Annotated in this window: 60 protein-coding genes (2 of these 60 cut by a window edge); 38 read left to right on the plus strand and 22 right to left on the minus strand. The window is 66.2% G+C overall.

The genetic code is table 11. The features are described from left to right. Both G9Q80_RS00250 and G9Q80_RS00255 read left to right on the plus strand, forming a co-directional pair. Window positions 1–177, plus strand: partial view of a c-type cytochrome gene (locus G9Q80_RS00250; RefSeq protein ID WP_088714038.1) — the 3' portion only. Its footprint begins 1,209 nt before the window's first position; the window shows 177 of its 1,386 coding nt (coding positions 1,210–1,386); its start codon lies beyond the left edge, outside the window; its stop codon occupies window positions 175–177. Continuing rightward, a complete protein-coding gene (locus tag G9Q80_RS00255; protein ID WP_088714037.1) occupies window positions 177–1,163 on the plus strand; it encodes a catalase in 987 nt (328 codons plus the stop codon). Before G9Q80_RS00250 ends, G9Q80_RS00255 begins: the two co-directional genes overlap by 1 nt. Here the strand turns inward: G9Q80_RS00255 and G9Q80_RS00260 are convergent. Then, complete coding sequence (locus tag G9Q80_RS00260; protein WP_043143415.1) at window positions 1,160–1,774, minus strand: response regulator transcription factor; 615 nt, start codon at window positions 1,772–1,774, stop codon at window positions 1,160–1,162. The genes G9Q80_RS00255 and G9Q80_RS00260 overlap by 4 nt on opposite strands. Window positions 1,775–2,018: 244 nt before the next feature. Between G9Q80_RS00260 and G9Q80_RS00265 the strand changes: the two genes are divergently transcribed. The 4 genes from G9Q80_RS00265 (at window position 2,019) to tig (ending at window position 7,302) form a co-directional block, all read left to right on the plus strand. After that, a complete protein-coding gene (locus G9Q80_RS00265) occupies window positions 2,019–2,540 on the plus strand; it encodes a putative pterin-binding protein (protein WP_332835986.1) in 522 nt (173 codons plus the stop codon). A gap of 34 nt (window positions 2,541–2,574) precedes the next feature. Continuing rightward, window positions 2,575–5,073: an ATP-binding protein gene (locus G9Q80_RS00270; protein WP_232788137.1), complete on the plus strand. Its 2,499-nt coding sequence runs from the start codon at window positions 2,575–2,577 to the stop codon at window positions 5,071–5,073. A 77-nt stretch (window positions 5,074–5,150) separates the two neighbouring features. Continuing rightward, a complete protein-coding gene (locus tag G9Q80_RS00275) occupies window positions 5,151–5,876 on the plus strand; it encodes a sulfotransferase-like domain-containing protein (protein WP_043143417.1) in 726 nt (241 codons plus the stop codon). A gap of 100 nt (window positions 5,877–5,976) precedes the next feature. After that, window positions 5,977–7,302: a trigger factor gene (tig, locus tag G9Q80_RS00280; protein ID WP_088714036.1), complete on the plus strand. Its 1,326-nt coding sequence runs from the start codon at window positions 5,977–5,979 to the stop codon at window positions 7,300–7,302. Between the two features lie 160 nt (window positions 7,303–7,462). Here tig and G9Q80_RS00285 read toward each other — a convergent pair whose 3' ends face one another. The 7 genes from G9Q80_RS00285 to rpsF all read right to left on the minus strand — a co-directional run bounded on the left by G9Q80_RS00285 (window position 7,463) and on the right by rpsF (window position 13,545). Further along, the gene (locus G9Q80_RS00285) at window positions 7,463–7,867 is read right to left on the minus strand and encodes a c-type cytochrome (RefSeq protein WP_043143421.1); all 405 of its coding nucleotides are present in this window, start codon (window positions 7,865–7,867) and stop codon (window positions 7,463–7,465) included. Window positions 7,868–8,105: 238 nt separating this feature from the next. Beyond that, complete coding sequence (locus G9Q80_RS00290; protein WP_088714035.1) at window positions 8,106–9,527, minus strand: homospermidine synthase; 1,422 nt, start codon at window positions 9,525–9,527, stop codon at window positions 8,106–8,108. A gap of 125 nt (window positions 9,528–9,652) precedes the next feature. After that, on the minus strand, window positions 9,653–10,021 hold the full coding sequence (locus G9Q80_RS00295) for a glycine zipper domain-containing protein (protein WP_043143423.1): 369 nt from the start codon (window positions 10,019–10,021) through the stop codon (window positions 9,653–9,655). Between the two features lie 177 nt (window positions 10,022–10,198). Beyond that, entirely contained in the window at window positions 10,199–12,079 is a 1,881-nt protein-coding gene (locus G9Q80_RS00300) for a PhoX family protein (RefSeq protein ID WP_088714034.1), read from the minus strand. A gap of 213 nt (window positions 12,080–12,292) precedes the next feature. Continuing rightward, window positions 12,293–12,919 carry a 50S ribosomal protein L9 gene (gene rplI / locus G9Q80_RS00305; protein WP_043143426.1) on the minus strand — a complete coding sequence of 209 codons (627 nt, stop codon included), beginning with the start codon at window positions 12,917–12,919 and terminating at the stop codon, window positions 12,293–12,295. 12 nt (window positions 12,920–12,931) lie between these two features. Next, a complete protein-coding gene (gene rpsR, locus G9Q80_RS00310) occupies window positions 12,932–13,159 on the minus strand; it encodes a 30S ribosomal protein S18 (protein WP_005982441.1) in 228 nt (75 codons plus the stop codon). Between the two features lie 23 nt (window positions 13,160–13,182). Next, window positions 13,183–13,545: a 30S ribosomal protein S6 gene (gene rpsF / locus G9Q80_RS00315; RefSeq protein ID WP_043143433.1), complete on the minus strand. Its 363-nt coding sequence runs from the start codon at window positions 13,543–13,545 to the stop codon at window positions 13,183–13,185. Window positions 13,546–13,776: 231 nt separating this feature from the next. Between rpsF and G9Q80_RS00320 the strand changes: the two genes are divergently transcribed. From G9Q80_RS00320 to G9Q80_RS00340, 5 genes are all read left to right on the plus strand, one after another. Further along, window positions 13,777–14,019, plus strand: coding sequence for a hypothetical protein (locus G9Q80_RS00320; RefSeq protein ID WP_043143434.1), 243 nt, complete (start codon window positions 13,777–13,779; stop codon window positions 14,017–14,019). A gap of 94 nt (window positions 14,020–14,113) precedes the next feature. Beyond that, window positions 14,114–15,055: an ACP S-malonyltransferase gene (gene fabD / locus G9Q80_RS00325; RefSeq protein WP_088714033.1), complete on the plus strand. Its 942-nt coding sequence runs from the start codon at window positions 14,114–14,116 to the stop codon at window positions 15,053–15,055. A gap of 35 nt (window positions 15,056–15,090) precedes the next feature. Further along, on the plus strand, window positions 15,091–15,828 hold the full coding sequence (fabG, locus tag G9Q80_RS00330) for a 3-oxoacyl-[acyl-carrier-protein] reductase (RefSeq protein WP_043143436.1): 738 nt from the start codon (window positions 15,091–15,093) through the stop codon (window positions 15,826–15,828). A 216-nt stretch (window positions 15,829–16,044) separates the two neighbouring features. Beyond that, window positions 16,045–16,278, plus strand: coding sequence for an acyl carrier protein (locus G9Q80_RS00335; protein ID WP_043143437.1), 234 nt, complete (start codon window positions 16,045–16,047; stop codon window positions 16,276–16,278). 104 nt (window positions 16,279–16,382) lie between these two features. Then, entirely contained in the window at window positions 16,383–17,291 is a 909-nt protein-coding gene (locus G9Q80_RS00340; protein ID WP_088714032.1) for an AEC family transporter, read from the plus strand. A gap of 4 nt (window positions 17,292–17,295) precedes the next feature. Here G9Q80_RS00340 and mazG read toward each other — a convergent pair whose 3' ends face one another. Further along, window positions 17,296–18,108 (minus strand): nucleoside triphosphate pyrophosphohydrolase, encoded by an 813-nt coding sequence (gene mazG, locus G9Q80_RS00345; protein ID WP_088714031.1) that lies wholly within the window; start codon window positions 18,106–18,108, stop codon window positions 17,296–17,298. Between the two features lie 65 nt (window positions 18,109–18,173). Here mazG and G9Q80_RS00350 point away from each other — a divergent pair, with 65 nt between their 5' ends. From G9Q80_RS00350 to G9Q80_RS00380, 7 genes are all read left to right on the plus strand, one after another. Beyond that, window positions 18,174–19,331, plus strand: a complete 1,158-nt coding sequence (locus G9Q80_RS00350; RefSeq protein ID WP_088714030.1) for a M20 aminoacylase family protein — start codon at window positions 18,174–18,176, stop codon at window positions 19,329–19,331. A 165-nt stretch (window positions 19,332–19,496) separates the two neighbouring features. After that, window positions 19,497–20,660 carry a M20 aminoacylase family protein gene (locus tag G9Q80_RS00355; protein WP_088714029.1) on the plus strand — a complete coding sequence of 388 codons (1,164 nt, stop codon included), beginning with the start codon at window positions 19,497–19,499 and terminating at the stop codon, window positions 20,658–20,660. A 102-nt stretch (window positions 20,661–20,762) separates the two neighbouring features. Then, window positions 20,763–21,728, plus strand: a complete 966-nt coding sequence (gene speB, locus G9Q80_RS00360) for an agmatinase (protein ID WP_088714028.1) — start codon at window positions 20,763–20,765, stop codon at window positions 21,726–21,728. A 93-nt stretch (window positions 21,729–21,821) separates the two neighbouring features. Continuing rightward, window positions 21,822–22,220 carry a DUF1499 domain-containing protein gene (locus G9Q80_RS00365; protein ID WP_074620819.1) on the plus strand — a complete coding sequence of 133 codons (399 nt, stop codon included), beginning with the start codon at window positions 21,822–21,824 and terminating at the stop codon, window positions 22,218–22,220. Between the two features lie 190 nt (window positions 22,221–22,410). Further along, a complete protein-coding gene (gene prfA, locus G9Q80_RS00370) occupies window positions 22,411–23,460 on the plus strand; it encodes a peptide chain release factor 1 (RefSeq protein ID WP_043143755.1) in 1,050 nt (349 codons plus the stop codon). Next, window positions 23,423–24,313 (plus strand): peptide chain release factor N(5)-glutamine methyltransferase, encoded by an 891-nt coding sequence (gene prmC / locus G9Q80_RS00375; protein WP_088714027.1) that lies wholly within the window; start codon window positions 23,423–23,425, stop codon window positions 24,311–24,313. Before prfA ends, prmC begins: the two co-directional genes overlap by 38 nt. A 212-nt stretch (window positions 24,314–24,525) precedes the next feature. After that, window positions 24,526–25,323, plus strand: coding sequence for a DUF4167 domain-containing protein (locus G9Q80_RS00380; protein WP_088714026.1), 798 nt, complete (start codon window positions 24,526–24,528; stop codon window positions 25,321–25,323). A 17-nt stretch (window positions 25,324–25,340) separates the two neighbouring features. Here G9Q80_RS00380 and rsmA read toward each other — a convergent pair whose 3' ends face one another. The 6 genes from rsmA to lptF all read right to left on the minus strand — a co-directional run bounded on the left by rsmA (window position 25,341) and on the right by lptF (window position 32,820). Next, window positions 25,341–26,183: a 16S rRNA (adenine(1518)-N(6)/adenine(1519)-N(6))-dimethyltransferase RsmA gene (rsmA, locus tag G9Q80_RS00385; RefSeq protein ID WP_069208831.1), complete on the minus strand. Its 843-nt coding sequence runs from the start codon at window positions 26,181–26,183 to the stop codon at window positions 25,341–25,343. Window positions 26,184–26,254: 71 nt separating this feature from the next. After that, a complete protein-coding gene (gene pdxA, locus G9Q80_RS00390; RefSeq protein WP_088714025.1) occupies window positions 26,255–27,217 on the minus strand; it encodes a 4-hydroxythreonine-4-phosphate dehydrogenase PdxA in 963 nt (320 codons plus the stop codon). Continuing rightward, complete coding sequence (locus G9Q80_RS00395; protein ID WP_043143457.1) at window positions 27,214–28,437, minus strand: peptidylprolyl isomerase; 1,224 nt, start codon at window positions 28,435–28,437, stop codon at window positions 27,214–27,216. Before G9Q80_RS00395 ends, pdxA begins: the two co-directional genes overlap by 4 nt. Further along, window positions 28,425–30,596 (minus strand): LPS-assembly protein LptD, encoded by a 2,172-nt coding sequence (locus G9Q80_RS00400; RefSeq protein ID WP_088714024.1) that lies wholly within the window; start codon window positions 30,594–30,596, stop codon window positions 28,425–28,427. The genes G9Q80_RS00395 and G9Q80_RS00400 overlap by 13 nt, the downstream gene beginning before the upstream one ends. Then, the gene (gene lptG / locus G9Q80_RS00405; protein ID WP_088714023.1) at window positions 30,593–31,687 is read right to left on the minus strand and encodes an LPS export ABC transporter permease LptG; all 1,095 of its coding nucleotides are present in this window, start codon (window positions 31,685–31,687) and stop codon (window positions 30,593–30,595) included. Before lptG ends, G9Q80_RS00400 begins: the two co-directional genes overlap by 4 nt. Further along, window positions 31,684–32,820, minus strand: a complete 1,137-nt coding sequence (gene lptF / locus G9Q80_RS00410) for an LPS export ABC transporter permease LptF (protein WP_043143463.1) — start codon at window positions 32,818–32,820, stop codon at window positions 31,684–31,686. Before lptF ends, lptG begins: the two co-directional genes overlap by 4 nt. A 135-nt stretch (window positions 32,821–32,955) precedes the next feature. On the opposite strand from lptF, the gene G9Q80_RS00415 reads away from it, so the two are divergent. Then, window positions 32,956–34,419 carry a leucyl aminopeptidase gene (locus tag G9Q80_RS00415; protein WP_088714022.1) on the plus strand — a complete coding sequence of 488 codons (1,464 nt, stop codon included), beginning with the start codon at window positions 32,956–32,958 and terminating at the stop codon, window positions 34,417–34,419. 130 nt (window positions 34,420–34,549) lie between these two features. Then, window positions 34,550–35,008: a DNA polymerase III subunit chi gene (locus tag G9Q80_RS00420; protein WP_088714021.1), complete on the plus strand. Its 459-nt coding sequence runs from the start codon at window positions 34,550–34,552 to the stop codon at window positions 35,006–35,008. Window positions 35,009–35,014: 6 nt separating this feature from the next. On the opposite strand, the gene G9Q80_RS00425 is transcribed toward G9Q80_RS00420, so the two are convergent. From G9Q80_RS00425 to G9Q80_RS00440, 4 genes are all read right to left on the minus strand, one after another. Beyond that, window positions 35,015–35,596, minus strand: coding sequence for a TIGR02281 family clan AA aspartic protease (locus G9Q80_RS00425; protein WP_043143469.1), 582 nt, complete (start codon window positions 35,594–35,596; stop codon window positions 35,015–35,017). A 58-nt stretch (window positions 35,597–35,654) separates the two neighbouring features. After that, entirely contained in the window at window positions 35,655–36,275 is a 621-nt protein-coding gene (locus tag G9Q80_RS00430; protein WP_043143471.1) for a MarC family protein, read from the minus strand. 86 nt (window positions 36,276–36,361) lie between these two features. Then, window positions 36,362–37,270 (minus strand): COG3904 family protein, encoded by a 909-nt coding sequence (locus G9Q80_RS00435; protein WP_133066357.1) that lies wholly within the window; start codon window positions 37,268–37,270, stop codon window positions 36,362–36,364. 108 nt (window positions 37,271–37,378) lie between these two features. Further along, the gene (locus tag G9Q80_RS00440) at window positions 37,379–39,229 is read right to left on the minus strand and encodes an ABC-F family ATP-binding cassette domain-containing protein (protein ID WP_088714019.1); all 1,851 of its coding nucleotides are present in this window, start codon (window positions 39,227–39,229) and stop codon (window positions 37,379–37,381) included. 182 nt (window positions 39,230–39,411) lie between these two features. Between G9Q80_RS00440 and ndk the strand changes: the two genes are divergently transcribed. Next, the gene (gene ndk, locus G9Q80_RS00445) at window positions 39,412–39,834 is read left to right on the plus strand and encodes a nucleoside-diphosphate kinase (RefSeq protein WP_043143476.1); all 423 of its coding nucleotides are present in this window, start codon (window positions 39,412–39,414) and stop codon (window positions 39,832–39,834) included. A gap of 86 nt (window positions 39,835–39,920) precedes the next feature. Here the strand turns inward: ndk and G9Q80_RS00450 are convergent, their stop codons facing one another. The 3 genes from G9Q80_RS00450 to G9Q80_RS00460 are packed head-to-tail and all read right to left on the minus strand — an operon-like array spanning window position 39,921 to window position 42,233. Beyond that, entirely contained in the window at window positions 39,921–40,253 is a 333-nt protein-coding gene (locus tag G9Q80_RS00450; RefSeq protein WP_043143478.1) for a TfoX/Sxy family protein, read from the minus strand. Further along, window positions 40,250–41,050 (minus strand): isocitrate lyase/PEP mutase family protein, encoded by an 801-nt coding sequence (locus G9Q80_RS00455; RefSeq protein WP_088714018.1) that lies wholly within the window; start codon window positions 41,048–41,050, stop codon window positions 40,250–40,252. Before G9Q80_RS00455 ends, G9Q80_RS00450 begins: the two co-directional genes overlap by 4 nt. After that, window positions 41,043–42,233, minus strand: a complete 1,191-nt coding sequence (locus tag G9Q80_RS00460) for a pyridoxal phosphate-dependent aminotransferase (RefSeq protein WP_088714017.1) — start codon at window positions 42,231–42,233, stop codon at window positions 41,043–41,045. Before G9Q80_RS00460 ends, G9Q80_RS00455 begins: the two co-directional genes overlap by 8 nt. Before the next feature lie 265 nt (window positions 42,234–42,498). Here G9Q80_RS00460 and G9Q80_RS00465 point away from each other — a divergent pair, with 265 nt between their 5' ends. From G9Q80_RS00465 to G9Q80_RS00545, 17 genes are all read left to right on the plus strand, one after another. Beyond that, window positions 42,499–42,873, plus strand: coding sequence for a hypothetical protein (locus G9Q80_RS00465; RefSeq protein WP_043143483.1), 375 nt, complete (start codon window positions 42,499–42,501; stop codon window positions 42,871–42,873). 19 nt (window positions 42,874–42,892) lie between these two features. Further along, complete coding sequence (locus G9Q80_RS00470; protein ID WP_232788135.1) at window positions 42,893–44,152, plus strand: DNA-packaging protein; 1,260 nt, start codon at window positions 42,893–42,895, stop codon at window positions 44,150–44,152. Window positions 44,153–44,511: 359 nt separating this feature from the next. After that, window positions 44,512–45,711 carry a phage portal protein gene (locus tag G9Q80_RS00475; RefSeq protein WP_043143488.1) on the plus strand — a complete coding sequence of 400 codons (1,200 nt, stop codon included), beginning with the start codon at window positions 44,512–44,514 and terminating at the stop codon, window positions 45,709–45,711. Then, window positions 45,704–45,931 (plus strand): GTA head formation protein, RCAP_rcc01685 family, encoded by a 228-nt coding sequence (locus tag G9Q80_RS00480; protein WP_082024671.1) that lies wholly within the window; start codon window positions 45,704–45,706, stop codon window positions 45,929–45,931. Before G9Q80_RS00475 ends, G9Q80_RS00480 begins: the two co-directional genes overlap by 8 nt. Window positions 45,932–45,965: 34 nt before the next feature. Next, window positions 45,966–46,505, plus strand: coding sequence for an HK97 family phage prohead protease (locus G9Q80_RS00485; protein WP_088714015.1), 540 nt, complete (start codon window positions 45,966–45,968; stop codon window positions 46,503–46,505). 65 nt (window positions 46,506–46,570) lie between these two features. Further along, a complete protein-coding gene (locus G9Q80_RS00490; RefSeq protein WP_088714014.1) occupies window positions 46,571–47,752 on the plus strand; it encodes a phage major capsid protein in 1,182 nt (393 codons plus the stop codon). A gap of 156 nt (window positions 47,753–47,908) precedes the next feature. Further along, a complete protein-coding gene (locus G9Q80_RS00495) occupies window positions 47,909–48,502 on the plus strand; it encodes a head-tail connector protein (protein ID WP_088714013.1) in 594 nt (197 codons plus the stop codon). Continuing rightward, window positions 48,499–48,834 carry a head-tail adaptor protein gene (locus G9Q80_RS00500; RefSeq protein WP_043143497.1) on the plus strand — a complete coding sequence of 112 codons (336 nt, stop codon included), beginning with the start codon at window positions 48,499–48,501 and terminating at the stop codon, window positions 48,832–48,834. The genes G9Q80_RS00495 and G9Q80_RS00500 overlap by 4 nt, the downstream gene beginning before the upstream one ends. Further along, window positions 48,831–49,247, plus strand: coding sequence for a DUF3168 domain-containing protein (locus G9Q80_RS00505; RefSeq protein ID WP_088714012.1), 417 nt, complete (start codon window positions 48,831–48,833; stop codon window positions 49,245–49,247). The genes G9Q80_RS00500 and G9Q80_RS00505 overlap by 4 nt, the downstream gene beginning before the upstream one ends. 46 nt (window positions 49,248–49,293) lie before the next feature. Next, window positions 49,294–49,701 (plus strand): phage major tail protein, TP901-1 family, encoded by a 408-nt coding sequence (locus tag G9Q80_RS00510; protein ID WP_088714011.1) that lies wholly within the window; start codon window positions 49,294–49,296, stop codon window positions 49,699–49,701. Window positions 49,702–49,704: 3 nt separating this feature from the next. After that, complete coding sequence (locus tag G9Q80_RS00515; RefSeq protein WP_088714010.1) at window positions 49,705–50,037, plus strand: gene transfer agent family protein; 333 nt, start codon at window positions 49,705–49,707, stop codon at window positions 50,035–50,037. Continuing rightward, the gene (locus G9Q80_RS00520; protein WP_074620839.1) at window positions 50,024–50,224 is read left to right on the plus strand and encodes a rcc01693 family protein; all 201 of its coding nucleotides are present in this window, start codon (window positions 50,024–50,026) and stop codon (window positions 50,222–50,224) included. The genes G9Q80_RS00515 and G9Q80_RS00520 overlap by 14 nt, the downstream gene beginning before the upstream one ends. Further along, window positions 50,221–50,871 carry an RcGTA-type gene transfer agent tail tape measure protein gene (locus G9Q80_RS00525; RefSeq protein WP_043143506.1) on the plus strand — a complete coding sequence of 217 codons (651 nt, stop codon included), beginning with the start codon at window positions 50,221–50,223 and terminating at the stop codon, window positions 50,869–50,871. Before G9Q80_RS00520 ends, G9Q80_RS00525 begins: the two co-directional genes overlap by 4 nt. 10 nt (window positions 50,872–50,881) lie before the next feature. Beyond that, on the plus strand, window positions 50,882–51,514 hold the full coding sequence (locus G9Q80_RS00530; RefSeq protein ID WP_088714159.1) for a DUF2460 domain-containing protein: 633 nt from the start codon (window positions 50,882–50,884) through the stop codon (window positions 51,512–51,514). Further along, the gene (locus tag G9Q80_RS00535) at window positions 51,514–52,398 is read left to right on the plus strand and encodes a phage/gene transfer agent baseplate hub protein (RefSeq protein ID WP_088714009.1); all 885 of its coding nucleotides are present in this window, start codon (window positions 51,514–51,516) and stop codon (window positions 52,396–52,398) included. The genes G9Q80_RS00530 and G9Q80_RS00535 overlap by 1 nt, the downstream gene beginning before the upstream one ends. Continuing rightward, window positions 52,395–52,829, plus strand: a complete 435-nt coding sequence (locus tag G9Q80_RS00540) for an NlpC/P60 family protein (protein ID WP_088714008.1) — start codon at window positions 52,395–52,397, stop codon at window positions 52,827–52,829. The genes G9Q80_RS00535 and G9Q80_RS00540 overlap by 4 nt, the downstream gene beginning before the upstream one ends. Next, window positions 52,829–54,110, plus strand: partial view of a baseplate multidomain protein megatron gene (locus G9Q80_RS00545; protein ID WP_088714007.1) — the start only. Its footprint extends 2,654 nt past the window's final position; 1,282 of the gene's 3,936 nt are visible here — the first part of the coding sequence; it begins with the start codon at window positions 52,829–52,831; its stop codon lies off the right edge, out of view. The genes G9Q80_RS00540 and G9Q80_RS00545 overlap by 1 nt, the downstream gene beginning before the upstream one ends.

Genomic DNA, 54,110 nt, shown 5'->3' on the forward strand with positions numbered 1-54,110 from the left:
GTCACCTTCTTTCGCGGATGTACGGTGCTGGACACGGACCGGGTCGGCTTCACCTGCGAGACCGGGTTCGAACTGGACACGACACTGACCGGCAACGGCAATGGCGGGCACCTCTGGGGCACGGATTTGCCCGTCGCGGAAAAGGCGCTGCTGCTCGATTATCTCAAGTCGCTCTGATGGGGGATGAACGCATTCCGGCGGGCGAGGCGGCAGCGATCCTGCGCCTGACACGCGCCAATCTGCAGACACTCTGGCGGCGGGATGGCGTGGTGAAACGCGGACAGCATGCCAAGCATCACGCATTGTTGCAGGGCCGGTTCCGGGTGCGACCGGACCTGCCGCCGTCGCTGGCGCAGGGCGTGTTTCAGCCGGGGGCGGACCACGCCTGCCTGGTGCGCTTTTCCAACGGCGGCCAACAGGACGACCGGGCGCGCGATGTGCGCGGCATGGCGATCAAGCTGCTGGATATACCGGGCATGAAACTGCAGCCGGGGCAGGGACATATGCGCGAACAGGACTTCGTTCTGGTCGATCACCCGGTCTACTTCTGCAAGGACATGGGGGACTACATGCCCTTCAACCGGCACTTCCTGCCGGTGCAGGCGCTGCGCAGCAAGGGGGGCAGCCCGCTACGGCTGTGGCGTGCCTTTCGCGGGCTGATGATGCTGGGGCTCTTTCACCGGCCCGTTCTGCGGGCGGCGCGCGCCTTTGCCAGACGGCGCGCTGGCTCGTTGCTGGCGCTGACATATCACAGCACCACGCCCTACCGGCTGGGCGACCTGGCAGTGAAATACAAGGTCCAGGGGCAGGGCGCGCCAGCCGATCCGGTGCAGTCCCCGGACGGGTTGGGCAGGCGGCTCTGGCAGGCGCTGGACGCCGAGGAGGCGCGCATGACTTTCGGCGTGGTGATGCAGGACGATCCCACCCGCCAACCGGTCGAGGATGCGCGTGTCGACTGGGAAGCTGCCGGTGCGCCTTTCGTGCCCGTGGCGGAAATCGTGTTGCCCCGGCAACAAGACAGCGCCGACCGGAGCGCCCGGGCAGAGACCTTGCGGTTTTCGCCCTGGATGAGCCTGCCCGCCCACCGTCCGCTGGGTGCGATCAACCGTGCGAGGCGCGAGGTCTACCGCGTCATGGCAGAGGCGCGCGGGCCACGCGCCTAGAACACGCCCGCCTCGCGCGCGGCCAGCGCCGCCTGCGTGCGATTGCTCACCTCCAGCTTGCGGTAGAGCGTTTTCATGTGCAGCTTGATCGTCGGTTCCGTCAGGCCCAGGTCGCGGGCGATCTCCTTGTTGGAAAACCCCTGTCCCAACCCCTTGAGCACGTCGAGTTCGCGCGGTGTGAGCTTTTGCGCCAAGGCTGGGCTGTCGCTGTTGTCGACCTGTGTCATGAAGTCGATCGGGGCGTATTTCTCGCCCATCGCCATGAAGCGCACGGCGTTGACCAATGATTTCGCGGGCAGCGTCTTGGGAACAAATCCTGCCGCGCCCAGTTCCAGCGCCTGTTCCGCGATCTCGCGCGTGGCCTGGCCCGAGATCAGGGCGACGCGCTGGCCGCCCGCCATCTCCATCGCCTCGCGCAGGCTGTCCAGTCCCTGCATTCCGGGCATCTTGTAGTCCAGCAGCACGAGGTCATAGGCCTCGTCTTCCCTTATGCGCGTGCAGGCCTCGGGAAAGCTGGCGGCGGTGCCGATCTCGAACCCGTCGCTGGCCCCCAGGAAGGCAACCAGCGTGTCGCGCAGCAGGTCGTGATCGTCGGCAATCAGTATTCGCATGGGCTGAGTCCTCGCAGCGTGGAGGGCCAAGATAGGGTATGCCCGTAAGTGCGAAGTTAAGCGTCGCGTCGCCGGGGCGTGGACCGAAAAGACACGGTCCGGCGCTATGGGGAAAGGGGCGGCGCAGTGGCGCGAAGGCGGGCCAAATGCCTATCCCGACGGATAGGGCGCACATCCCAAATCGCACATGCTCTGTTAAAGGGTCTGTGCCAAGATCCATTTCAAAGCCCGAGGGACCCGATTCATGATGACGTTTCCGAATTTGCATGTCGCCAGCGCCGCCCTTGCCCTGACCATCGCTCTGGCAGGCGCCGCGCCGGCCGAACATCTGCCCGAACCCCACGGCCCCGTCATCCTGACGGTCGAGGGCGCGATTGCCCGCACCAATGGCGAAGGCAGGGCCCGGCTGGATCTGCAGATGCTGCGCGACATCGGCGAAACCACCATCACGACCGACACGATCTGGACGGCTGGCACATCGGAATTCACCGGTGTCGCACTGGATGACCTGCTGGAGTACCTTGGCGCCGAAGGGGAGGAAATCGACGCCCGGGCGATCAACGATTACGCGGTCACCGTACCCGTTGCGGACGCGGTCGAGGGGGGTCCGATTCTGGCCTATGAGATGGACGGCAAGACCATGTCGCGCCGGGACAAGGGGCCGCTCTGGCTGATCTATCCCTATGCCTCGTCCAGCACCTACCGGACAGAGGTCATCTATGCCCGCAGCATCTGGCAGCTTGACCGGATGACTGTCCGGGACTGATCGGGACGGGGATGGACGCGCTGTCGGACAGGGCATGAGCAGGCGCAACCGGTTCCGGCAGGGCGGGCGCGCGATCTTTTTCGGGGTCGCGCTGGTCTGCATGGTCGCCATCGGCTTTCTGGCGGTCGAGATCGTGCGCGAATTGCGGCTGCTGAACTCCGCCAATTCCGACAACGTGCAATGGACCCTGTCGCAGGCAGAGGTCGAATTCCTGGAAATGCGCCACGCGCTGGACACCGCCCGGCGCCAGTCAGAGCCCGACCTCGACCGGCTGATCGAGGAATTCGACATCTTCTACAGCCGGATTTCGACGCTGGACTCCGGCGCCTTGTACGAATCGCTGCGGGATATTTCGGAATTCGCAGAGCCGATGCAGCGCATCCGGCAGACACTGGACGACCTGGTGCCGCTGATCGACGGACCCCGGGCCGACCTGGCCGCAGGTCTGCCGCGCATCGAATCCGCCCTCGCCGAAAGCCGCGCCGACCTGCGCGATCTCGCGACCTCCGGCCTGTACCATTTCGCGCGTCAGTCCGATTCACAGCGGATCTCGGTCGCCGTCACGTTGTCGCGGCTGGGCCTGCTGACAGCGGTCCTGGTCATGGTGCTGGTCTTTCTGCTGCGCCACGCACAGAACGCCTCGCGCCAGACCGAACGGCGCGGGCATGAGTTGGCCGCCGCCTATTCCCGGCTGAACACCATTCTCGACACATCGCTGGACGCGGTGCTGGTGGCCGACCTGAGGGGCGACATCCAGCAGTTCAACCCCGCAGCCGAGCGGATTTTCAAGTACGACGCGCAGCAGGTCATCGGGCGCAACATCGGTGGGTTGATCGTGCCCGACCACCTGCGCGACGCGCATGAGGCTGGCATGGCGCGGATGCGTGCCGGAGGAGAGCGGCGGGTGATCGGCCGGGGTCGCGTGCGGCTGGACGCGATGCGCAGCACCGGAGAGGTGTTCCCGGCGGAACTGGCGCTGGAGACCGCCCATACCGGCAGCGAAGAGATCATCATCGGGTTCCTGCGCGACATCTCGCACCGGGTCACGTCCGAGAACGAGCTGGTCGAGGCCCGCGACAAGGCGCTGGCCGGGGAAAAGGCCAAGGCGGATTTCCTGGCCATGATGACGCATGAGATCCGCACGCCTTTGAACGGCGTGCTGGGCAACCTGTCGCTGCTGGAGGAAACCACACTGACCCCGGTCCAGTCGCGCTATGTCCACAACATGGCCGTTTCGGGCAAGTTGTTGATGTCGCATGTGGATGCGGTCCTGGACATCGCGCGGTTCGAATCCGGCGCCACCGGCCTGCGAGCCGAGGTCGTCGATCCTGGCCGCCTGGTCCAGGACATCCTCGACAGCCAGACCAGCGCGGCCGAGGCCAATGGCAACCGCCTGCACTGGGCCTGGACGGGGCCGGTCGCGGACTGGATCCGCGTCGATGCCTCGCGCCTGCAGCAGGTGCTGGTGAACCTGGTCGGCAATGCGATCAAGTTCACCCGAAACGGGGATGTCCAGGTCGAGCTCGAACAGGGTGAGCCTGTCGATCCGGCCGGGGGCGAGCCGGGGTTCTGGCTGGACATCCGCATCATCGACACCGGGGTCGGCATTGCCGAGGCGGATCTCGACAGGGTCTTCGAGGACTTCCAGACCAGCGGCTGCACGCAGGACCAGGGCCTGACGGGCACCGGTCTGGGGCTGGGGATCGCGCGGCGCTTCGTTCAGGCGATGGGGGGTGAAATCGGGGCCGAAAGCACCCCGGGCGAGGGCAGTGTCTTCTGGCTGCGCCTGCCTGTACGGGCCGCGCAACCGCCGCGCAGCAAGGGTCGGGTCGGAACGGGGGCCAGCCCCGCAGGACCACGCAGCATCCTTCTGGTCGAAGACAACGAGATCAACCTGCAACTGGCGCGCGACATGCTGCACCTGATGGGCCACGGGGTCAGCGTTGCCCGCAACGGCCAGGAGGGGGTCGCCGCCGCCGAGGTTCACCGCTTTGACCTGATCCTGATGGACATCCGGATGCCGGTGATGGATGGGCTGGCCGCGACCCGGGCGATCCGCGAAGGGCAGGGCCCAAACCGTGACGCACCCATCGTGGCGTTGTCTGCCAATGTCCTGCCCGAGGCCAAGGACCGTTTCATCGCGGGCGGCATGTCGGATTTTCTGGGCAAGCCGCTGATGAAAGAGGAACTGTCGCAGGTCATTGCGCGCTTCTGTTCTGACGCGGCGCGGGAAGAGGTTCCACCGCCCGCCCTGACGCTGGACGACCCGCTGGCGGCCCTCAAGGCGCGCTACCTCGAGGAAACCCACGCGCTCTTTGACTGGCTTGCCACGAAGCCCGAGGCCTGGACCGAGATCGCGGATCGCGCACACCGCATCGCGGGCAGCGCGGCGGCCTTCGGGCATCCCGACCTGCGCATGGCGCTGCTGGCGGTCGAAACCGCGGCAGAGGCCGAGGATGCCCAAGCCCTTGCGCTGGCGGTGGATGAGGCCCGCCAAGCCTGGGAGGACGCGCCGGCCCCCTGCGCCGCCTGATCCGCAACGCTCGACGCGGGCGCCGTTTCGGCGCAGAAAGGCGCGACGAGAAACAGCCATGACGGGGACAAAAGCCCATGAACATCGCCTGCTGGTCCGGACCGCGCAACCTGTCGACCGCGATGATGTATGCCTTTGGGGCCCGGGACGACTGTGGCGTCTGGGATGAACCCTTTTACGCGGCTTACCTGTCCCGTACCGGGATCGCGCATCCGATGGGGGCAGAGATCATCGCCGCCGGCATCCCCGACCCGGCAGAGGTCGCCCGGCGGTGTGCCGCCCCCGCGCCGGGCGGGCAGGCGCATTTCTATCTCAAGCTGATGACCCATCACCACCTGCAGGGCGACAGCCTCGACTGGGCCAGCGAGGCGGCGCATGTCTTCCTGATCCGTCACCCGGCCCGCGTGTTGGCCAGCTATGCCGCCAAGCGCGAGAATCCGACCCTTGCGGACATCGGCTTTGCCCAGCAATGCGCGATCTTCGACGCGGTCCGCGCCCGCGGCTGGCGCTATGCGGTGATCGACAGCCACGATATTCGGCGCGCGCCGGAGGCGGCGCTTGGCGCGCTCTGCGCGGCCATCGGGCTGGATTTCGATCCGGCGATGCTGGCCTGGCCCGCGGGCGGCCACGCCGATGACGGCGTCTGGGCAAGCCATTGGTACGACGCGGTGCACCGGTCCACCGGCTTTGCCGGGGCCGAAGGGCCGCTGCCCGCCGTGGCCCCGGAGCTGGCGGCCGTGCATGACGCCGCCCTGCCGCATTATCAGCGAATGCAGGCCGAAACCCTGCGCACAAGCGCCTGAAAGCGGCTTGCGCGCGGGCGCCGCGGGCAATAGAAGGTGCCAAATTCGCCGACCAGACGCGCCCCGGTTTCCGGGGCGCTTGAATTCCGAGGGAAGAGACATGCAGGTCACCGAGACGCTGAACGAAGGCCTCAAGCGCGGCTACGCCATCACCGTGACGGCGTCCGAGCTGGACGAGAAAGTCACCGAAAAGCTGAAAGAAGCGCAGCCCGACATCGAGATGAAGGGTTTCCGCAAGGGCAAGGTCCCCATGCCGCTGCTGAAAAAGCAGTTCGGCCAGCGCGTGCTGGGCGAGACCATGCAGGAAGTCATCGACGGTGCGATGAACCAGCACTTCGAGGACTCGGGCGATCGCCCGGCGCTGCAGCCCGAGGTCAAGATGACCAACGAGGACTGGAAAGAAGGCGACGACATCCACGTCGAGATGACCTACGAAGCCCTGCCCGAGGTCCCCGAGTTCGACGCCTCCGGCATCGTGCTGGAGCGGCTGGTGGTCAAGGCCGACGACGCCGCCGTTGACGAGGCGCTGGAATCGCTGGCCTCCTCGGCTCAGGACTTCGAGGACAAGGACGGCGCGGCCGAGGACGGCGACCAGGTGGTCATCGACTTCGTCGGCAAGGTCGACGGCGAGGCCTTCGAAGGCGGCGCCGCCGAGGACTACCCGCTGGCGCTGGGCTCCGGCTCGTTCATTCCCGGCTTCGAAGAGCAGCTGGTCGGTGTCTCCGCCGGTGACGAGAAGGCCGTCGAGGTGAAATTCCCCGAGGAATACGGCGCAGAACACCTGGCCGGCAAGGACGCGGTCTTTGACGTGACCGTCAAGGCCGTCAAGGCGCCCAAGGCCGCCGAGATCAACGACGAGATGGCCCAGAAGTTCGGTGCCGAGGATCTCGAAAGCCTGAAGAACCAGATCCGTGAGCGGCTCGAGGCCGAATACGCCGGCGCCGCGCGCCAGGTGATGAAGCGCGCCCTGCTGGACAAGCTGGACGAGCTGGTCTCCTTCGAGCTGCCGCCGACCCTGGTCGAGGCCGAGGCCGGCCAGATCGCGCACCAGCTGTGGCACGAGGAAAACCCCGACGTCCACGACCACAACCACGACAAGATCGAGCCGACCGAAGAGCACACCAAGCTGGCCGAGCGCCGCGTGCGCCTTGGCCTGCTGCTGGCCGAGCTGGGCCAGAAAGCCGAGGTCGAGGTTTCCGAAGCCGAGATGACCCAGGCGATCATGAACCAGGCCCGCCAGTACCCGGGACAGGAGCGTGAGTTCTTCGAATACGTCCGCCAGAATCCGCAGATGCAACAGCAGCTGCGCGCGCCGATCTTCGAGGACAAGGTTGTCGACCACATCGTCGAACAGGCCCAGGTGTCCGAGAAGGAAATCACCAAGGACGAGCTGCAGAAAGCCGTCGAGGCGCTGGACGACGAGTGATCGTCAGGCCTATGTGAAATATGGAAAAGCCGCCTCTCGGGGCGGCTTTTTTCTTGGTTGGACCTAATTTGGCGCGGCGGTGAGCGCAGACCACCGTTTCCCTGACCGCGTGTTGAAGCGCGGTCAGGGGAGGTCCGTATGCGATCTCTTCCTTCGGAGATTACTGCTGCTCCTGGATCGACTGGAGGTAGTAGACGAGCGAAAGGATGCGACCGCGCGCGACCATTTCCTCGGTCTCTCCGCGCTGGCTGGTTGCAGAGGCCCGGAAACGTTCCCCCCAGATGGGCATTGCGCCGCCATGCGCCCGGACGTCGCGGCCATCGATCAGTTTCAGCGTGTTGTAGAACGGAAAATCCCCGCCGCCCGTTCGCTCGGTGATCGTGGTCAGGCTGGGCGTATGGATTTCGAGAATGCCGGCAAGGGGGCCGTCGCCCTTGCCTGACTCTCCGTGGCAGCCTGCACAAGCCACCATGTACTCCCGCTCTCCGGCTGCGATATCAGGATCCTGCGCATGCACGGGGGCGGCGACGAGAAAAGCACAAACAGTCGCGTAAAGAACCTTCATTTTGGAACTCCTCTCCCTAGGTGAGGACTCGATCTCGTTGACCCTCCAACTGGTCCTCACGATCTCGATCATAGCCGGAACGGTCCAAGATCCTGATTTACCTAGGTCAAACCCGCCGAACCACGAGAAAAAGGGGGCCCGGAGGCGCTGGACGCCTCCGAAACCTCGGAATCCTGCCCTGCGGCAAGCGCACAAGATGTGTGTGGCGTCGCCCGGCAGCAGGGCTGCCGGGGGCGGATCAGCTGGCGAGGACGTTCCGGAACAGCCAGGGATCGCTTTCGTCGATGTCCTCGGGGAAATGCTCCCAGCGGTCCTGCAGCGGGGTCCAGTCCGTGTAATGCGCCTCGACCGGGCCGAGGTAGGGGCGCTGGACCTCCAGGCACCGCGCGTGGTCGATCTCGTCGGTTTCGACGATGCCCGCGTTCGGGTTCTCCAGCGCCCAGACCATGCCCGCCAACACGGCAGATGTCACCTGCAGGCCGGTAGCGTTCTGGTAGGGGGCAAGGTCGCGTGCCTCGTCGTTGGAGAGGCGCGAGCCGAACCAGAGCGCGTTCTTCTCATGCCCGAAGAGCAGCACGCCCAGCTCGTCGATGCCCTCGACGATCTCGTCCTCGGTCAGGATGTGGTGTTTCACCTGCTGCTGACCGGAGCCGAACATCTCGTGCAGCGACAGCACCGCGTCGTCGCAGGGGTGATAGGCATAGTGGCAGGTCGGGCGGAACTCCGGGTGGGCGCCTTCGCCCACGGTGTAATAGTCCGAGATCGAGATCGCCTCGTTATGGGTCACCAGGAACCCGAACTGCGGCCCCGGCGTGGGGCACCAGGTATGGACGCGGGTGATGGCGCCGGGCCGTTCCAGCCAGATCCCGGCCTGGCAGCCGCTGTCCTGGCGGTGGCCGTTTTCGGGGAACCAGGTCTCATGCGTACCCCAGCCCAGCTCTGCGGGCTGGAACCCCTCGGCGATGAAGCCCTCGACCGACCAGGTGTTGACGAAGACATTGCGTGGGCGGGGCAGGCGGCGGGCCTGCGTGTCGCGCTCGGCGATGTGGACGCCCTTGACGCCCAGAGACATCATCAGCCTTGCCCAGCCTTCACGGTCCGTCGGCGGGGTCGCGTTGCGGCCCGTGTCCCTGGCCAGCGTCAAAAGCGCCTCCTTGACGAACCAGCTGACCATGCCGGGGTTGGCGCCGCAGCAGCTGAGCGCCGTGGTGCCGCCCGGGTTGCGGGCCTTTTCGTCCCGCACGGCCTGGCGCAGGGCATAGTTGGTGCGCGCGGCATTGTCCGTGGTGCCGAAATAGTAGCCCGCCCAGGGTTCGACCACGGTGTCGATGTAGGGCACGCCGATCTCGCGGCAGAATTTCATCAGGTCCAGCGAAGAGGTGTCGACTGAAAGGTTGACGCAAAAGCCCTTGCCGTCCGGGAACAGCCCGCCCAGCACCTCGCGGTAGTTGTCGGGTGTCAGCGCCACCTGAAGGTGGTTCAGCTTGTGCTGGCGCAGGAAATTGGCCTGGCCGGCGTCCGGTTCGATCACGGTCAGCTTGTCGGCGTCATAGTCGAAATGGCGTTCGATCAGGGGCCAGACGCCCTTGCCGATCGAGCCGAAGCCGATGATGACGATGGGGCCGTCGATGCGGCCGTAGACGGGGTGTTCCTGGGTCACGGGGATCTCCTTGGTCGTTGCCCCATGTTTAGGCGCCCCCCGGTCCCAAGGCAAACCCGGCGGGGCGGCATGGCACGAAAGTCTCCCCGGCCCGGGGGCAACTTTCGGCGCCAGCCGCGGTGGCCTCAGCCGATGACCCGATGGCCGCGGCCCTGAAGGCAGCGGATCACGACATTGCGCCGCTCTGCGCTCAACTCCTCTTCGGCGGCCGCGACCCCGGCCAGCGCGCCAAAGGCGGCGCCCCCGACCGCGCCGCCCAGGCGGTCGTCCTCTTCGTCCAGCGCCCCGATGAGGGCGCCAGCCGCGGCACCTGTCAGGGCGCCGTCCTTGTGTGCGCCGTTGCGGTAGGCATGGGCGGCATCCTTGCACTGCGCCAGGTCGGTGTCGAACATGGCGTTGCGCGGCCCGTCCAGCGTGTAGGCGCGGTCCATCGGGGCAGTGCAGGCGGCCAGGGCCACCAGCGGCAGAATGAGCAGGGTGCGATCAATTTTCATTTTCAATGTCCTCGTGTGGGCGCGACATGGCGCGCGCGGCTCCGAGGAGATAGCCGGAGAGTGATCGCCGGAATATTGCCGGGAACGGCATGGAGATCATGCCTTTTCGCATGTTTCGGAAACGAAAAACCGCGCGGGCCTGGCCCGCGCGGTTTCCTGTCACTCAGGGGAGGGCGTTCAGCCGATGGCCGCGCCGTCTTCGCGCCAGACGGCGATGACCGAGGAGCGCGGCTTGCCGGCGCCGTCGGGCCAGGACCCGCCCGGGTGCTGGATGCCGACAAAGGCGACCTTGCGGTCCTCGGACCAGCACAGGCCGGTCACTTCGGCGCCGTAGGGGGCGGTCAGGAAGCGGGCGATTTCACCCGTGTCCGTGTTGCCGACCAGCATCTGGTTGTTGCCCATGCCGGCAAAGTCACCTTCGTTGCTGTAATCGCCGTCGGTCTGGATCCAGAGCAGACCCTTGGTGTCAAAGGCCATGCCGTCGGGCGAGTTGAACATGTTGCCCGGCGTGACATTGGCGGAGCCACCGTAGGCGTTGTCATAGACCTCGGGGTTGCCCGCCATGACATAGAGATCCCAGGCAAAGGCCTCTGCGCCGTGGTCGTCGCCTTCAGGCGTCCAGCGCACGATCTGACCGTAGTTGTTGGTCTCGCGCGGGTTCGGGCCGCCGACCGGGGTTTCGTCGCCACCGGCGTTCGGCTTGATGCCGCGGTTCTTGTTGTTGGTCAGGGCGCAATAGGCCTCGGCCTTCAGCGGGTGGGCGGCGATCCATTCCGGACGGTCCATCGTGGTGGCGCCGACCTTGGAGCCGGCGATGCGCGCGTGGACGAGGATTTCCTCGATCGGCATGTCGGTGGTTTCCGGGGTCAGGGCCAGCCATTCGCCGGTCTGGTCGTCGTTGAACTTGGCGACATACAGCGTGCCGTCCGACAGCAGGCCGTCGGTGGGCTCACCCTCGGCCCAGGTGCCGTTCGAGACGTATTTGTACATGAATTCGCCGCGCTCGTCGTCGCCCATGTAGACGACGATCCGGCCGTCGGCGGCCTGCACCATCGCGGCGTTCTCGTGCTTGAACCGGCCCAAGGCAGTGTGCTTGATCGGCGCGCTGGTCGGGTCGGCGGGGTCGATTTCCGTCACCCAGCCGTGGCGGTGGGGTTCGTTCGGCTCTTTCGACAGGTCGTAACGCGGGTCGAACTTTTCGTAGGCATAGCGGCCTTCGCCACCGATGCCGTAGCGCTTGAAACCCTCGGTCGCGTCGTATTCGCCGGTCGCACCGAAGTAGCCGTTAAAGTTTTCTTCGCAGGTCAGGTAGGTGTTCCACAGCGTGCGGCCCGAGCCACAGTTGTTCATCGTGCCCAGCGGAGTCATGCCCTCAGGGTCGGCGCTGGTCTTGACCAGGTCGGAGCCGGCGGCGGGACCATCCATGACCATCTGGGTGTCATGGTGAATGCGGCGGTTGAAGGGGCTGTCCTTGACCACGGCAAAACCGTCGCCGCTGTCGGCCACTTCCATCACGGTCACACCCTGCATGTGCTTGAGAAGCTGCACTTCCTCGGCGCTTTTCGGCATGCCTTCGCTGGCGGCGGGCAGGTTGATCTTGGGGTTCACGTATTCCGAGTTCACCGCGATGACCTGCTTGCCGTCGATGGAGAAGAGCTCCATCCCGTCGGTGTTCTCGCCAAAGACCTTGTCGGCCATGTCGGCGGGCACGCCGGTTTCCGGCGAATAGGCGCCATCAGCCTCGGACCACAGGGCATCGCCCCAGCGCACCAGCGGCTTCCACTGGTAACCGGCGGGGACGTGGATGTCGAAATCGGTGGCGATGTCGATCGGCTCGAAATCGAAGGCGGCGGCCTGTGCGCGGGCCGAGGTGGCCGAGCTCAGGACACCGGCGCCGAAGACGGCAGCGCCCGAACCGAAGGCCAGCGCACCGCCCAGGAAACCGCGGCGCGAGATGGCGCGTTCGACAACGGCATCAAAATCGGTCTGGGCAGGGCGCGGGTCGCGCATCTCGTCGAAATCGTCCCAAGACAGATCGACAATGTCAGATTTCTTCATGGCTGGCCTCATATCAGCTTGCATACTTGGCAAAGCCGCCCGCGTGTTGCGGCGGCTTCCAACAGGCGCAGATGTGATCCGGCAACGTGAAATGAACGTTACGGTTTTATGAAGTTTATATGTATCGGTGCGACAAGGCGCTGATAAACATGAAAAAACCGCGCCGGTTCGTTCCGGCGCGGTTGAATTTTCGTCCTGCGAAAGGTCGCTGGATCAGTCGTCGTCGCCTTCGGCGGCCTCGTCCGAACGGGCGGGGGCGGCATCGCCCTCGTCGTCGTCGGATGCGGCGCTGCCGATGTCGTCGAACAGCTGGCTGACCTCGAATTCGGCCTGTGCCTCTTCCTCGGCGGCCAGGTCCTGGATCGACTTGCCCGATTCCTGCAGTTCGGCCTCTTCGGGCGAACGTGCGACGTTCAGGGTGATGACGACCATGACTTCGGGGTGCAGGTGCACCTCGACCTCGTGCAGGCCCAGTTCCTTGATCGGCTGGCGGATGATCACCTGCTTGCGGTCGATCGAGAAGCCGTTTTCGGTGGCCACGTTCGACGCGTCACGGGTGGTGACCGAGCCGTAGAGGTTGCCGCCGTCCGATGCCGAGCGAATCACGACGAACTTCTGTCCGTCCAGACGCTCGCCCAGGGCTTCGGCCTCTTTGCGGGTCTCGAGGTTGCGTGCCTCGAGTTGGGCTTTCTGCTCTTCGAACTGGGCGATGTTCTCTTTCGAGGCGGTCAGCGCCTTGCCCTGAAGCAGCAGGTAGTTGCGTGCGAAACCGGGCTTGACGTCGACGACGTCGCCCATCTGGCCCAGCTTGGCCACACGTTCGAGAAGGATGACTTGCATGATGCGGACTCCTTACTTCACGGCGTAGGGCAGCAGGGCGAGGAAGCGGGCGCGCTTGATGGCGCGGGCCAGTTCACGCTGCTTCTTGGCCGAGACGGCGGTGATGCGCGAGGGCACGATCTTGCCGCGTTCGCTGATGTAGCGCTGCAGCAGACGGGTGTCTTTGTAGTCGATCTTGGGTGCGTTGTCGCCCGAGAAGGGGCAGACCTTGCGGCGGCGGAAAAACGGTTTTGCAGCCATGAGTTATCTCCTCTTCTTCAGGTTCAGTCGCGGTTCCGGCGCTCACGGCGGCCGTCGCGCTCGTCACGTTTCTGCATCTGGATCGAGGGGCCTTCGTCGTGGCCGTCGACCTTGATGGTGAGAACGCGCATGACGTCGTCGTGCAGGCGCATCAGGCGTTCCATTTCCTGAACGGCCGTCGCGGGTGCGTCGGTCTTGAGGAAGGCGTAGTGGCCCTTGCGGTTCTTGTTGATCTTGTAGGCCATCGTCTTGACGCCCCAGTACTCGCTTTCGACGACCTTGCCGCCGTTGTCCGCGAGGACGGTGCTGAAATGTTCGACAAGGCCTTCGGCCTGCGCGTTGGACAGATCCTGACGCGAGATGAATACATGCTCGTAAAGCGGCATGTGCACTCCATTTCTATCATGGCGCATTTCATAGGGCAGGGGCCTGGTCCCTTCGCGCCCTGCCCACGAGAGACTGCGCGGGTAAACGTCGTTGCGAAGAGAGCGCTCCGTATACACGGATCGGCGCGTGGCGCAAGAGGGCGCGCGGTCCCCGGAATTCCCCCTCGGTGCCGCATTCCGGGCACAATCGCTCGGTTAATCTGCCATTAACCAACAACCGGAGCGATATTCATGGCCCTGACAGACTTCAACGCCTCCCATGCGCTTGGGTCCACCTTTTCCCTGCCACGCCTGCCCGAGGGCCTGCTGCGCCGGATAGGGGGCTGCGTACTGGCGCTGGTGGCCTACCTGATGTGGATCGCGCCGATGGGTCTGGGTGCGCCGATCCTGGTGCCGTTCAAGCTGGGCCTGTCCTGCCTCATGTTGAGCGCGGCCCTTGGCATGTCGCTGCGCCTGCGCGGCGAGGACGGCTGATCCCCGCGGCTCAGTCCCGCCCCCTCAGGTGATTGCGCAACCCTCCGCGGGCTAGTAAGGCAGGCGGACGCAATTTCACGGTGAGGAGAGGGGCATGAGCCGCGCATTCATCTTTCCCGGGCAGGGGGCACAGACCATCGGCATGGGCCGCGACCTGGCCGAGGCCTATCCGGCGGCCCGCGCCGTCTTTGACGAGGTCGACGAGGCGCTGGGGGAAAAGCTCTCGGCGCTGATCTGGGACGGCGAGATCGAGACCCTGACCCTCACCCAGAACGCCCAGCCGGCGCTGATGGCCACCTCGATGGCGGCCATGCGCGCGCTCGAGGCCGAGGGCGTGGGCATCGACAAGGCGGCCTTTGTCGCCGGTCACTCGCTGGGGGAGTATTCCGCGCTGACCGCCGCCGGTGCGCTGACCGTCGCCGATGCGGCCCGCCTGCTGCGCAAGCGCGGGCAGGCCATGCAGGCCGCCGTTCCGGTGGGCGAAGGCGCGATGGCGGCTTTGCTGGGGCTGGACCTGGAGGCGGTGCGCAAGGTGGCCGAAGAGGCCGCGCAGGGCGATGTCGTCGCCGCTGCCAATGACAACGATCCCGGCCAGGTGGTGATTTCCGGCCAGAAGGCTGCCGTCGAACGTGCCGTCGAGATCGCCAAAGTGGCGGGCGCCAAACGCGCCGTCATGCTGCCCGTCTCCGCTCCGTTCCACTGCGCCCTGATGCAACCCGCCGCCGAGGAGATGGCAGCGGCACTGGCCGAGGTCACGATCAAGGCGCCCGCCGTTCCGGTGGTTTCGAACGTCGAGGCGGCGCCGGTGAATGATCCCGACCGCATCCGTGCGCTGCTGGAGGCGCAGATTTGCGGCGCGGTCCGCTGGCGCGAATCCGTCGCGCGCATGGTCGAGGACGGGGTCGAGGAGTTCTGGGAAATCGGCGCGGGCAAGGCCTTGTCAGGCATGGTGCGCCGCATCCACCGCCCCGCGACGGTGCGCAACATCGGCACGCCGGCGGATGTGACCGCCGCCGTCGAGGCCGCGCAGGGCTGAGGCCCTGACAAAGGAATGACAGAGAGGAAGCAAGCATGTTCGATCTGACGGGAAAATCCGCGCTGATCACCGGGGCCTCGGGCGGCATCGGCGGGGCCATTGCCAAGGCGCTGCACGGCGCTGGCGCCAACGTGGGCCTGTCTGGCACCCGGGTAGAGCCGCTGGAGGCGCTGGCCGCCGAACTGGGTGAGCGCGCCTTCGTGCTGCCCTGCAAGCTGGACGATGCCGAGGCCGTCGCCGCGCTGCCGAAACAGGCCGCCGAGGCGATGGGCAGCGTCGACATCCTGGTGAACAACGCCGGGATCACCCGTGACAACCTGTTCATGCGCATGTCGGATGACGAATGGCAAAGCGTGCTGGACGTGAACCTGACGGCGACCTTCAAGCTCTGCAAAGGTGTGCTGCGCGGCATGATGAAGTCGCGCTGGGGCCGGATCGTGAACATTTCCTCCGTCGTGGGGGCCACCGGCAATCCCGGGCAGGGCAACTATGCCGCCGCCAAGGCGGGCATGGTGGGCATGTCCAAGTCGCTGGCCTACGAGGTCGCCAGCCGCGGCATCACCGTGAACGCCGTCGCGCCCGGTTTCATCGAGACCGCGATGACCGACAAGCTGACCGATGACCAGAAAAGCGCCATCCTGACCCAGATTCCCACCGGCCGCATGGGCACGCCCGAAGAGATCGCCGCCGGCGTGCTCTACCTGGCCAGCCCCGAGGCGGCTTACGTCACGGGAACCACGTTGCACGTCAACGGCGGCATGGCCATGTTGTAGGCGCCAGAGCCTGTTGCACTGCGGCGTGGGAAAGCGTTTGCCATCCCCGTCGCCTGTGCTATAGGCCGCGCAGATTTCCGGACGGTTGCGTGCCATCGTACGCAGCCGGCCCACCCGGGGTGCCGGGGGATCGAGCCGCCCGTCAGGGCAAAAAGACGCCACGCCACGGGCAGGGCAGAATGGGCGACATGCCCGACAGACTTGTGAGGAAGAGACATGAGCGACATCGCAGATCGCGTGAAGAAGATTGTGGTCGAGCACCTGAGCGTCGAAGAAGAGAAAGTGACGGAATCGGCTTCCTTCATCGACGATCTGGGCGCCGACAGCCTGGACACCGTGGAACTGGTGATGGCCTTCGAAGAAGAGTTCGGCATCGAGATCCCCGACGACGCGGCCGAAACCATCCAGACCTTCGGCGACGCGGTCAAGTTCATCTCGGACGCGCAGTAAGCCGCTCTTTTCACCTGTTCGGGTGAGGATGGAACGGCGTGCCTTCGGGGCGCGCCGTTTTTTCTGTTCCCGGTTTCCGTTCCCGTCACGACAGGGGCCGCCCCGTGCTCTTCATCACGATCTGGCCGCTCTTTGCCCTGATCTGCCTGGGCTATGTCCTGGCCCGCAAGGGGTTTCCGGACGCGGGTTTCTGGCCCGCGGCGGAACGGATCAACTATTTCCTGCTGTTCCCGGCGCTGCTGGTCTCCAGCCTCGTCGATGCGCCGCTGGGCGATCCGCAGATCCTGCGGCTGGGAGCGGCGGCGCTGGTGGTGATCCTGCTGGCGGCGGTTGGTCTTGCGCTGGCCCGGAGGCTCTTTCCGGCGCCGGCGGCCCGGTTCGGTCCCGCGTTGCAGGGGACGGTCCGGTTCAATACCTATCTCGGGCTGGCCGTCACGGCGAGCCTTGCCGGTGACGTCGGTATCGAGAGGGCGGCGGTCTACCTGGCGATCTGCGTGCCCGTGGTCAACGTGCTTTCGATCATGGCGCTGAGCGAACGCGAGGTGCTGGGCCGTCCCGGCGCCCTGGTCCGGACGATGCTGAAGAACCCGTTGATTCTGGCCTGTCTTGCCGGGATCTCGCTGGCGCTGCTGGGCCTGGGTCTTCCCTATGGTCTCGGCACGTTCATGGAGCTGCTGGCGCGGGGCAGCCTCCCGCTGGGACTGCTCTGCGTCGGCGCCGCGCTGCAGCCCCGTGCCCTGGGGCGGGACGGGCTGGTGGTGGGCGGAAACGCCGCGCTGCGCCTTCTTGGGATGCCGATCCTGGCGGCTGGCGTGGCGCTGGTCTTTGGCCTGGACGGCGTCGAGGCGCTGGTCCTGGTGGTCTTTTCCGCCATCCCCACGGCGCCCACGGCCTATGTGCTGACGCGGCAATTGGGCGGGGACGGAACGCTGATGGCGGGTCTGGTCACGGCGCAGACGCTGGCCGCCATCGTCACGATTCCGCTGGTCCTGCTGGTGCTGGGCTACGGCTGAGCGCTCAGCCCTTCTGCGCCTTTTCCACCGCCTTTGCCGCGTCCCAGAGCGCATCCATTTCTTGCAGGTCGCTGTCCTCGGGCCGGCGCCCCTGGTCTGCCAGGGCGGCCTCGATGGCGCCGAACCGGCGGGTGAACTTGGCATTCGCGGCCCGCAAGGCCGCCTCGGGGTCGATCCCCATGTGCCGCCCGAGGTTGGCCATGACAAACAGCAGATCGCCGAATTCCTCGAAGCGATGCGCCGCGTCCTCGGCCTGCCGCAGCTCGTCCATCTCCTCGGCGACCTTGTCCATGACCTCGTCAGTGGTGGGCCAGTCGAACCCCACGCGCGCCGCCCGTTTCTGCAGTTTGACCGCGCGCAACAGCGCCGGCAGACCCAGCGCCACACCGTCCAGAACGCCGCTTTCGGCCTTGGCGGCGCGTTCGGCGGCCTTGATCGTCTCCCAGTCGCGGGTCTGCTGGTCGGCGCTCTTGTCCCGGCTCTCGTCACCGAAGACATGCGGATGCCGCGCCACCATCTTGTCCGACATGCCGTCGGCCACCTCGTCGAAGGTGAAGAGCCCGGCCTCATCGGCCATCTGCGCATGAAAGACCGACTGGAACAGCAGGTCTCCCAGCTCTCCCTTCAGCTCGTCCCAGGATTCGCGCTCGATCGCGTCCGATACCTCGTAGGCCTCTTCGATCGTGTAGGGCGCGATTGTGGCGAAGGTCTGCTCCAGGTCCCAGGGACAGCCCGTTTCGGGATCGCGCAGCCGCCGCATGATTTCCAGCAAGCGGGGCATCCCGCCCTTCGGGTCATGGATCAGGTCGTCGCTCATTGCATCCGCTCCGGCTTTGGCCTCTATGTCCCCGACATGCGGGAACACGACAGGGGAGTCCAGTCATGGCGGTGGTAAACAGGATCGCAGGCTTTGCCGAGGAAATGACCGGGTGGCGCCGCCATCTGCACATGCACCCCGAGCTGTGCCTGCAATGCCACGAGACGGCGCGCTTTGTCGTCGCCCGACTGCGCGAAATGGGCATCACCGAGATCCACGAGGGCATTGCGACAAGCGGCGTGGTGGCGGTGATCGAAGGGCAGGGACCGGGACCCGTGACAGGGCTGCGCGCAGACATGGACGCCCTGCCCATGCAGGAAGAGACCGGCGCCCAATGGGCCAGCACCGTGCCGGGCCGGATGCATGCCTGCGGCCATGACGGTCATACGGCCATGTTGCTGGGCGCCGCGAAATACCTGTCTGTAACGCGCCGGTTCACTGGCCGCGTCGTGCTGATCTTTCAACCGGCCGAGGAAAGCGTTGGCGGCGGGCGGATCATGGTCGAGGAAGGGATCATGGACCGGTTCGGCGTCGAGGAGGTCTACGCCCTGCACACCGACCCCTTTGGTGAGCTGGGAGAATTCCGGACCTGTCCCGGGCCGATCATGGGATCGGTGGATGATTTCACCCTGCGCATTCGCGGGCAGGGCGGTCACGCCGCCTATCCCGAGACCTGCCGTGACCCGATGCCCGCCGCACTTGCCATCGGCCAGGCGCTGCAGACGGTGGTCTCGCGCAACACCGATCCGCTGGGGTCGTTGGTGGTCTCGCTCACCATGTTCCACGGCGGTACCGCCACCAACATCATCCCCGAGGAGGTCACGCTGGGCGGCACCGTCCGAAGCCTCACCCCGCAGGTGCGTGACATGGCCGAAGACCGCATCCGCCGGATCGCGACCCGCGTCGCCGAGGGCTACGATGTCGAGGCGCTGCTGGACTACCGGCGCAGCTATCCGCCGACCATCAACCACGATGACCAGACGCGCTTTGCTGTGGATATCGCGCGCGAGGTCTCTTCGCGCGTCGTCGACGACCTGCCGCCGGAAATGGGGGCAGAGGATTTCTCCTACATGCTCGAGGCGCGGCCGGGCGCCTTTCTCTTCCTCGGACAGGGGATCGGCCCGTCTGCGCATCATCCGGCCTTCGACTTCAACGATGCGGTGGCCCCCATCGGCGCCAGTTTCTTTGCCCGGTTGATCGAGAAACGTCACGCGCTGGGGTGAGTGTCGCAACATTTTGGGTTTTTTACCCAAGAAGAAGCAGGGCGCGCGCCCCTGGTTTCTTCTTGGGTGAAATACCCCAATTCGACCTTGGCAAACCGCGCGCCGTCCTGCCCCTTTTCAATGCCGCGCCAAGCAGGCAGTCTGATGCCCAAAGGAGACCCGCCCATGCCCATCGTCAATTCCATCGCCGCGCTCGAACCCGAGATGACCGCCTGGCGGCGTCACCTGCATCAGCACCCGGAACTGGGACTGGACTGTTACAAGACCGCGGAATTCGTGGTGGACAAGCTCAAGGGCTTCGGCATCACCGAGATCCATACCGGTATCGCGCGCACCGGCGTTGTCGCCATCATCGAAGGGCAGGGGCCGGGCCGCACCATCGGGCTGCGCGCGGACATGGATGCCCTGCCGATGGAGGATCTCTCGGGGACGGACCATGCCTCGACAGTGCCGGGCATGGCCCATACCTGTGGCCATGACGGGCATACGACCATGCTGCTGGGCGCGGCGAAATACCTGGCCGAGACGCGCAATTTCTCGGGTAAGGTGGCGCTGATCTTCCAGCCCGCCGAGGAAAACGAGGGCGGCGGGCGCATCATGGTCGAAGAGGGCATGATGGACCGGTTCGGCATCGACGAGGTCTATGGCATCCACAACATGCCCGGAGGAGCGGTGGGGCATATGCACACCAACCGCGGCGCGCTGCTGGCGGGGGTGGACGAGTTCACGATCAAGATCACCGGGCAGGGCGGGCATGGTGCCATGCCCTTCCAGACCCGCGACCCCGTGGTCTGTGCCGCCTCGATGGTTCAGGCGCTGCAGACCATCGTCAGCCGGAACGTCGACGCGCTGGACCGGCTGGTGGTCAGCGTCACCCAGATCCACACCGGCAGCGCCATGAACATCGTGCCGGAAACCGCCCTGCTGAACGGTACCGTGCGCTATTTCGACAAGGACGTGCAGGCCGTGGTCAAGACCCGCATGGGTGAGATCGCCGAGTTCCAGGCCAGGAGCTTCGGCATGAGCGCCGAACTGGACTACATCGAAGGCTATCCACCGACGATCAACCACCCGGAGCAGGCGGAATTCGCGGCAGGGGTCGCGCGCGAGGTCGTCGGCGCCGAGGCCGTCGACCTGGACGCGCCGCCGATCATGCCGGGCGAGGATTTCTCCTACATGCTGGAGGCCCGGCCCGGGGCCTATCTCTTCCTGGGCCAGGGAGACACGCCGGTCTGCCACCACCCGCAGTACGATTTCAACGACCAGATAGCGCCGGTGGGGGCCAGCTTTTTCGCCCGCCTCGTGGAAAAGGCCTTGCCGCTGGGCTGACCCTGCGTGTTTCCTTGGGCTAAAATACCTCCGGGGTGAGTGCGCGCCTGGCGCACAGAGGGGGCTGCGTCCCCTTTCCCCGCCATCAACAGGACCAACCGCATGAGCCTTGAAGACGCCAAGCGCCAGATCGACCACGCCTTCACCCGCGAGGACCTCAAGGGACCGTCCTTCGAGAACGTCTTTGCCGGCGCGCCGTCTTTCCTGCGACGCAAGTACACCAAGGACCTGGCGGGTGTGGACATCGCCGTGACGGGCCTGCCCTTCGACCAGGCGGTGACCAACCGGCCCGGTACGCGGCTGGGGCCGCGCGCGATCCGCGAGGCCTCGCTGCTGCAACCCTGCGATGCGCCCTACGGCTGGGGCTATGACGTGTTGTCAGAGTTCGCCATCGCGGATTACGGCGACATGGCCTTCGACTATGCCATGCCCTCGGAGGTACCGGCGAAGATCGCGCAACATGTGGGCGGCATCCTGGACGCGGGGGCGGCCTGTGTCGTGCTGGGCGGCGATCACTCGGTCACGCATGGCTGCCTGCGCGCCCATGCCGAGAAACACGGGCCGCTGAGCGTGATCCAGTTCGATGCCCATACGGACACCTGGGCCGACGACGATGCCACGCGGGTCGATCACGGGACCTTCATGTACAAGGCCGCGAAAGAGGGGATCGTGGTGCCGGAACGCTCGGTCCAGATCGGCATTCGGACGGACAATCCGGATACCATGGGCTTCAACATCCTGGACGCGCGGCAGGTGCACCGGGACGGGCCCGAGCGGATCGCCGAGCGGGTACACGAGATCGTGGGCGCCCAGCCCTGTTACATCACCTTCGACATCGACGCCCTGGACCCGGCCTTTGCGCCGGGCACCGGCACGCCGGTTTGGGGTGGGCTCAGCAGCCACCAGGCCGCGGTGATCCTGCGCCACCTGGCGGGCATCGACATGAAAGGCGGCGACGTGGTCGAGGTCTCTCCGCCCTTCGATACCACCGGGGCAACGGCGGTGGCGGCGGCGCATGTCGGCATGGAACTGCTGTGTCTCTGGGGTTGGACGCGGCGGGCACGGTGACGTGACGGGGTGTTGCGAAACCTTGGCTTTCAGAATCGGGCGGGGGCGTGGCATGCCCCCTGCCAAGGGTTAATCCGGAGATAGAGACAGCAGGTGCGCTTGGTATTCCTCATCCTTTTGCTTGTGATCCTGGGCGGGCTGGCCTGGATCCGCCTGGCACCTTCGGACCCGGCGGTCTGGCACGTCGATCCCAAGGTGACGGCCGACCAGGACCTGGCCGCGGGGGTGCGCCGGCGCATCGCTGCGGGCGACGACGGCTTTGCCCGTCTGCACGCGATCATCCTTGAAACCCCCCGGACAGAGGTCCTGGCGGGCAGCGTCGCGGAGGGGCAGGTCACCTACATCACGCGCTCCTTGTGGATGGGGTTCCCGGATTACACCACCGTGCGCCAGAACGGCGACGTGCTCGAGCTTTGGGCGCGGGCGCGGTTCGGGCAGTCGGACCTGGGCGTGAACCGGGCGCGTGTGGATGACTGGCTGGGCCGGTTGTAGGCCCGAGACCGCACGGTTTTCGGCGCAGGTCTGACGGCGCTTGTCCCGGCGGCGCCGGGACTACGCCGCGCCCGCCGTCCCGTCGACGGCGGGTGCCGTGTGGCATTCGCTTGCGGTGTCGCCGGTGAACAGGCCCGGCGCCTGTGCGCGGCGGCTTGACGGCCCGCGCGGGATGGGCAATGCATCCCGGATGATCCCGACAGAGCGACTCCAACAGATCAAGGAACGGCTGGAATACGTCGAGGCCCGCATGTCCGCGGGTGAGGGCGATATTGCCGCGCTGGGCCGTGAATATGCCGAACTGCGCCCCGTGGTCAGCCAGATCGCCGAATGGGAGCGGCTGGTGGCCGAGATCGCCGAGGCGGAGGCGCTGTTGGCCGATCCCGAGATGAAGGCCCTGGCCGAGGAAGAGCTGCCGGACCTGCGCGCGCGCCTCCCCGAGGCCGAGCACGCGGTCCAGCTGGCGCTCTTGCCGCGCGATGCGGCCGATGCGCGGCCCGCCATGCTGGAGATCCGCCCCGGCACCGGCGGTGACGAGGCGGCGCTGTTCGCGGGTGACCTGGCGCGCATGTACCAGCGCTATGCCGAGGCCAAGGGCTGGCGCTGGGAAGTGGTCGAGGAGCAGCTCTCGGAACTGGGCGGCGTGCGCGAACTGGTGGTGCGGATCGCCGGAGAGGGCGTCTTTGCCCGGCTGAAATACGAAAGCGGCGTGCATCGGGTGCAACGCGTGCCCGAGACGGAATCGGGCGGGCGCATCCATACTTCTGCCGCCACCGTTGCCGTGCTGCCCGAGGCCGAAGAGGTCGACATCCGGATCGACGCGAATGATCTGCGCATCGACACCATGCGGTCGTCCGGGGCGGGCGGCCAGCACGTCAACACCACGGATTCGGCGGTGCGCATCACCCATATCCCCACCGGCATCGTGGTCACGAGCTCGGAGAAAAGCCAGCACCGCAACCGCGAGATCGCCATGCAGGTGCTGCGCGCGCGGCTGTTCGACCAACAGCGCCAGCAGGCCGACGCGGAACGCTCTGCCGACCGCAAGGCGCAGGTGGGCTCTGGCGACCGGTCCGAACGCATCCGAACCTACAACTTCCCGCAGGGCCGGCTGACCGATCACCGTATCGGGCTGACGCTGTACCGGCTGGAGCAGGTCATGGCCGGCGACCTCGACGAGATCGTCGATGCCTTGACCGCCCATGCCCAGGCCGCGCAACTGGCCGAGATGGAGGGCTGAGGCCTTGGCACGCGGATCCGATCTGCTGGCACGCGCCACCGCGCGACTGGTCGTGGCAGAGGTGCCGGACCCGGGGCGCGACGCCCGGCGGCTGATGGCGCATGTGCTCAAGGTGCCGCCCGGGCGGTTGACGCTGTTCCTGCCGGAGCCCGTTGACCCCGAGCTGGAGGTGGTCTTCCTGACCCTGGTCGAACGCCGCGCCGACCGCGTGCCGGTCAGCCACCTGGTCGGGCGCCGGGCCTTCTACGGGCGCGATTTCCTGGTCACCCCCGAGGCGCTGGACCCGCGCCCCGAGACGGAAACCCTGATCGAGGTGGCCCTGACCGAACCTTTTGCCACGGTGCTGGATCTTGGCACCGGGTCCGGCTGCATCCTGCTGACGTTGCTGGCGGAACGCGAAGGCACGGTGGGCCTGGGCACGGATCTCAGCCCGCCGGCGCTGAACGTGGCCTATTGGAACCGCAACGCGCTGGGGCTGGAGGCGCGGGCGGACCTGCGTGAGGGCAGCTGGTACGAGGCGCTGACACCGGCGGACGGCGAGTTCGACCTCGTGGTGTCGAACCCGCCCTATATCGCGGTGAACGAGATGCCCTTTCTCGCCCCCGAGGTACGCGAACACGAACCGCGCCTGGCCCTCACCGACGAGGGCGACGGGCTGAGCGCCTATCGGGCCATCCTGGCGGGACTGAACTGCGTGCTGGCGCCCGGCGGACGGCTGATCGTGGAAATCGGCGCGGCCCAGGGCATGGCGGTGTCGAAACTGTTCACGCAGGCCGGTCTGCGCGGCGTGCGGGTGATCCCGGACCTTGCGGGGCGCGACAGGGTGGTGTTGGGGACACGCAGCCCCGGATAACGACATTTTCCTGCCGAATATGACGGTTTTTCGGCATTTTGACTTGTCTCTGCGCGGGCCATATGCATATTCATGGACAGTTGATCAGTCGAATGGCCTTCGGCCAATCCCGATCAACGACAAGCCAACATGAAGGTGACCCTACCGGATTGGCGCAGGATGCGCCGTAACCTGTCACCAAGCCGTCGAAATAAGGCTGGAAACCAGACAACATGCGTTCTTCCAAATCCCGCTCGCGGAACAAGAACAACCGCAACCGCAACTCGCTGGGCAACGTCGTCAACCGTGTGTTCGACAGCAACGGCCCCGAGGGCAAGGTGCGCGGTACGCCGCAGCAGATCATAGACAAATACAATCAATTGGCCCGCGACTCCGCACTTGGCAACGACCGCGTGGCAACCGAAAACTTTCAGCAGCACGCAGAACACTACCTCCGGATGTTGGGAGAGGCGCAGCGCGAACAGGAACAGCGCCGCGAGCAGCAGGAACGGGAAAACCGCGACCGCCAGGCACAGCGCGACCGCGACCGCCAGCAGCGCGACGGGGGCGAGGCCGACAAGAGCGACCGCCCCGAGAAATCCGACAGGCCCGAGCGTACGGACAAGCCTGAAAAGGCTGACAAGCCCGCCCGCAAGGAGCGCGCGCCCCAGCAACAGCCTGAAACCGCCTCTATGGACTCCGACGTGGTCGATTTCGGTGCCGAGGACGACGGGCCCGGCCTGGTCGATACACCCGAGTCGCGTGCCGAGGCACAGCCCGAGGTAAAGACCCCGGCCAGGGAACCCGCCAAGGCGCCCGAACCCGCGAAGGCAGCCGAACCTGCCAAGGCACCGGAAGAGGCCGCCCCCGCCGAGGAGGCGCCCGCCAAGGCCGAGGAAAAACCCAAGAAGCCGCGCGCTCCGCGCAAACCCCGCAAAAAGCCCGAGCCCAAAGCCGCGGAGGCCGATGAGGCCCCCGCCGCAAGCGCCCCGGCCGAGGGCGACAGCTCGACCCCGGACGCCGCCGAGTAAGACCGGCGCCGGGGCGCTCAGCCTGCGGCGAGACTGCGGGCCAGCGCGCAGAAGGCTTCCAGCGGAACGCGTTCGGCGCGTTCCGTCGGCGCGATGCCTGCTGCGGCCAGGTGATCCTCGATCTGCGGCGACAGTCCCTTCAGCGCCGCACGCAGCATCTTGCGCCGCTGGTTGAAGGCCGCAGCGACCACCCGTTCCAGCACCTTCGCATCCGCCTCGAACCGCGGCGCGGGCAGGGCGGTCAGATGCACCACGGCAGAGCTGACCTTGGGCGGCGGGGTAAAGGCCCCCGGCGGAAGAGTCAGGGCGATGCGCGCGTCGCAGCGCCATTGCGCCAACAGGGCAAGGCGGCCATAGGCCTTTGACCCCGGCTCTGCCACGATGCGTTCGGCGACTTCCTTCTGGAACATCAGCGTGAGCGATTTCCAGGCCGGTGGCCAATCGCGCGGCGTCAGCCAGCGCACCAGCAGTTCCGTGCCGACGTTGTAGGGCAGGTTGGCGCAGATCGCATAGGGCGCGACCAGATGCGCCGAGGGGTCGATCTCCAGCGCGTCGCCCTCGATCACCTCCAGGCGCCCGGGATAGGCGGCCGCGATCTCCCCCAGCGCGGGCAGGCAGCGTGCATCCTTTTCCACCGCCAGCACCTTGCGGGCGCCCTCGGCCAGCAGGCCACGGGTCAACCCGCCGGGACCGGGGCCCACCTCCAGCACGTCGGTTTCGCTCAGGTCGCCCGCCACCCGGGCGATCCGCGCCGTCAGGTTCAGGTCCAGCAGAAAGTTCTGCCCCAGCGACTTGCGCGCCGAAAGCTGGTGCTGCGCGATCACCTCGCGCAAGGGGGGAAGGTCGTCGATCCGGCTCATGTCTTCTTTGGTTTTCCAAATACCTCGGGGGAATTGGCCGAAGGCCAAGGGGGCAGAGCCCCAATCGCCGGTCAGGCGGTGCTCAACCGTGCCGCCATGCGCAATGCCGCCAGTGTCGACGAGGGGTTGGCCAGACCCTTGCCCGCGATGTCGAAGGCGGTGCCATGATCGGGCGAGGTGCGCACGAAGGGCAGGCCCAGGGTGACGTTCACGCCCTCGTCGAAATCCAGCGTCTTGATCGGGATCAGCGCCTGGTCGTGGTACATGCAGATCGCCGCGTCATAGCCCGCGCGGGCGCGTTCGTGGAACATGGTGTCACCCGGCAGGGGGCCGCGCAGATCCATGCCCTCGGCCCGCAGGCGATCCAGGACCGGGGCGATCACTGCGGCGTCCTCCTTGCCCATGCGCCCGCCTTCGCCGGCATGGGGGTTCAGACCGGCAACGGCGAGCCGTGGCTTGGCGATGCCGAACTGGGACACCAGCGCCGCGCGGGTGATGCCGATGCGCCGTTCCAGCAGCCCGGGCGTCAGGGCGGCGGGCACATCGGCGATGGCGATATGGATCGTCACCGGCACGACGCGCAGCCGGTCCGATGCCAGCATCATGACCACCTCGTCGGCGCCGGCCAGATGGGCCAGGAACTCGGTATGGCCGGGAAAGGCGAACCCGGCGCCCTCGGCCAGGGCCTGCTTGTGAATGGGCAACGTGCAAAGCGCAGAGGCCTTGCCGGACTGTACCAACCGCACGCCTTCTTCGATGGCGCGGATCACGCCAGCGGCATGAGCCGCCTGCGGCGTGCCCGGAACGCGCGGGCCAGGCATTGAGATCGGCCAGACCGGCAGGCCCCCGGCGCAGCGCTCCGCCGCCTCGGCTGGGTCCTGCAGCACGACATGGGGCACCTTGCCCGGCAGGTGGGCGGGGTCTCCGATCCAGAAGAACGGAAGGTCCGTGCCCAGGGCCGTCCAGGCGGCTTCGGCCAGTTCGGGGCCAATACCCGCCGGTTCGCCACAGCTCAGCGCGACGGGGCGGCTCATCTCTCGACGATGAGGGCGTCGGCGCGCAGCTGCGACAGGTAGCCGTCGGCCAGCTTGGCCAGCCGCTGGTTGCGCAGGCCCACGGTGATCTGGGTCCGGTCCACGTCTTCCTGGATCTCTGCCGAACGTCCGCAGAGCATCAGGAAGACCAGCGTCTGCCCGCCCGACCGGGTCAGCGTGGTCGAAACCTCGCCCGGGTCCAGCTTGGACAGTTCCAGGGCGATGTCGGTGGGCAGGTCGGCCACCGGCAGCGTGCCGCGTTCCAGCACCTCGGGCGGCTGTCCCTTGGCGATGCCATAAAGATCGTCGCAGCGGTCGACGCGGCCCTCGATCTCGCGCGCCTTGGCCAGGGTCTCGGCAGACCGTCCGCCGGGCATGTAGTAGGCGGCATATTCCACCGCGCTGACCTTGGCCGGGGTATAGCCGGTTTCCTGCACGTCGCGCATCTGGAACAGCGCGATGGCGCCGTCCAGCGGGATCGGGGCGGTCACTTCGCCCGGGGCAAGGCCCAGCAGCAGCGGTTGCAGCGGCGGCGGCAGCTCGGAGAGGTCACGCCAGGGCAGGCGGCCGCCGTCCTGGCGGGTGGCAGTCGCGGAATACTGGCGTGCCTCGGCGGCAAAGGCGCCAAAGCTCTTGATCTGGGAAATCCGCTCGGCGCGGGCGCGCACCGCGTCTTCCTCGCCGGGGCGGACGGGCATGATGATCTCGGAGAGCAGAACGCGCACGGTGCTGCCGGTGCCCTGCTGCGACAGGGCGCGGTCGATCTCGTCCTCGGAGACGGTGGCGCGGGCGCCGAACCGCGCCTGCACCAACTGGCGCCAGCTGAGGCCGGAGTGCACGAAGTCGCGGAAGGTTTGCTCGGCCACACCCTCGGCGCCAAGCGCGGCGACGAACTGGTCTCGGGTCATGCCGGCGCGACCGGCGAATTCCGTCATGCCATCGAGGATTTCCTCGTCGGTCGGACGGATGCCGCTGTCGCGGGCGGCCTGCAGGCGCAGGCGGTCATCGACCAGTTGTTCGCGGGCCAGCTTGTCCAGGTCGCCCGGGGCGCTCAGGACCTGCAGCATGCGCTTGCGCTGCTGCAGTTCGTAGTTGGTGATGACGCTGTCGTTTACCTGTATCGCCGGGGCAAAGAGGTTTTGCGCGGCCAGCGGCGCCGGTGCCGCGGCAAGCGTCAGGACCGCGAGAAACGGTGCGAGCAGACGGGTCAGAACGAACATGTGCGGCGGTACTCCTTGCCACTGTTGCCGGCGCCGAACCCTGTCAGCGCGATGGTCAGATCGAAATCGGTGGACGGTTCGACAATGGAGGAAGAGGCGTAGTCCCGCGTCACCTGGAAGTCCACCTGGATGCATTCGTTGCGGTATTGCAGCCCAAGCCCGACCCGGTCAACCCGCTGGTCGGCCAGATCGTAGCGGGCCTCGCTGGAGGTGGACCAGTGACGGTTCAATTGATAGCGACCGTCGAAGGTCCATTCCGACTGTGTCTGGTCGCGATCCTCGTCCGCATCCGGGACCAGCAGCAGGTAGGAGGCCCCCAGGTCCATGCGGGTGGTCGACCAGCCGGCGCGGGCCTCGGCCTTGGAAAAACTGCCGTCATGGTCCAGCAGCCCGCGCGCCGAGAGCGTAAGACCAAGCGGATTGGCAAAGCGCCCGGCGATCAGCAGGTCTGAGGTGGTGCCGGTCAGCCCGGACGAGCGCGAGAAATCCGTATCGGCGGTTTCGCGCCAGATCCTGCCAAAGGTCAGCGCGGCGGACCATCCGTCCGGCGCCTGGTGCAGCCAGCGCACCCCGGCGGCCAGCGTCGCACCGTGTTCGCGCCGGTCGCTGGCGGGAAAGCGCGACAGGGACAGCAGGTTGGCCTCGTCGAACTCGACCCGGGTGCTTTCGTCGTTTGGATTGCGCAGCCGTTCGCCGCCGACCCAGCCGAACTGCAGCACGGGTTCCAGCAGGGTGCGCCCGCCGGCGGGGCCCTGGCGCTGCATCGGATAGCGGAATTCCGCCGCGATGCCGGGTATGGCGCGGCTGACCTCGGCGTCCGAGGTCACGTCCTGTTCGGTCAGGTAGTGATCCACCCAAAGATGCGTCGACAGGCCGGCGCGGATGCCGCCGGGCAGGGTCCAGCGGTTGCGCCAGCTCATCTCGGCGTTGATGCGCGTCACGTCACGGCCATCGACCTCGTCGTCGGCATCGGGGCCGTCGGTATCGTTCTTCGACTGCCGCAGGTGGCCGTGGGTTTCGGCGGCCAGGCGGAGCTCTCCGCCGACGAGCCCGGGAAAGAACCGGCGTTCCAGCCGGTAGTCCGCGACAAAGCGCGGCTGGGTCGAATTGCTCTCGAAGTCACGCAGCGTCCGGTAGTTCCGGACGCTGGTCTGCATGAAGCTGTTGTAGGTGATCCTGGACAGCGACAGGTCGCTGGCCAGCCTGTCCTTGTTGTCCAGCCCGTAGTCGTAGAGATAGGAATCGTCCGAGATCGACTTGAGGTTGAACGACAGCTTGTAGTCCCGCGGGAGGCGGAAATTGCCGTTGGCAAAGAGGTATCCGCGCGGACCGTCATCCACCAGCGTGTCGGACGTCAGCCCGCCCAGCAGCGTCAGCTGGCCGCTGCGGTAGGCCCGCCGATAGCGGAATTCCAGCGTCCGAGTCTTGGGCGACAGGTAGGGGGTCAGGGTAAGGTCCTGATGACGCCCGATCGGAATGAAGTAGGGCGTCTTGATGCCAAGGCCGAGGCGCGAGCTGCTGTGGATCGTCGGGATCAGGAATCCGCGGGCGCGCTTCAGCGTCGGGTCCGGCAGGCGCAGCCGGGGAAAGTAGAAGACCGGCACGTCCAGCACGCGCAACTGCGCGTCGTCAAAGTACATCTGGCGTTCCAGCTGGTCATGCACGACCCGCGAGGCGCGGATCTGCCACAGCGGCACGCGGTTCTTGCCGCAGACCTGGCACGAGGTGACGGCGACGCGGCTCAGCTGGGTGAAACGGCCCTCGACCCGGCGCGCCTCGACAGAGGCCAGTTGCAACTGCTGGTCCAGGACCATGCGCGCCCCGGACAACAAGCCGTTGCGAAAGCCCTGGTCCATTTCGGCATAGGTGGCGGTGATGACATTGCCGTCGGCGTCGATGATCCGGATCGGTCCGTCGATCACAAGCTGGTCGGTGGACTGGTCATAGACGATGCGCTCTGCCGTCAGCCGCAGCCCGTCATGAAAGGCCTCGACATTGCCGGTGGCCACGAGGCGGCTGTCCGCCTCGACATAGACGTTGTCCGCGACCAGCATCGCCGGATCGGCCATGTCTTCGCCGTTGTCCTGGGCGCCGGCGGGCAGGGCCAGAAAGGTGAGGGCCGCAAGGAGACGGGCCAGGCATGTCAGCACGCGTGTCATCCGTCCTCCATATGCAAGACCAACCCCATTGCAAGGAGAACGGATGCAACCGGTGGCACCCAGGCAGCAACAAGTGGTGCCAGTTGACCGTTTTCCCCCATGATCTGGGCGAAACTTCGCACATAATACAGACCGAATCCAAGCAGGACCGCCGAGAGGATCGCGATTCCCGTCCGTCCGAGGCGCGTGGGCCGCATGGTGAAGGCCGCGCCGATCAGGGTCATCGCCACCAGGAACAGCGGGCGTGACAGTTCCATGTGCATCCAGACGATGTAGCGGCGCGCGGAAAACCCCGAGGATTCAAGGCCCTGGATAAAGGCGGGCAGATCCCAGATCGCCACCGCCGAAGGTTTGCCGAACCGGTCGCGGATGCTGTCCTGGGTCAGGGTCGAGGGCAGGCGCAACTCGTCGTGCAGCTTGGCGCCGGACTCGGGGTTCAGGCCCGCGGTCAGCGGCCAGGCCTTGGCATCGTTCAGCACCCAGTAGCCATCCGACAGGTGCGCGCGATCAGCCTGAATGCGGGTCGCAGGACCGCCGCCCGGGGCATAGACCACGATCGAGACGTCAAAGAGCAGGGTCGCCTCGGCATTGGCGCGCGCGGCATGGATCACGGCCTGGCCCTCGTCGCCGCCCTGGCGCAGCCACAGACCCTCGGGGCCGATGGACAGGGCAGAGGCGCTGCCGCTCTCATAGGTCTCGCGCAGCTCCGTATAGCGTTTCGAGGTCGCCGAAACGATAGGGTTCAGCAGGCCCACCACCAGCCCGCCGATCAGCAGGGCCACCACCACCGGCGCCATGAGCGCGGTGACGCCGGACCGTCCGCTGGCCCGCGTGACCACCAGCTCCGACGAACGTGCAAGGCCTAGGAACAGCGCCACGGTCGAGAGGATCATCACCAGCGGCACGATCTCGTAGATGCCGCTGGGCAGTTTCATCAGCGTCACTTGCACCACCTGGCCAAAGCTGACGCTGTCGTCGAAACGGCGCATTTCCTCGATCAGGTCCAGGAGGCCCTGGAACAGGGCGAAGATCCCGAAGACCGTCTGAAACATCCAGAGATAGCGCCGGGCAAAGTAGAAATGCAGGGTCATGCGGCGGCCTCCTGGCTGGGCGCGCGCCTGCGCCTTGGCCGGTAGGTGCGCGATGCCTGCCATAGCAGGACCCAGACCACGGACAGCCCGATGACACTGGGCAGGTAGACCAGCGGCCAGATCGTGTGATCGGCGCGCACCGGGTCCGTCACCAGGCTTTCGACCAGTTTGACCAGCACCAGAAGGCCGATGGCAAAGACGATCTGCCGGGTCACGCCAAAGCGCGAATACCCACCCACCATCAGCGCCGCGTAGCCGATCAGCGGCGCAACCATGACCAGCAGCGCCAGCTGGAACCGCAGGTGGCCTTCCTCGACGGCCTCTCCAGGCGTGTCGCGGGCCTCTTCGGCCGCGGCGATCGGCTGGGTGATCAGCTCCCAGGTGGGCATGTAGTTCAGGCGCCGGCTGTTCGGTCGCCCGGCGATCACCAGTTCCGAGACGTCATAGACCAGGTCGCTGAAATTCGTGGTCGAAAGGCGGCGGCTTTCCAGGTTCATCGTCTGGGCCATGCCCGACAGCATGACCAGCTTTGGCCCTTCCTCGTCGTTGATCAGGTAGGCCTGTTCCGAGGTGTAGGTCACGTCGCGCCCGGGAGTGCGACGGTCGGACAGGACGACATCGCGCAATTCGCCCTGTTCCGTGATGTCGCGGATGTAGAAGGTCACGCCATCCACCGGGTGCAGGAAGACGCCGTCGCGCAGCAGGCGCGCGCTGACCGATCCCGACAGCGCCTTTTCGCGGATGCGCAACTGTTCCAGCGATTTCGGCACCAGAAGATGCGTCAGCACCGACATCATCAGAGCCACGATGATCCCGAAGATCAGCACCGGCCGGGCCAGCCGCCAGGGGGAATAGCCGGTTGCCTGCACCACAGTCAGCTCGCTGTCGGAACTCAGCCGGTTGGTGACATAGACCGCCGCCGCGAAACTGGCCAAGGGCAGAACCTGGGCGATCACCGCCGGCAGCGACAGGGCGGTGAACTCCATCACCACGCGCACCGAATGGCCGTCGGAAATCAACTGGTCAAAGACCGCAACGGCCTTGTTCACCCAGTACACAGCCACAAGGACTAGGGCGAAAAAGCCGAACACCACCATCAGTTGCGACAGGACATATCTGTCGAATCTCTGCAAAGGCTTGGTCCCCCCAGACCCGTCCAATGGCGGCACGCTACCCCATCGCGCGGAATTGGGAAAGGTGGCTCTGGTCAACCGGGGCGGGCGGCGTTACCTCTCGTGGGCGGAACTCAGCTCAGGAGAAAACGACCCATGACCGATCTGCGCGCGATCAGCTTTGCCGAAGTGGCCCTGGACGGGCTTGAGCAGGCGGAGGGCCGTCTTGCCGTCCTCGTCACGCCCGAGGGCACGCTCAGCCCCGGCGCGCGGCGCCTGAACCGCCTGACCAAGGGGGCCCTGGGGCGCGCGGTCGAAAGCGAAGCCTGGGGCAAGCTCTCTGCCGGCGAGGCGTTGAGCCTGGCCTGGCCCGCGGGTCTGTCCGCCGAAGGGGTCGAGATCGTCAAGCTGGCCCGCCGCCCCTCGGTGGCGGAGGCGCGCAAGGCCGGGGCCACGATGGCCAGGGCCGCAGGCAAGTCGGCGCTGACCGCGCTGGTCGAGGTCACGCGCCTGCCCGAGGAGATCGCCCTCGGCCTGGCGCTGCGCGGCTATGCCTTCACCGCGCGCAAGGCCGCCCCCGCCGAGACACCCGCCGCTGCGGTCATCATGGTCAAGGCCCCCGACGAGGCCGAGGCCGCCCATGCCGCCGCCCGCGCCGTGGCCGAGGGCATCGCCTTTACCCGCGACCTGGTCTCGGAACCGGCCAACGTGCTGACCACCATCGAATTCGCCGCCCGGCTGGAGGCCCTGCGCGAGATCGGGCTGGAGGTCGAGGTGCTGGAGGAAGACCAGCTTGAAAAGCTGGGAATGGGGGCACTGCTGGGGGTCGGCATGGGGTCGGCCATGCCCTCCAAGGTCGTGACCATGCGCTGGAAAGGGGCCGAGGGCGCGCCGCTGGCCCTGATCGGCAAGGGCGTCGTCTTTGATACCGGCGGCATCAGCCTCAAGCCCGCGCAGGGCATGGAGGACATGACGATGGACATGGGCGGTGCGGGCACCGTCTCGGGCGTGATGAAGGCGCTGGCCCTGCGCAAGGCCAAGGCGCATGTGGTCGGCATGGTCGGCCTGGTCGAGAACATGCCCTCGCACATGGCACAGCGCCCCGGCGACATCGTCACCTCGATGAAGGGCGACACGATCGAGGTCATCAACACCGATGCCGAGGGCCGGCTGGTGCTGGCGGACGTGATGTGGCACGCGCAGGAGGCGGAAAAACCCGCCGCGATGATCGACCTGGCCACGCTGACCGGTGCCTGCATTGTCGCGCTGGGTCACGAGAATGCCGGTGTCTTCTCCAATGACGACGGGCTGGCGGGCGATTTCCTCAAGGCCGCGCAGGCCGAGGGCGAAGGCGCTTGGCGCCTGCCGCTGGGCCAGGCCTATGACGACATGCTGAAAAGCCAGAAGGCCGACATCAAGAACGTCGGCGGCCGCCCGGCGGGCGCGATCACCGCGGCCCAGTTCCTGCAGCGATTCGTCCAGGAGGGCACGCCCTGGATCCATCTCGACATCGCGGGCGTGGCGCAGGTCAGCAAGGACACCGACCTGTCGCCCAAGGGCGCAACCGGCTGGGGCGTGATGGCGCTGGACCGCCTGGTACGCGACCGTTTCGAGGGCTGAGGATGTGGCGCGCCGGTCGCCGTGTGGCGGGCGTGCCCCTTCTTTGGTTTGACAAATACCTCGGGGGAGTCTGCCCTTGGCAGACGGGGGCAGCGCCCCCATCCCCCGGTCCGCAACCCGGAGCACCCGCATGGGAGAGGCGTTCTTCTACCACCTGACCCGCCGCCCGCTGGAGGCGGTTCTGCCGGACCTGCTGGAGAAATCCCTGGCCCGGGGCTGGCGTGTTTCCGTGCGCGGCACGCAGGCACAAAGGATGGACTGGCTGGATCAGAAGCTCTGGTTGGGTCCGGAAGAGGGGTTCCTGCCGCATGGGCTGGCCGGTGGTCCGCATGACGCGGATCAGCCGGTGCTGCTGACGCTGGATGCAAAATCCGCCAATGACCCCGGCTGCCTGATGTGCATCGATGGCGCAGAGGCGACGCCGGAAGAGGTCACGGCCCTGGACCGGGTCTGTGTTCTTTTCGACGGCCACGACGGCGCAGCGCTGGACCGCGCGCGCGACCAGTGGCGCAGCCTGACCGGCGCGGGCTGCAAGGCGCAGTACTGGTCCGAGGAATCCGGCCGTTGGGAAAAGAAGGCCGAGAGCTGAGCGTGATTAGCGCTGCAGGACCAGCTTGCCGCCGGTGATCTGCAGGCTGGCGAAGCGGTCGAGATAGCTCATCCCCAAGAGTGAATTCTGCATCTCGCCGCCGTTCACGTAGGCTGGCACGCGGGTGTCGGTGAAGGGGCCGATGGCGACCTCGTCCAGTGTCACGCGCGCCGTGCGGACCACGCCGTTTGCGGTCATGGCCTCGGTCAGGAAATGCAGGTTCTGGTCGTCGATGCCCGCGCGCCGCGCCGCGTCGCGTGTCAGCACCATCGAGGTGGCGCCGGTATCGACGACGAAACGCACCGGCGTGCCGTTCACCTGCAGGTTGACGTAATAATGTCCGTCGGGCGCGCGCGGCAGTTCGATCCGCCCCTCGCTGGCAGTGACCATCTGTTGTGGCTGCACGGTCTGGCGAATGTCCTGCCAGAGGCCATAGATCGCAACGACGCCGACAAAGATAAGCGCCCATGCGGCCATGTATTGCAGCGACTTGTTCAGGTTGTTCCGGTTCTGCACAAAGAACCAGCCCGCGATCACGCTGCCCAGCAGCACGAGGTAGATGAGATTGCCGATCTGGTCGCCCGACATGGCTGGCCTCCGATGGTCTGCCCCTGAAAGATAGGCATTCCGCGCCCGAGGTACAGGGTCAGACCGGGGCGAGCCCGAAATTGCGCAGCCCGTCCAGCACGAATTGTACCGACAGCGCGGCCAGAAGCATCCCCAGCAGACGCGTGACCACGTTGATCCCGATCCGGCCGAGCGCGCGCTCTATCATGCCCGCGGTCAGGAACAGCAACAGCACCAACAGCAGGACCGCGGCCATGACACCCAGCACGCCGGCCATTGCCAGCGCATCCTCTGCCGCGCCGGCCAGCAGGATCATCGAGGCGATGGCCCCCGGACCGGCGATCAGCGGAATGGCGAGGGGAAAGACCGAAGGGTCGGGGAATTCCTCCTCGTCGGCCTTGTCCTCGCGCCGCTTGGTGCGGCGTTCGAACAGCATGTCCAGCGCGGTGATGAACAGCAGGATACCGCCCGCGATGCGGAAGGCAGGCATGGAAATCCCGATGAAGCCCAGCACCGCCTCGCCGAAGAAGGCAAACAGCGTCAGCAGGCCAAAGGCGATGATGCAGGCCCGGTAGGCCACCGCGCGCCGGTGCCGCGCATCCGCGCCCTGCGTCAGCGCGATGAACATCGGCGTCAGCCCGATCGGGTCGATCACCACGAAGACGGTGAAGAAGGCGCTGATGAGAAAGGCAGTGTCCATGACCTTCGGGCTATCGGCTCATTGTGCCCAAGTCCAGCGTCATGGTCTTTGGCCGCCGTGGCTGTTGCGCCGGGGGTGTGGGCTGTTCAAGGAGCGAGATCCGATAAAGGCATGTCGTGCGCGTAGAAATTGAGGTCCGCGAAGTCGTAGATATGATACTGCCAGATCGTTTCCTTGCCGCCTTTTTCAAATGTGCAATTCAGCCCCCCGGCCAATGTGACCTTCGTGCCATCAACGTGCGCCCCGGCGATTTCGGCCTCGTAGGCCTCCTGCGTCCGGAACTCGTTCCACCCATAAAAGTTGGCACAGGCATACTTCAACGCGGCTTCGTCTGGCGAGACGGGCGACCGGACAGGCCCGACCTCGACCTTGAAGCGGATAGCTCTCTTGACTGTGTCGATGTAGAACATGCTGCCATGCGGCGTCGCGATCATCGCGGAGAAAAGATCGGGATCGAAATAGACGGCGTAGCTGGGGCCGCTGCTCATCAGCCGCCGGCTGAATTCCGCCAAGGTCTGCAGGGCAACGTCATAGGCCCGTGTGACGTTCGCCTCGTCGTATTGCCCCTTGGTCACTTCCAGCCGGGGGGCGTGCAGGCCGAGCCGCGCGGTCGGGTGCATCGTGCGCCAGGGGTGATGGCCGAGTTGCCAGCTTTCGTCATCCGGGTTTCCGAATTCCACCTCGTCGGCGATATAGGTTCCCGACATGAAAATGATCGAGCAGGCGCTTTCGCAAGTGGTGCCGGCCTCCAGCCGGGTGCCGATCCCAACTTGCCGTATGTATTCGCCGATGGCGATGCCTTCGAGGAAAGAGCCGCCGGGACTGTCGAGGCAGACGACCACCTGCGGGTCGGTCGGCAGTGCCTTGAACGCGTCGAGGTCGCCCTTTGCCACCTGCCCATCGAAGCGATGGGTGCAGCCCGGACGCGGTGAGGGGTGGCGATCATCATAGGGGAGCGGCCCGACAGCCGAAAGCGTGCCCGAAAAAAGTGGCAATGGCAGAAAAAGGCAGATGGCGAGAAGGGGAAAGAGGCGCATGACATTGGTCTTGGGGACAATGGACTACGCGCAGGTTCGGGAATCCTGCCCCGGCTGTCAACGCGCCTATGCGCTTTCCGCCGTATCCAGTTTTTCCAGCGCCTTTTCCCAGAGTCCCTCGGCCTTGTGCAGCCCGTCCATGACCTCGGCGTATTTCTTGTTCCAGGTCTCCAGCTCACCCAGGCGGCTGTCCTCGTAGAGAGAGGGGTCGGCCAGCTTTTTCGCCAGCTTTTCGCGCATGTCCTCCAGCTTGCCCACGCGGTCCTCGCATTTGCGGACCTCGGCGCGCAGGTCGAGGATCTGGTCGCGCGAGGGGCGTTTGGGCTTTTCGACGGGTTTGGCCGGTTTCGCGGGCGCATCGCGCGACAAGAGCATGGCGCGATAGGCGTCGAGATCGTCCTCGTAGGGTTTCACCGTGCCGTCGCCCACCAGCCACAGCCGGTCGGCCACCATCGACAAGAGGTGCATGTCGTGGCTGACCAGGATCACCGCGCCGGAATAGGCGGTCAGCGCCTCGACCAGTGCCTCGCGCGATTCAATGTCGAGGTGGTTGGTCGGTTCGTCCAGGATCAGCAGGTGTGGCGCGTCGAGCGTTGCCAGGAGCAGCGACAGGCGCGCCTTCTGGCCGCCTGACAGCCGCCCGACCGCTGTTTCCGCCTGCGCGGCCATCAGGCCGAAGCTGGCCAGTTGGGCGCGGAGTTTCGCCGGCGGCGTGCCGGGACGTTCCCGTTGCAGGTGCTGGATCGGCGTTTCGTCCAGATGCAGTTCATCCACCTGGTGCTGGGCAAAGTACCCGATGCGCAGCTTGGACGAGCGGCTCATATGGCCGTCCATCAGCGGGAGGCGGTCGGAGAGGAGCTTCGACAGGGTCGATTTGCCCTGGCCGTTCTTGCCCAGGAGCGCGATCCGGTCGTCCTGGTCGATGCGCAGGTTCAGGCGGCTCAGCACCGGCTTGCCGTCATAGCCGGTCACGCCGCCCTCGATGTTGATGATCGGGGGCGAAAGCTCATCGGGCTGGGCAAAGGTGAAGACCCGCTTGGCGGCCTCCTCGGGCGCGGTGATCATGTCCATGCGTTCGATCATCTTGAGGCGGGACTGGGCCTGTTTCGCCTTCGAGGCCTTGGCACGGAAACGGTCGACGAAGCTTTGCAGGTGGGCGCGGCGCTGGTCCTGCTTTTTTGCCATCGCGGCGGCCTGGGCGCGTTTTTCGGCGCGCAGCTTGGCAAAGCCATCGTAGGGCGTGCCGTAGTAGGTCAGCTTGCGGTCCTCGAGGTGCAGGATGCTGCCCACGGCGCGGTTCAGCAGACCCCGGTCGTGGGAAATCACGATGACCGTGTGCGGGTATCTTGCCAGGTAGGATTCGAGCCAGAGCGCGCCTTCGAGATCGAGGTAGTTCGTCGGTTCGTCGAGCAGCAGCAGGTCGGGCTGGGCGAACAGAACACCGGCCAGCGCCACGCGCATCCGCCAACCGCCCGAAAAGGCAGAGCAGGGCTGTTTCTGCTGCGCGTCGTCAAAGCCCAACCCGCGCAGGATGGTCGAGGCGCGGGCTTCGGCGCTCCATGCGTCGATGTCGGCCAGCCGGGTCTGCACCTCTGCGATGCGGTGCGCGTCGGTGGCGGTTTCCGCCTCGGCCATCAGGGCGGCGCGTTCTGTATCCGCTTCCAGCACCGTGTCGATCAGCGAGGTCTCGGACGAGGGGACCTCCTGGCTGACGCCGCCGATGCGGGCGCGCGAGGGCAGGGAGATTTCGCCGTTGTCGAGCGTCAGTTCCCCCCGGATCAGGCGAAAGAGCGTTGTCTTGCCCGCACCGTTGGGACCGACGAGGCCGACCTTGTGGCCCTCGGGTATGGTGGCGGAGGCGTCCTCGAAGAGCGGGCGGCCCTCGACGGAATAGGCGATGGAGTCGATCCTGAGCATGGCGGGGCTGTAGCAGAGGCTGCGGGAAGGGGCCAGAGCCCGTCTTGGGGAGGGCTGTGCAAGGCCGCTCTCCGCCTTGGCGACAGATCCATGACAGGGCTTTTCAAGATGCGGGGGGCGTGCTAGGCGCCAGCGCAGAATTCGGCCGGGCGAACCGGCCCCGAACCGCGAGGAAGACAGACATGGCCACCGAACGCACCCTTTCGATCATCAAACCCGACGCCACCAAGCGCAACCTGACCGGCAAGATCAACGCCAAGTTCGAAGATGCGGGCCTGCGCATCATCGCGCAGAAGCGCATCCAGCTGACCAAGGCGCAGGCCGGCCAGTTCTACGCCGTGCACGCCGAGCGTCCCTTCTACGACGAACTGTGCGAATTCATGGCCTCCGAGCCGGTTGTCGTTCAGGTTCTGGAAGGCGAAGGCGCCATCCTGAAGAACCGCGAAGTCATGGGCGCGACCAACCCCGCCGATGCGGCACCGGGCACCATCCGCGCCGAGTTCGCGGAATCCGTGGGTGAAAACTCGGTCCACGGCTCCGACGCGCCGGAAACCGCCAAGGAAGAGATCGCCTTCTTCTTCTCGGGTCTCGAACTGGTCGGCTAAGCCGTCATCGAGCTCTGAAATGCGATGCCGTCTCCGGGGCTCCGGGGGCGGCATTTTTTCGTTCGGATGTCGCGGGCGCTGCGGGATCAGCGGCGTTCGATCACGCCGATCTCGTTCAGGATGCGGTCGAGTGCGGTTTGCGGTGTGGCGGTCGTCTGTGCCTTGAGCGCGTCGAACTGGACGCGCAGGGCGTCCTTTTCCGCGCCCTTGCAGTCGTTCCAGGGGCGGCCCTGAAGGGCCATGTGCAGGACGTAGTAGCCGATGAAATGCGGACGTTCGCCAGAGACCAGCAGCTTGCGGTAGGCCTCATGCGCGCCGAGTGCGCGCAGGGTTTCGGCGTCGGGGATGCCCGCAGCGGTGCAGGCCCTTTCGAAGGCGGGGCCGAGATTGCGGATGGTGCTGATTGCCGTGCCGCTCATGTCAGCATGGGATTGACGGTGGCAAAGGGCAGGGCGTCGGCCAGCGGATCGAACTGACCCTTGGTGAACATCGCCTGTCCGGCGTCGTGGATCGTGCGCCAAGTGGTACGGGCCAGCGCCGAGCCGAGCGAAAGGCGCGCCACGCCCAGGGCGGCGAACTCTGCGCGGGAGAATTGCGCGAAGGGGCCGGACACCAGCGCGTTGAAGGGCAGGCCGGTGGCCTTGACCAGCCGCCCGAGCGCCTCCATCGAGGGCGGACCGGGGACATAGACGGCGTCAGCGCCCGCGGCCTCGAAAGCCTGGATGCGGCGCGTGGCCTCTGCCTCGTCATAGTGGCCCGTCAGGAGGCCGTCGGCGCGGGCCACCAACATGAAATCGCGGGGCAGGGCGCGTGCGGCGGATGCGGCGGCGTGGATGCGCTCTGCTGCAAGCGGCGCGTCATATGGCGCGTCATCCGGCAGGGCCGTGTCCTCGATGCAGATGCCCGCAAGGCCGGCCTCGGCGGCAAGGCGCACGGTTTCGGCGCAGGTTTCTGGCGCCTCGCCAAAACCGTTCTCGAAATCGCCGGACACGGGGACATTGACGGCGGCCACGAGGTCCTGCGCGTGGGCCAGCGCCTCGTCCCGGGTGAGCGTGCCCATGTCCGGTCGTCCGAGGGTAAAGGCATGGGCGGCAGAGGAGGTGGCGATGGCCTGCGCCCCCAGGGCCACCAGCATCTTGGCGGACCCCGCGTCCCAGGCATTCGCAAGAATGAAGGGATCGCCGGGGCGGTGCATCTGTCGGAAGCTGTCAGGCATGGGCGCGGGCCTTGGTTTCGGCAAAGCTGCACAGCGTGTGCAGCGCCTCTGCCAGGCGGTCATCGGCCACGGTCAGCGCCACGCGGACATGCCCGGCGGCGGACTTGCCGAAGCTGTCCCCCGGCATGACCGCGATGCGGTGATCGTCCAGCAGAGCCTCGGCAAAGTCGCGGCCCGAGAGACCCGTCGCACGGATGTCGAGCATGAGGTACATGGCGCCCTGCGCGGGGATGGCCTTGACCGTGTTCTGCCCCTCGATCACCGACAGGGCGAGGTCGCGGCGGCGGCGGAAGGGTTCGGCGATCTGTTGTTCGAGTTCGGCGCCCTGTTCCAGCGCAAAGAGCGCGCCGTCCTGGATGTAGCCGGGCACGCCGTAGGTGGTGGCGGTGGCAAGGTCGATGAGCCGGTCGATGGCCTCTGTCGGGCCGACGAGCCAGCCGGCGCGGGACCCTGTCATGGCGTGGCTTTTCGACATGGAACCGACAATCAGCGTGCGGTCCACCATGCCCGGAAGGCTGCGCGGGCTGACGTGGGCGCCTTGCCAGACCTGGGTGTCGTAGACCTCGTCCGAGATCAGCCAGAGGTCGTTGTCCGTGCAGGCCTGGGCGATCTCTTTGAGCGTTTCCTGGGGGTAGACCATGCCGGTGGGATTGTTGGGCGTGTTGACCAGCAGGCTTTTGGCGTTTGTGTCGCGGGCGGCGGCCTGGATGGCCTCGCCGCGCGGCAGAAACGCGTCGGCGGCCCGCGTGGCAACGGGCACCGCGCGGCCGGAGGCGGCGCGGATCGTGCCGGGGTAGGTGGCGTAATAGGGGTCGATGTAGAGCGCGGCATCTCCGGGCGTCAGCACGGCCATGTGCGCCGCGAAGAGCGCCGCCTGCCCGCCGGGAGTGATGAGCACATTGTCGGGCGTGGTGGGCACGCCGGTGCGCCGGGTGATGCGGCTGGCCACCGCCTCGCGCAGGGCGGAGACGCCGGGGACCATCGCGTAACCCGTGTGGCCGCCGCGGGCGGCGTCATGAATCGCCTGCAGGATCGCGGGATCGGTGCCGATGTCATGTTCACCGATGGTCAGTTCGGTCACAGGCTCGCCCGCGGCGACGAGCGCGCGGGCGCGGTAGAACACCTCCCAGCCGTCGGAGCCGCCTTCGTTGAGCGTGGTGATACGGGAAGAGAGCTGGGGCATGTTGTTGTCCTTTCGTGGAAATGTCTTGCCAGAGCCGTCACGGCGCGGCAAGCCGCTTCTCCCGGCGTTAATTCCGGGTTCATAATCGTAAATGAAATCAATTGTTTGCGACCGCTCCCCCGATTGACCCAGCGCGCGGTCGACCGTATGGTTTCAGACATGCTGGACGAGGTACGGCAGGCGGCCCCCGGGGGAACCCCTTGGGGCCGTTTTTCGTGCCCTGCCACCCAGGAGGGGCAACCTACAGGCAAAAAAGGTGTCGAGCATGAGCAGTGCAGAGCAGAACCAAGAAGAACCGCGCATCGTCATCATCGCCAGCGAGCGGTGCGAGCGACTGCGCAGGCAGCGTGACCGGGCAACGGCCACGATCGCGGAGCTCGTCGATCAGATCGGCGAACTGCAGGACAGGGCGAAAAGAGGGGATATCGCGAAGAAGTCCGAGGCGAGCAGCGCCCTGGGCGAGTTGAGGTACTGGCTGCGCGCAGCCCGGGAAACGGAGTTGGAACTTGAAGAGATCATCCGAAAGGAAGAGGGAATCAGCGACGTCTACGGACTCGACCTCGAGGCGGCCCGACTTGCGGTCGGGTGCCGCCTGGATAGCCTCCGGGCCTGCTGTGTTGAAGGACAGGTTCCTGGATGAAATGACCGAGGGGGAGCGCATGGCGCTCCCCTACCTGTTTGAGTTCTGGGCCCATGCGCACCAGCTGCCGCCGGAAGGCGACTGGCGCAGCTGGGTGATCCTGGGCGGGCGCGGCGCGGGCAAGACCCGCGCCGGGTCGGAATGGGTGCGGGCGCAGGTCGAGGGGGCCAAGCCGCTGGACAAGGGCCGGTGCAGGCGCATCGCGCTGATCGGCGAGACTTACGACCAGGTGCGCGAGGTGATGATCTATGGCGACAGCGGGATCATGAATTGCACGCCGCCGGACCGGAAACCGAAATACGTCTCGACCCGGCGGACGCTGGTCTGGCCCAACGGGGCCGAGGCGATGGTGTTTTCGGCACAGGACCCGGAGGCGCTGCGCGGGCCGCAGTTCGATGGCGCCTGGGCGGATGAATTCGCCAAGTGGAAGAAGGCACAGGATGTCTGGGACATGTTGCAGTTCGGGTTGCGGCTGGGCGAGGCGCCCCGGGTTTGCGTGACGACGACGCCGCGCAACGTGGGGGTGCTGAAGGCGTTGCTGGAGCTGCCCTCGACCGTATCGACCCACGCCCGGACCGAGGCCAACCAGGCGCACCTGGCCGAGACATTCCTGGAGGAGGTGCGGACTCGTTACGAGGGGCAGTCGCTGGGCTTGCAGGAGCTGGACGGTGTGTTGCTGGACCAGGTGGATGGCGCGCTCTGGACGCGGGAGATGCTGGATGGCGCGCGCGCCGGGCGGCTGCCCGACATGGACCGGGTCGTGGTGGCGGTGGATCCGCCGGCGGGGGCAGGGGCGCGGGCCGATGCCTGCGGGATCGTCGTGGCCGGGCTGGTCGACAGCGATGATCCGCGCGCGCGGCGGGCCTATGTGCTGGAGGACGCTTCTGTCCAGGGATTGTCACCCGTCGGCTGGGCGACGGCAGCCATCGAGGCGGCGGCCCGCTGGCAGGCCGACCGGGTTGTGGCCGAGGTCAACCAGGGCGGCGCGATGGTGGAGGCCACCTTGCGCCAGGTCGATCCCTATGTCGCCTACAAGGCGGTGCATGCCTCGCAGGGGAAATCGCTGAGGGCCGAGCCGGTGGCGGCGCTGTACGAGCAGGGGCGAGTGAAGCACGCGGTCGGGCTGGCAGAGCTGGAGGCGCAGATGTGCATGATGACGCCGGAAGGCTACCTGGGGTCGGGCAGTCCGGACCGGGTGGATGCACTGGTCTGGGCGCTGAGCGAGCTGATGCTGGGTATTCGTCCGGTGAAGCGTGCGCCGCAGGTGCGGGTGTTGTGACCCTGGCGGCGGGGCGAATCCTCCCCCTGGAGTGTGGCATGCGGATGCATTGATCCGCGTCCGGCGGAATTTGGGCCTGTCGGAGCGAGGGGCCAGCCCCTCGCGCTCCCCGGAGGTATTTTCCGCCCAAAGAAACATGGGGGCGACGAGCATGTTGCGGTGTTGCGCATCGTCCGGACGGTGGTGTGACGCGGCCTTAAGGCGGTTTTCCTAGATTGCCTCAAGAGACGCGGAGGTGGGCAGCCTCCGGGCCAGTTCAGAAGACGGAACAGACCGGTAGCGCGCGGATCGGCGGTTCGCGCGGACGGGACGGGTGCGGGCCGCGGGGCGCGCCGCCCTGGGAAAAGGAGCGACTTGGCATGGTATTCGATTTTCTGCGGCGGGGCGGACAGGGTGACGAGGTGCAGGGTGCGCCCCAGGCCAAGGCCTCGGCGACGGGGCGCCTGGTGGCGCATCTGAACGGGGGGCGCGTGGCCTGGAGCCCGCGCGATACCGTTTCGCTGACCAAGCAGGCCTTTGCCGGCAACCCGGTAGGGTTTCGCGCGGTCAAGCTGATCGCCGAGGCGGCGGCGGCGCTGCCGCTGGTCCTGCAGGACAATGCGACGCGATTTGCCGAGCATCCGATCCTCAAACTGGTGGCCGCACCGAACCCGGCCCAGGGGCGGGCCGAGCTGTTCGAGGCGCTCTATGGTCAGCTGCTGCTGTCCGGAGACGGCTATGTCGAGGCGGTGGCGGGCGAAAGCGGGCTGCCCTTTGAGCTGCACGTGTTGCGCAGCGACCGGATGAGCGTGGTGCCCGGTGCCGACGGCTGGCCGGTGGCCTATGAATACGCGGTTGGTGGGCGCAAGCACCGCTTTGGCGTGACGGGGCCGGTCTCGCCGATCTGCCATGTGAAGGCCTTTCATCCGCAGGACGATCACTATGGCTTGTCACCCTTGCAGGCGGCGGCGCAGGCGGTGGATGTGCACAATGCGGCCTCGCGCTGGTCGAAGGGGTTGCTGGACAATGCGGCGCGGCCCTCGGGTGCGATCGTCTGGACGGGATCGGACGGGCAGGGCCACCTGAGCCCGGAACAGTTCGAGCGCCTGCAATCCGAGATGGAGATGCACCACCAGGGCGCACGCAATGCCGGGCGGCCGATGCTTCTGGAAGGCGGACTGGACTGGAAGCCGATGGGTTTTTCGCCCTCGGACATGGAGTTCCAGAAGACCAAGGAAGCGGCGGCGCGCGAGATCGCCGTGGCCTTTGGCGTGCCGCCCATGATGCTGGGGATCCCGGGCGAGGCGACCTATGCCAACTACGCCGAGGCGCACCGGGCCTTCTATCGCCAGACGGTTCTGCCGCTGGCCACCAAGGTTGCGGCAAGTGTTGGGCGCTGGCTGTCGTCCTGGAGCGGCGAGGACGTGGTCCTGGCGCCCGACCTGGATCAGGTGCCGGCGCTGGCGACCGAGCGCGATGCGCAGTGGAACCGGGTGGCGCAGGCAGATTTCCTGACCCGCGCCGAAAAGCGCCGGATGCTGGGCCTGCCCGCCGAGGCGGAGGAGGACATCAGTGACTGACCTGCGTTCGCGACACGAGGCTTTTGCCTGTGCGCCGGGATTGCGCCTGGAGGCGCATGAACGGGTGAGCAAGTTGCAGTTCGATGCGCTGACGGACCGTTTCGAACGGTTGGAGGCCTTGATCGAGCGGTTGGAGCGGCGGCTGTGGCTGACGGTCTACGGGGTAGCGGGGGCGATCCTTGCGGATCTGTTCCAGGGCTTTCTGAACGCGGCGCCCTGAGAGGCCGAACCGCGAACCTAGCAGAGGGATCGAGATGGAACTTGAGCACAAATTCTGCCGCTTCGACGCGGATGTGACCGTCGAGGGGCGTGACATCGAGGGCTATGCCTCGTTGTTCGGCGCCTGCGACCAGGGCGGCGACGTGGTGGCCAGGGGGGCCTATGCACGGTCGCTGAAACGGCTGGCGGGCGAAGGGCGCGCGGTCAAGATGTTGTGGCAGCACGACCCGGCCCAGCCCATCGGTATCTGGCAGGAGGTGCGTGAGGATGAGCGCGGTCTCTACGTCAAGGGGCGCCTGCTGGACAGCGTTGAACGTGGCCGCGAGGCGGCGGCGCTGATCGCGGCGGGCGCCATCGACGGGTTGTCGATCGGCTATCGCACGCTGAAGGCCACGAAGAATGACAAGGGCCATCGGGTCCTGACGGAACTGGAGCTTTGGGAAGTGTCGCTGGTGACCTTTCCGATGCTGCCCAGTGCGCGGGTCGCGTCCAAGGGGGAGACCCCCGACGACATCGCCCTGCGCGATCTGGCGGAGGCCCTTGAGGGCATGCGCCGCAACCTGGCGGGCGGCTGACGCGCGTCACTCACGACACTGCCCTCGAGCAGCAGAGCGGCAGGGCAATCACGAAGGAACGAAGGATGAGCGACACCGGGACCAAGTCTCGGACCGGGGAAGATCTGTCTCCGGTCGCCCGGGTGAGTGCCGCGATGGCGGGACTGATCGGGGACTACAAGGCCCTGCAGGCCGACCTTGAAGAGAAGCTTCAGAAACAGGAAGAGCGACTGACCATGCTGGATCACAAGACCGCGAAAGCGAACCGTCCGGCGCTTTCGACCCGTACCGAGGTCGAGGCCCCCCACCTGAAGGCGTTCGACGCCTACCTGCGCACCGGCGACGACGATGCCCTGCGCGGCCTTGAGCTGGAAGGCAAGGCCATGTCCACCGCGATCAACTCGGACGGCGGGTTCCTGGTGGATCCCGAGACCGCGCAGACCATCAAGTCCAAGCTGGACTCCAAGGTCTCGATCCGTGCGATTTCCAGCGTGGTGAATGTCGAGGCCTCGTCCTTTGACGTGCTGATCGACCAGAACGACACCGGCGCCGGCTGGGCCAACGAGACCTCGTCGACCGCCGAGACCGGGACCCCCACGATCGAGCGGATCTCGATCCCGCTCTACGAGTTGAACGCGATGCCCAAGGTGTCGCAGCGCTTGCTGGACGACAGCGCCTTCGACGTTGAAAGCTGGCTTGCGGCGCGGATCGCGGACAAGTTCGTGCGGGCCGAGGCGGCGGCCTTCGTCAACGGCGACGGTATCGACAAGCCGACCGGCTTTCTGACCCATCCGACGGTCGAGAACGACAGCTGGACCTGGGGCAACCTGGGGTACAAGGCATCGGGGTCGGCGAGCGACCTGGGCAATGGCGATGTGCTGATCGACGTGACCTATGCGCTGGATTCGCGCTATCGCGCCAATGCGAGCTTCGTGATGAACTCGAAGACCGCCGCGGCGATCCGCAAGCTCAAGGACAATGACGGGCGTCACCTGTGGAACGACGGGCTTGCTGCCGGTGAACCTGCCCGCCTGCTGGGTTATCCTGTCCTGATCGTCGAGGACATGCCCGATGTCGAGGCCGACGCTTACCCGATCGCCTTTGGTGACTTCGGGGCCGGCTATACCGTTGCCGAGCGTCCGGACCTGCGTGTGTTGCGCGACCCCTTCAGCGCCAAGCCGCACGTCCTGTTCTATGCCACCAAGCGCGTGGGCGGCGATGTGAGCGATTTCGCGGCCATCAAGCTGCTGCGCGTCGCGGTCAGCTGAGCCAGGCCATGAGATGGGGGGCGGGCCCTTGGGCCCGTCTCTCTGGGGCGCGCGCCTGTTCATGTTGTCCAGCTACCCCTCCGCCCGTGCAACCTGGGCGGCGCGCGCCCAACCGCCTGGCGGACTAGGGATGGTCGAGGATTTCGGAGAAGAAGCATGATGTTGGTGGAAGAAACCCAGGTGCCGGAGGCGGCGCTTCCGATTGGTGCCTTGAAGGACCATCTGCTGCTGGGCAGCGGTTTTACCGAGAGCGATTTGCAGGATCCGGTTCTGATCTCGTTCCTGCGTGCGGCCTTGGCCGCCATCGAAGGACGGACGAGCAAGGCGCTGATCAGCCGGGGTTTTCTGATGACGCTGGATCGCTGGGCATCCTGTGAGGGACAGCGGTTGCCGGTGGCGCCGGTACAGGCGGTCACGGAGGTGACAGTTGTCGATGCCTACGGTTCGGCAACCACCATCGATCCTGGTGCCTACCGGCTGCAGAAGGATGCCTTTGAGCCGAGGCTTCGGCCCACCGGGACAAGTCTTCCGGGTGTTCCCACGGGCGGATCGGTGGAGATCCGTTTCGACGCGGGATACGGGGCGACGTTCGACGCAGTGCCGGCGGACCTGAGACAGGCGGTCCTGATGTTGGCAGCGCACTACTACGAGTATCGCAGCGACACGGCGCTGAGCCAGGGATGCATGCCCTTTGGCGTGACGAGCCTGATAGCCCGCTACCGTCCGGTACGCATGGGGCTGGGCGCATGAGCCGCAGGGTAAACAGGCGCTTGGTTCTGGAGGCGCCGCAGCGTGTCGGCGATGGAGCCGGCGGGTTCGAGGAAACCTGGACCGCGCTGGGCACGCTCTGGGCCGAGGTCAAGCCTCGGACCGGGCGGCTGGCCCGGGGCGAGACCGGTGAGATTTCCATCGGCGGGTTCAAGATCACGGTGCGTGGCGCACCGCAGGGGCATTCCGATCGTCCTGGGCCAGGACAACGATTCCGCATGGGCACGCGGCTGTTCCGGATCGAGTCGGTGACCGAGCAGGAGCCTTCGGGTCTCTACCTGATTTGCGAATGCCAGGAGGAGCTTTCGGCATGAGTTACGCGGTTGCGAGCGCCCTGCAGGCCTCTGTCTTTACCCGTCTTCAGGGAGACGCGGCGCTGAGTGCGCTGGTGGGGGCCGACATCTACGATGCGCTGCCCACGGGCAACTTGCCACCGATTTATGTCGCGCTGGGTCCTGAGACGGCGAGGGACGCGGGAGACCAAAGCGGGTCGGGAGCCTGGCACAGGTTCGTCGTCTCGGTGGTGACATCCAAGTCGGGCTTTCAGACCGCCAAAGATGCAGCGGCGGCGATCAGCGATGCACTGCACGGTGCCGACCTGATGCTGGCCCGGGGCCGCCTGGTCGGCCTGTGGTTCGAGAAGGCAAAGGCAAAGCGCGAGAGCCGTGGCTTGCGGTGCATCGACCTGACCTTTCGCGCTCGGGTCGAGGACGCCAGTGCGCCGTGAAGGCGCAGCCGGGGATGAATGAAAACTTTTTGCAGGAGTGAAAGCAATGGCGGCACAGAACGGGAAAGACCTGCTGATCAAGGTCGACGTGAGCGGCACTTTCGAAACGCTGGCGGGACTGCGCGCGACGCGCATCAGTTTCAACGCCGAGCAGGTGGATGTGACCACATTGGAAAGCACCGGGGGCTGGCGGGAACTGCTGGCGGGTGCCGGTGTGAAATCGGCCAATCTGAGCGGGTCGGGCGTGTTCAAGGATGGGGCCACGGACGAACGCGCGCGCCAGATCTTCTTTGACGGTGTAACACCGGCCTTCCAGGTGATCATCCCGGATTTCGGCACGGTCGAAGGCCCCTTCCAGGTGACGTCGATCGAGTATGCCGGGGCACATGACGGCGAGGCGACCTATGAACTGGCGCTGGCCTCGGCGGGCGCGCTCAGCTTCACGGCGGCGTAAGTCATGGGCAATCCGTGGCGAGGGGACGTGGTGCTGGTCATCGAAGGCCAGAGCCACGTGATGCGGCTGACGTTGGGTGCGTTGGCGGAACTGGAAGCCGGGCTGGCAAGCGGATCGCTCGTCGACCTGGTGCAGCGTTTCGAAACGGGAGGGTTCAGCACGCGTGACGTGCTGGCGTTGATCGTGGCGGGCTTGCGCGGCGGGGGCTGGACCGGGCAGGCCTCGGATCTTCTGTCCGCAGAGATCGAAGGAGGTCCGATGGCTGCGGCGCGCGCGGCGGCCGAGTTGTTGGCACGCGCCTTCATGCTGCCGGAGACCAGTGATGGCGGGGTTTGATTGGCCGACCCTCATGCGCGCGGGGATGAAGGGTCTTGGCCTCAAACCCTGGGAGTTCTGGGCGCTGACGCCCGCAGAGCTGCAACTGATGCTGGGCGAGGGAGACGGCACGAAACCAATGGGACGGACACGGTTGACGGAACTGATGTCGGCCTTTCCCGACGAAATGCGAGGTGACGGAACATGATCGAGGATCTTGATGACCAGGTCGAGGCGCTGGAGACCTCTTTGGGAGGCGCCATCGGGATGGCGGCGCAATTTGATGCCGAATTGAAACGCATTCATGAGACCTTTTCCGCGACCAGCCGAGGAGCCACGAAGTTGGAAGCGACGTTGAGCCGGGGGGTGGCCAGGGCCATCGACGGGGTCGTTCTGGATGGCATGAAATTGTCCGACGCGCTCCGTACGGTCGCGCAATCCATGATCGACGCAGCCTGGAAGGCGGCCGTGACACCGGTCGCCAACCATGTCGGTGGGCTATTGTCGTCTGCTGTATCGGGCGTGTTTGGCGGCTTTTCGCCCTTTGCCGACGGCGCAGGATTCTCGCAGGGCCGGGTGATGCCCTTTGCCAATGGCGGCGTTGTCGCCAGCCCGACCTATTTCCCGATGCGCGGCGGCACCGGGCTGATGGGCGAAGCAGGTCCTGAAGCGATCATGCCGCTGACCCGGGGCGCCGATGGCAAGCTAGGTGTGCGTGCCGAGGGTGGCGGCCAAGGGCCGGTGACGGTGGTCATGAATATTTCCACGCCGGATGTGGCGGGATTCCAGCGCAGCCAGAGTCAGATCGCAGCCCGCATGGGGCAGGCGCTGAGCCGTGGCGCGCGCAACCGCTGAGGGGGACGAAATGAGCTTTCACGAGGTGAGATTTCCGACTGACCTGAGCTTTGGCTCGGTCGGAGGACCGGAGCGACGCACGGATATCGTGACGCTGACGTCCGGCTATGAAGAGCGCAACACACCCTGGGCGCATTCCCGCAGACGCTACGACGCGGGGCTTGGCTTGCGGTCACTTGATGATTTGGCCGAACTGATCGCCTTTTTCGAAGCGCGGCAGGGGCAGCTATACGGGTTTCGCTGGAAGGATTGGGCGGATTTCAAATCCTGCGCGCCCTCTGCTGTGCCCGCGTCTTCTGATCAGGTGATCGGAACAGGTGATGGCGCGCGCGTCGGGTTTCAGTTGTCAAAGACGTACGCGTCAGGTGGCGCAAGCTATGTTCGGCCAGTGAACAAGCCCACAGCCGGGTCTGTCCTGGTCGAAGTCGACGGAATCCCGCTGACCGAAGGGACCGGGTTTTCCGTGGACATCGCCACGGGCATCGTGACCCTGCAAAGCGTGCCGGGTGTCGGTCAGGAGGTTCGGGCCGGGTTCGTCTTTGACGTTCCAGTGCGGTTCGATACGGACCGCATTCACGTCAGCGCGGGTTCCCTCAACGCGGGTCAGGTTCCTGATGTGCCTGTGGTGGAGGTTCGGGTCTGATGGGGGCGGAAGAGCTGCATACACACCTGTCGGGTGGTTTGACGACAGTAGCCCGTGCCTGGGCCGTGACCCGCAAGGATGGCCAGCGTCTAGGGTTCACCGACCATGATCGGGACCTGGCTTTCGACGGGCTGGTGTTCAGGGCCGACAGTGGCATGTCGGCGAGGGCGCTTAGCCAGTCAACCGGACTGTCGGTTGACAATTCCGAGGCAATGGGCGCCTTGAGTGCCAGTGCCATCAGTGAACCGGATATTGCAGCAGGCCGCTATGACGGGGCCGAGGTCGTGGCCTGGCTGGTGAACTGGGCAGATGTTTCTGCGCGGCGGATCATGTTCCGAGGAACCATCGGTGAAGTACGGCGCGGCGATGGTGCATTTCACGCCGAACTTCGCGGATTGACGGAAATGCTGAATCGTCCGGTTGGACGGGTGTATCAAAAGCCCTGCTCGGCAGTGCTGGGAGATGCCCAGTGTGGCTTTGACCTGTCGTCCGGCGGATACGTTCACTCAGGCCCGCTGATTGCCGTTGAGCAAGGCCGCGTGTTCCTGGCAGCGGACCTGTCCGGCTTTGCCATCGGGTGGTTCCAACGTGGCAAACTGGACGTGCTGACCGGTGAGGCCAAAGGGTTAGGGGGCGCGATCAAACGGGACCATCTGCGCAAGGATGGGTCCCGGGCGATAGAGCTTTGGGAGCCCTTGCGGGCGGTGCCTCAGACCGGTGATCAGGTGCGCCTAACGGCGGGATGTGACCGACGCTTTGAAACCTGTCGCCTGAAGTTCGGAAACCACTTGAACTTCAGGGGGTTCCCCGATTTGCCCGAGGAAGACTGGATCACCGTTCATCCCAGCTATGCGAAACGACTGGACGGCGGAAGCCGCAGATGAACCGGGTTGTGGCGGCGGCACGAGGCTGGATCGGCACGCCCTATGTCCATCAGGCCTCTTGCAAGGGGGCGGGGTGCGATTGTCTGGGGTTGTTGCGAGGTGTCTGGCGCGAGGTGATCGGTGAAGAACCCGAAACCGTGCCCGCCTACAGCAAGGACTGGTCTGAACCCGAAGGTGAGGAACGCCTTTGGCGGGCCGGCCTTCGGCACATGGCGGTCAAGCGTCCCGATGATCAGGCCGAAGGGGATGTTCTTCTGTTCCGGATGCGCGACGGGGCGGTGGCCAAGCATCTCGGCCTACAAGCGCAGGTAGGACCGGGGGCAAGTTTCATCCACGCGTACAGCGGACATGGCGTGATTGAGAGCGCCCTGAGCGCGCCCTGGGCGCGGCGGGTCGTGGCCCGCTTTGCCCTTCCTTTGGAGATAGAGTGATGGCGACGATCCTTCTTTCCGCCGCGGGTGCGGCAATCGGCAGTTCCATTGGCGGCTCTGTCCTTGGCCTTTCGATGACAGCGGTTGGTCGATTCATCGGGGCCTCCATCGGTCGTTCCCTGGACCAGCGTCTGCTGGGGACCGGGTCAGAGGCGGTGGAGACTGGCAAGATCGACCGGTTTCGCCTGACCGGCGCCGGAGAGGGGGCGCCCATTGCGCAGGTCTATGGGCGTATGCGTGTTGGCGGACACGTGATCTGGGCGACCGAGTTCAAGGAGCGCGTCCGTGAATCCGGTGGTTCCGGAAAGGGGGCACCTCCCCAGCCCACAATTCGGGAATTCAGCTACTCTGTGAGCCTGGCCCTGGCGCTCTGCGAAGGTCAGATCACCTCGGTCAACAGGGTCTGGGCGGATGGCGCCGAGATCGCCGTGGATGACCTGAATATGCGGGTTTACGCCGGGACACAGAGTCAGCTGCCTGATCCCAAGATCGAGGCGGTCGAGGGCACAGGGCAGGTGCCCGCTTATCGCGGCACGGCTTACGTGGTCATTGAGGACCTGCGGCTGGAACGCTTTGGCAACCGCGTTCCTCAATTCAGTTTCGAAGTCACGCGCCCGGAATTGTCGACGGGGGAGCTTCCCGATCTGGTTCGGGGCGTCGCCATGATCCCCGGCACTGGTGAATACGCCCTCGCCACCGATCCGATCTATATGCGGCATGCTGCGAGCGCGCAGGACAACCCGTTTGGTATTGGTGCGAAGGGCAAGGCCGTCGCCAATGTCAACTCGCCTTCCGAAGCGCCAGATTTCAACACATCAATCAAACAACTGGGCGACGAGGCACCGAATTGCGGTGCCGCCTCACTGATCGTGAGCTGGTTCGGGGATGACTTGCGCTGCGGCAGTTGCACTATTCGCCCCAAGATCGAGCAGACCGAGCATGAGGCAAAGTCCATGCCCTGGTCAGTCGCGGGGATAGATCGGAGCTTGGCAGAGATCGTGCCCCAAAGCGATGGGCGGCCGGTTTACGGAGGTACGCCGACCGATGCCTCCGTGATTCAGGCAATCCAAAAAATGCAGGCTGAGGGCCTCGGGGTCATGTACTATCCCTTTGTCCTGATGGATCAGATGCCCGGGAATGATCTGCCAGACCCCTGGACAGGGACGGTGGAACAGGCCGCTTTGCCCTGGCGTGGTCGAATCACGCTGAGTGCGGCGCCCGGACAACCCGGGTCTCCGGACGGGACTGCTGCGGCTGATGCGGAGATTGCCGCCTTCTTTG

Origin of the sequence: Mameliella sp. LZ-28 (assembly GCF_012274245.1) — a bacterium.
Classification (GTDB): domain Bacteria; phylum Pseudomonadota; class Alphaproteobacteria; order Rhodobacterales; family Rhodobacteraceae; genus Antarctobacter; species Antarctobacter albus.

What these genes read in the sequence shown, in the direction of transcription:
- G9Q80_RS00535 (WP_088714009.1), top strand. Translation starts at nt 51,514, where the DNA reads ATGGGGGCGGAAGAGCTGCATACACACCTGTCGGGTGGTTTGACGACA.
- G9Q80_RS00485 (WP_088714015.1), top strand. Translation starts at nt 45,966, where the DNA reads ATGGAACTTGAGCACAAATTCTGCCGCTTCGACGCGGATGTGACCGTC.
- G9Q80_RS00275 (WP_043143417.1), top strand. Translation starts at nt 5,151, where the DNA reads ATGAACATCGCCTGCTGGTCCGGACCGCGCAACCTGTCGACCGCGATG.
- fabG (WP_043143436.1), top strand. Translation starts at nt 15,091, where the DNA reads ATGTTCGATCTGACGGGAAAATCCGCGCTGATCACCGGGGCCTCGGGC.
- G9Q80_RS00335 (WP_043143437.1), top strand. Translation starts at nt 16,045, where the DNA reads ATGAGCGACATCGCAGATCGCGTGAAGAAGATTGTGGTCGAGCACCTG.
- G9Q80_RS00470 (WP_232788135.1), top strand. Translation starts at nt 42,893, where the DNA reads ATGGCGCTCCCCTACCTGTTTGAGTTCTGGGCCCATGCGCACCAGCTG.
- speB (WP_088714028.1), top strand. Translation starts at nt 20,763, where the DNA reads ATGAGCCTTGAAGACGCCAAGCGCCAGATCGACCACGCCTTCACCCGC.
- rpsF (WP_043143433.1), bottom strand. Translation starts at nt 13,545, where the DNA reads ATGCCGCTTTACGAGCATGTATTCATCTCGCGTCAGGATCTGTCCAAC.
- tig (WP_088714036.1), top strand. Translation starts at nt 5,977, where the DNA reads ATGCAGGTCACCGAGACGCTGAACGAAGGCCTCAAGCGCGGCTACGCC.
- G9Q80_RS00270 (WP_232788137.1), top strand. Translation starts at nt 2,575, where the DNA reads ATGAGCAGGCGCAACCGGTTCCGGCAGGGCGGGCGCGCGATCTTTTTC.
- G9Q80_RS00425 (WP_043143469.1), bottom strand. Translation starts at nt 35,596, where the DNA reads ATGTCGGGCGACCAGATCGGCAATCTCATCTACCTCGTGCTGCTGGGC.
- rpsR (WP_005982441.1), bottom strand. Translation starts at nt 13,159, where the DNA reads ATGGCTGCAAAACCGTTTTTCCGCCGCCGCAAGGTCTGCCCCTTCTCG.
- G9Q80_RS00400 (WP_088714024.1), bottom strand. Translation starts at nt 30,596, where the DNA reads ATGACACGCGTGCTGACATGCCTGGCCCGTCTCCTTGCGGCCCTCACC.
- G9Q80_RS00395 (WP_043143457.1), bottom strand. Translation starts at nt 28,437, where the DNA reads ATGTTCGTTCTGACCCGTCTGCTCGCACCGTTTCTCGCGGTCCTGACG.
- G9Q80_RS00495 (WP_088714013.1), top strand. Translation starts at nt 47,909, where the DNA reads ATGATGTTGGTGGAAGAAACCCAGGTGCCGGAGGCGGCGCTTCCGATT.
- G9Q80_RS00320 (WP_043143434.1), top strand. Translation starts at nt 13,777, where the DNA reads ATGGCCCTGACAGACTTCAACGCCTCCCATGCGCTTGGGTCCACCTTT.
- G9Q80_RS00475 (WP_043143488.1), top strand. Translation starts at nt 44,512, where the DNA reads ATGGTATTCGATTTTCTGCGGCGGGGCGGACAGGGTGACGAGGTGCAG.
- G9Q80_RS00460 (WP_088714017.1), bottom strand. Translation starts at nt 42,233, where the DNA reads ATGCCCCAGCTCTCTTCCCGTATCACCACGCTCAACGAAGGCGGCTCC.
- G9Q80_RS00465 (WP_043143483.1), top strand. Translation starts at nt 42,499, where the DNA reads ATGAGCAGTGCAGAGCAGAACCAAGAAGAACCGCGCATCGTCATCATC.
- G9Q80_RS00520 (WP_074620839.1), top strand. Translation starts at nt 50,024, where the DNA reads ATGGCGGGGTTTGATTGGCCGACCCTCATGCGCGCGGGGATGAAGGGT.
- pdxA (WP_088714025.1), bottom strand. Translation starts at nt 27,217, where the DNA reads ATGAGCCGCCCCGTCGCGCTGAGCTGTGGCGAACCGGCGGGTATTGGC.
- fabD (WP_088714033.1), top strand. Translation starts at nt 14,114, where the DNA reads ATGAGCCGCGCATTCATCTTTCCCGGGCAGGGGGCACAGACCATCGGC.
- G9Q80_RS00455 (WP_088714018.1), bottom strand. Translation starts at nt 41,050, where the DNA reads ATGCCTGACAGCTTCCGACAGATGCACCGCCCCGGCGATCCCTTCATT.
- G9Q80_RS00295 (WP_043143423.1), bottom strand. Translation starts at nt 10,021, where the DNA reads ATGAAAATTGATCGCACCCTGCTCATTCTGCCGCTGGTGGCCCTGGCC.
- G9Q80_RS00525 (WP_043143506.1), top strand. Translation starts at nt 50,221, where the DNA reads ATGATCGAGGATCTTGATGACCAGGTCGAGGCGCTGGAGACCTCTTTG.
- G9Q80_RS00255 (WP_088714037.1), top strand. Translation starts at nt 177, where the DNA reads ATGGGGGATGAACGCATTCCGGCGGGCGAGGCGGCAGCGATCCTGCGC.
- G9Q80_RS00285 (WP_043143421.1), bottom strand. Translation starts at nt 7,867, where the DNA reads ATGAAGGTTCTTTACGCGACTGTTTGTGCTTTTCTCGTCGCCGCCCCC.
- G9Q80_RS00505 (WP_088714012.1), top strand. Translation starts at nt 48,831, where the DNA reads ATGAGTTACGCGGTTGCGAGCGCCCTGCAGGCCTCTGTCTTTACCCGT.
- G9Q80_RS00500 (WP_043143497.1), top strand. Translation starts at nt 48,499, where the DNA reads ATGAGCCGCAGGGTAAACAGGCGCTTGGTTCTGGAGGCGCCGCAGCGT.
- G9Q80_RS00490 (WP_088714014.1), top strand. Translation starts at nt 46,571, where the DNA reads ATGAGCGACACCGGGACCAAGTCTCGGACCGGGGAAGATCTGTCTCCG.
- G9Q80_RS00355 (WP_088714029.1), top strand. Translation starts at nt 19,497, where the DNA reads ATGCCCATCGTCAATTCCATCGCCGCGCTCGAACCCGAGATGACCGCC.
- G9Q80_RS00440 (WP_088714019.1), bottom strand. Translation starts at nt 39,229, where the DNA reads ATGCTCAGGATCGACTCCATCGCCTATTCCGTCGAGGGCCGCCCGCTC.
- G9Q80_RS00450 (WP_043143478.1), bottom strand. Translation starts at nt 40,253, where the DNA reads ATGAGCGGCACGGCAATCAGCACCATCCGCAATCTCGGCCCCGCCTTC.
- G9Q80_RS00265 (WP_332835986.1), top strand. Translation starts at nt 2,019, where the DNA reads ATGATGACGTTTCCGAATTTGCATGTCGCCAGCGCCGCCCTTGCCCTG.
- G9Q80_RS00260 (WP_043143415.1), bottom strand. Translation starts at nt 1,774, where the DNA reads ATGCGAATACTGATTGCCGACGATCACGACCTGCTGCGCGACACGCTG.
- prfA (WP_043143755.1), top strand. Translation starts at nt 22,411, where the DNA reads ATGATCCCGACAGAGCGACTCCAACAGATCAAGGAACGGCTGGAATAC.
- G9Q80_RS00415 (WP_088714022.1), top strand. Translation starts at nt 32,956, where the DNA reads ATGACCGATCTGCGCGCGATCAGCTTTGCCGAAGTGGCCCTGGACGGG.
- G9Q80_RS00300 (WP_088714034.1), bottom strand. Translation starts at nt 12,079, where the DNA reads ATGAAGAAATCTGACATTGTCGATCTGTCTTGGGACGATTTCGACGAG.
- G9Q80_RS00420 (WP_088714021.1), top strand. Translation starts at nt 34,550, where the DNA reads ATGGGAGAGGCGTTCTTCTACCACCTGACCCGCCGCCCGCTGGAGGCG.
- prmC (WP_088714027.1), top strand. Translation starts at nt 23,423, where the DNA reads ATGCCCAGGCCGCGCAACTGGCCGAGATGGAGGGCTGAGGCCTTGGCA.
- G9Q80_RS00430 (WP_043143471.1), bottom strand. Translation starts at nt 36,275, where the DNA reads ATGGACACTGCCTTTCTCATCAGCGCCTTCTTCACCGTCTTCGTGGTG.
- G9Q80_RS00350 (WP_088714030.1), top strand. Translation starts at nt 18,174, where the DNA reads ATGGCGGTGGTAAACAGGATCGCAGGCTTTGCCGAGGAAATGACCGGG.
- G9Q80_RS00530 (WP_088714159.1), top strand. Translation starts at nt 50,882, where the DNA reads ATGAGCTTTCACGAGGTGAGATTTCCGACTGACCTGAGCTTTGGCTCG.
- G9Q80_RS00515 (WP_088714010.1), top strand. Translation starts at nt 49,705, where the DNA reads ATGGGCAATCCGTGGCGAGGGGACGTGGTGCTGGTCATCGAAGGCCAG.
- ndk (WP_043143476.1), top strand. Translation starts at nt 39,412, where the DNA reads ATGGCCACCGAACGCACCCTTTCGATCATCAAACCCGACGCCACCAAG.
- rplI (WP_043143426.1), bottom strand. Translation starts at nt 12,919, where the DNA reads ATGCAAGTCATCCTTCTCGAACGTGTGGCCAAGCTGGGCCAGATGGGC.
- G9Q80_RS00540 (WP_088714008.1), top strand. Translation starts at nt 52,395, where the DNA reads ATGAACCGGGTTGTGGCGGCGGCACGAGGCTGGATCGGCACGCCCTAT.
- rsmA (WP_069208831.1), bottom strand. Translation starts at nt 26,183, where the DNA reads ATGAGCCGGATCGACGACCTTCCCCCCTTGCGCGAGGTGATCGCGCAG.
- mazG (WP_088714031.1), bottom strand. Translation starts at nt 18,108, where the DNA reads ATGAGCGACGACCTGATCCATGACCCGAAGGGCGGGATGCCCCGCTTG.
- G9Q80_RS00510 (WP_088714011.1), top strand. Translation starts at nt 49,294, where the DNA reads ATGGCGGCACAGAACGGGAAAGACCTGCTGATCAAGGTCGACGTGAGC.
- lptG (WP_088714023.1), bottom strand. Translation starts at nt 31,687, where the DNA reads ATGACCCTGCATTTCTACTTTGCCCGGCGCTATCTCTGGATGTTTCAG.
- G9Q80_RS00380 (WP_088714026.1), top strand. Translation starts at nt 24,526, where the DNA reads ATGCGTTCTTCCAAATCCCGCTCGCGGAACAAGAACAACCGCAACCGC.